Source organism: Fibrella rubiginis, from assembly GCF_017353185.1.
In the GTDB taxonomy this organism is placed as follows: Bacteria; Bacteroidota; Bacteroidia; order Cytophagales; family Spirosomataceae; genus Fibrella; species Fibrella rubiginis.
The window spans coordinates 230,686-288,356 of sequence record NZ_JAFMYV010000008.1 but is presented as its reverse complement, the minus strand read 5'-3'; the positions used below and the strand labels follow the sequence as shown (position 1 = coordinate 288,356).

General features: G+C 50.8%; 46 protein-coding genes and 1 tRNA gene (2 of these 47 only partly in view). 17 read left to right on the top strand and 30 right to left on the bottom strand.

Annotation, left to right across the window (positions count from 1 at the left end; translation table 11 throughout):
- Positions 1-2,173: the 5' end (the start) of an alpha-2-macroglobulin family protein gene (locus tag J2I47_RS16860; protein ID WP_207365757.1), read on the bottom strand. Its footprint begins 3,443 nt before the window's first position; 2,173 of the gene's 5,616 nt are visible here — the first part of the coding sequence; its start codon is at positions 2,171-2,173; its stop codon lies beyond the left edge, outside the window.
- A gap of 212 nt (positions 2,174-2,385) precedes the next feature.
- On the opposite strand from J2I47_RS16860, the gene J2I47_RS16855 reads away from it, so the two are divergent.
- The 3 genes from J2I47_RS16855 (at position 2,386) to J2I47_RS16845 (ending at position 6,273) form a co-directional block, all read left to right on the top strand.
- Positions 2,386-2,985, top strand: a complete 600-nt coding sequence (locus tag J2I47_RS16855; RefSeq protein ID WP_207365756.1) for a YceI family protein — start codon at positions 2,386-2,388, stop codon at positions 2,983-2,985.
- 223 nt (positions 2,986-3,208) lie between these two features.
- The gene (locus J2I47_RS16850; RefSeq protein ID WP_207365755.1) at positions 3,209-3,385 is read left to right on the top strand and encodes a hypothetical protein; all 177 of its coding nucleotides are present in this window, start codon (positions 3,209-3,211) and stop codon (positions 3,383-3,385) included.
- Between the two features lie 137 nt (positions 3,386-3,522).
- A complete protein-coding gene (locus tag J2I47_RS16845; RefSeq protein ID WP_207365754.1) occupies positions 3,523-6,273 on the top strand; it encodes a valine--tRNA ligase in 2,751 nt (916 codons plus the stop codon).
- A gap of 71 nt (positions 6,274-6,344) precedes the next feature.
- Here the strand turns inward: J2I47_RS16845 and J2I47_RS16840 are convergent, their stop codons facing one another.
- A complete protein-coding gene (locus J2I47_RS16840; protein ID WP_207365753.1) occupies positions 6,345-6,599 on the bottom strand; it encodes a type B 50S ribosomal protein L31 in 255 nt (84 codons plus the stop codon).
- Positions 6,600-7,167: 568 nt separating this feature from the next.
- Between J2I47_RS16840 and J2I47_RS16835 the strand changes: the two genes are divergently transcribed.
- Positions 7,168-9,645 (top strand): ribonucleoside-diphosphate reductase subunit alpha, encoded by a 2,478-nt coding sequence (locus J2I47_RS16835; RefSeq protein ID WP_207365752.1) that lies wholly within the window; start codon positions 7,168-7,170, stop codon positions 9,643-9,645.
- 128 nt (positions 9,646-9,773) lie between these two features.
- Here J2I47_RS16835 and J2I47_RS16830 read toward each other — a convergent pair whose 3' ends face one another.
- Entirely contained in the window at positions 9,774-10,526 is a 753-nt protein-coding gene (locus tag J2I47_RS16830) for a phytanoyl-CoA dioxygenase family protein (protein ID WP_207365751.1), read from the bottom strand.
- Between the two features lie 290 nt (positions 10,527-10,816).
- Between J2I47_RS16830 and J2I47_RS16825 the strand changes: the two genes are divergently transcribed.
- The gene (locus J2I47_RS16825) at positions 10,817-11,419 is read left to right on the top strand and encodes a DUF1684 domain-containing protein (protein WP_207365750.1); all 603 of its coding nucleotides are present in this window, start codon (positions 10,817-10,819) and stop codon (positions 11,417-11,419) included.
- A gap of 9 nt (positions 11,420-11,428) precedes the next feature.
- Here the strand turns inward: J2I47_RS16825 and J2I47_RS16820 are convergent, their stop codons facing one another.
- From J2I47_RS16820 to J2I47_RS16805, 4 genes are all read right to left on the bottom strand, one after another.
- Positions 11,429-12,238 carry an amidohydrolase gene (locus tag J2I47_RS16820; RefSeq protein WP_207365749.1) on the bottom strand — a complete coding sequence of 270 codons (810 nt, stop codon included), beginning with the start codon at positions 12,236-12,238 and terminating at the stop codon, positions 11,429-11,431.
- Between the two features lie 6 nt (positions 12,239-12,244).
- On the bottom strand, positions 12,245-12,817 hold the full coding sequence (def, locus tag J2I47_RS16815; RefSeq protein ID WP_207365748.1) for a peptide deformylase: 573 nt from the start codon (positions 12,815-12,817) through the stop codon (positions 12,245-12,247).
- A gap of 122 nt (positions 12,818-12,939) precedes the next feature.
- A complete protein-coding gene (ruvX, locus tag J2I47_RS16810; protein ID WP_207365747.1) occupies positions 12,940-13,362 on the bottom strand; it encodes a Holliday junction resolvase RuvX in 423 nt (140 codons plus the stop codon).
- A 30-nt stretch (positions 13,363-13,392) separates the two neighbouring features.
- Positions 13,393-15,693 (bottom strand): ATP-dependent helicase, encoded by a 2,301-nt coding sequence (locus J2I47_RS16805; protein ID WP_207365746.1) that lies wholly within the window; start codon positions 15,691-15,693, stop codon positions 13,393-13,395.
- Between the two features lie 219 nt (positions 15,694-15,912).
- Here J2I47_RS16805 and J2I47_RS16800 point away from each other — a divergent pair, with 219 nt between their 5' ends.
- The 4 genes from J2I47_RS16800 to J2I47_RS16785 all read left to right on the top strand — a co-directional run bounded on the left by J2I47_RS16800 (position 15,913) and on the right by J2I47_RS16785 (position 19,146).
- Positions 15,913-16,482, top strand: a complete 570-nt coding sequence (locus J2I47_RS16800) for a Uma2 family endonuclease (RefSeq protein WP_207365745.1) — start codon at positions 15,913-15,915, stop codon at positions 16,480-16,482.
- Between the two features lie 47 nt (positions 16,483-16,529).
- A tRNA-Gly gene (locus J2I47_RS16795) sits at positions 16,530-16,602 on the top strand.
- 958 nt (positions 16,603-17,560) lie between these two features.
- Entirely contained in the window at positions 17,561-18,874 is a 1,314-nt protein-coding gene (locus tag J2I47_RS16790) for a hypothetical protein (protein ID WP_207365744.1), read from the top strand.
- A 56-nt stretch (positions 18,875-18,930) separates the two neighbouring features.
- Positions 18,931-19,146 (top strand): hypothetical protein, encoded by a 216-nt coding sequence (locus J2I47_RS16785; protein WP_207365743.1) that lies wholly within the window; start codon positions 18,931-18,933, stop codon positions 19,144-19,146.
- Positions 19,147-19,494: 348 nt separating this feature from the next.
- Here the strand turns inward: J2I47_RS16785 and J2I47_RS16780 are convergent, their stop codons facing one another.
- The 9 genes from J2I47_RS16780 to J2I47_RS16740 form a co-directional block, all read right to left on the bottom strand.
- Positions 19,495-22,380: a type I restriction endonuclease subunit R gene (locus J2I47_RS16780; protein WP_207365742.1), complete on the bottom strand. Its 2,886-nt coding sequence runs from the start codon at positions 22,378-22,380 to the stop codon at positions 19,495-19,497.
- Positions 22,381-22,444: 64 nt separating this feature from the next.
- Positions 22,445-23,686 (bottom strand): restriction endonuclease subunit S, encoded by a 1,242-nt coding sequence (locus J2I47_RS16775; protein ID WP_207365741.1) that lies wholly within the window; start codon positions 23,684-23,686, stop codon positions 22,445-22,447.
- A 2-nt stretch (positions 23,687-23,688) separates the two neighbouring features.
- Positions 23,689-25,275 carry a type I restriction-modification system subunit M gene (locus J2I47_RS16770; RefSeq protein WP_207365740.1) on the bottom strand — a complete coding sequence of 529 codons (1,587 nt, stop codon included), beginning with the start codon at positions 25,273-25,275 and terminating at the stop codon, positions 23,689-23,691.
- Positions 25,276-25,432: 157 nt separating this feature from the next.
- A complete protein-coding gene (locus tag J2I47_RS16765; protein WP_207365739.1) occupies positions 25,433-26,047 on the bottom strand; it encodes a hypothetical protein in 615 nt (204 codons plus the stop codon).
- Positions 26,048-26,134: 87 nt separating this feature from the next.
- Entirely contained in the window at positions 26,135-27,226 is a 1,092-nt protein-coding gene (locus tag J2I47_RS16760; protein ID WP_207365738.1) for a BT4734/BF3469 family protein, read from the bottom strand.
- 23 nt (positions 27,227-27,249) lie between these two features.
- Complete coding sequence (locus J2I47_RS16755; protein WP_207365737.1) at positions 27,250-28,719, bottom strand: DUF3987 domain-containing protein; 1,470 nt, start codon at positions 28,717-28,719, stop codon at positions 27,250-27,252.
- 163 nt (positions 28,720-28,882) lie between these two features.
- Positions 28,883-29,290, bottom strand: a complete 408-nt coding sequence (locus tag J2I47_RS16750) for a helix-turn-helix domain-containing protein (RefSeq protein WP_207365736.1) — start codon at positions 29,288-29,290, stop codon at positions 28,883-28,885.
- Between the two features lie 85 nt (positions 29,291-29,375).
- A complete protein-coding gene (locus J2I47_RS16745) occupies positions 29,376-31,160 on the bottom strand; it encodes a hypothetical protein (protein WP_207365735.1) in 1,785 nt (594 codons plus the stop codon).
- Positions 31,161-31,173: 13 nt separating this feature from the next.
- A complete protein-coding gene (locus J2I47_RS16740) occupies positions 31,174-32,502 on the bottom strand; it encodes a site-specific integrase (protein ID WP_207365734.1) in 1,329 nt (442 codons plus the stop codon).
- Between the two features lie 373 nt (positions 32,503-32,875).
- On the opposite strand from J2I47_RS16740, the gene J2I47_RS16735 reads away from it, so the two are divergent.
- The 5 genes from J2I47_RS16735 to J2I47_RS16715 all read left to right on the top strand — a co-directional run bounded on the left by J2I47_RS16735 (position 32,876) and on the right by J2I47_RS16715 (position 37,768).
- Entirely contained in the window at positions 32,876-33,367 is a 492-nt protein-coding gene (locus tag J2I47_RS16735; RefSeq protein WP_207365733.1) for a hypothetical protein, read from the top strand.
- Between the two features lie 73 nt (positions 33,368-33,440).
- Positions 33,441-34,403 carry a 16S rRNA (cytosine(1402)-N(4))-methyltransferase RsmH gene (gene rsmH, locus J2I47_RS16730; RefSeq protein WP_207365732.1) on the top strand — a complete coding sequence of 321 codons (963 nt, stop codon included), beginning with the start codon at positions 33,441-33,443 and terminating at the stop codon, positions 34,401-34,403.
- 70 nt (positions 34,404-34,473) lie between these two features.
- Positions 34,474-34,863: an FtsL-like putative cell division protein gene (locus J2I47_RS16725; protein ID WP_207365731.1), complete on the top strand. Its 390-nt coding sequence runs from the start codon at positions 34,474-34,476 to the stop codon at positions 34,861-34,863.
- A gap of 130 nt (positions 34,864-34,993) precedes the next feature.
- The gene (locus tag J2I47_RS16720; protein ID WP_207365730.1) at positions 34,994-37,120 is read left to right on the top strand and encodes a PASTA domain-containing penicillin-binding protein; all 2,127 of its coding nucleotides are present in this window, start codon (positions 34,994-34,996) and stop codon (positions 37,118-37,120) included.
- 45 nt (positions 37,121-37,165) lie between these two features.
- Positions 37,166-37,768: a hypothetical protein gene (locus J2I47_RS16715; protein WP_207365729.1), complete on the top strand. Its 603-nt coding sequence runs from the start codon at positions 37,166-37,168 to the stop codon at positions 37,766-37,768.
- An 81-nt stretch (positions 37,769-37,849) separates the two neighbouring features.
- Here J2I47_RS16715 and J2I47_RS16710 read toward each other — a convergent pair whose 3' ends face one another.
- The 13 genes from J2I47_RS16710 to J2I47_RS16650 form a co-directional block, all read right to left on the bottom strand.
- Positions 37,850-38,479 (bottom strand): nucleotidyl transferase AbiEii/AbiGii toxin family protein, encoded by a 630-nt coding sequence (locus tag J2I47_RS16710; RefSeq protein WP_207365728.1) that lies wholly within the window; start codon positions 38,477-38,479, stop codon positions 37,850-37,852.
- Positions 38,434-38,745: a DUF6922 domain-containing protein gene (locus J2I47_RS16705; RefSeq protein ID WP_207365727.1), complete on the bottom strand. Its 312-nt coding sequence runs from the start codon at positions 38,743-38,745 to the stop codon at positions 38,434-38,436. Before J2I47_RS16705 ends, J2I47_RS16710 begins: the two co-directional genes overlap by 46 nt.
- Before the next feature lie 45 nt (positions 38,746-38,790).
- Positions 38,791-41,679 (bottom strand): excinuclease ABC subunit UvrA, encoded by a 2,889-nt coding sequence (uvrA, locus tag J2I47_RS16700; RefSeq protein ID WP_207365726.1) that lies wholly within the window; start codon positions 41,677-41,679, stop codon positions 38,791-38,793.
- Between the two features lie 331 nt (positions 41,680-42,010).
- Positions 42,011-42,244 (bottom strand): hypothetical protein, encoded by a 234-nt coding sequence (locus J2I47_RS16695; protein ID WP_207365725.1) that lies wholly within the window; start codon positions 42,242-42,244, stop codon positions 42,011-42,013.
- 81 nt (positions 42,245-42,325) lie between these two features.
- Positions 42,326-43,210, bottom strand: a complete 885-nt coding sequence (gene fabD / locus J2I47_RS16690; RefSeq protein ID WP_207365724.1) for an ACP S-malonyltransferase — start codon at positions 43,208-43,210, stop codon at positions 42,326-42,328.
- A gap of 118 nt (positions 43,211-43,328) precedes the next feature.
- A complete protein-coding gene (gene mraY / locus J2I47_RS16685) occupies positions 43,329-44,540 on the bottom strand; it encodes a phospho-N-acetylmuramoyl-pentapeptide-transferase (protein WP_207365723.1) in 1,212 nt (403 codons plus the stop codon).
- Between the two features lie 154 nt (positions 44,541-44,694).
- The gene (locus J2I47_RS16680) at positions 44,695-46,164 is read right to left on the bottom strand and encodes a UDP-N-acetylmuramoyl-L-alanyl-D-glutamate--2,6-diaminopimelate ligase (RefSeq protein ID WP_207365722.1); all 1,470 of its coding nucleotides are present in this window, start codon (positions 46,162-46,164) and stop codon (positions 44,695-44,697) included.
- 204 nt (positions 46,165-46,368) lie between these two features.
- Positions 46,369-48,051: a hypothetical protein gene (locus tag J2I47_RS16675; RefSeq protein WP_207365721.1), complete on the bottom strand. Its 1,683-nt coding sequence runs from the start codon at positions 48,049-48,051 to the stop codon at positions 46,369-46,371.
- The gene (locus tag J2I47_RS16670; protein ID WP_207365720.1) at positions 48,048-48,788 is read right to left on the bottom strand and encodes a glycosyltransferase; all 741 of its coding nucleotides are present in this window, start codon (positions 48,786-48,788) and stop codon (positions 48,048-48,050) included. The genes J2I47_RS16675 and J2I47_RS16670 overlap by 4 nt, the downstream gene beginning before the upstream one ends.
- Positions 48,785-50,239 (bottom strand): DUF6056 family protein, encoded by a 1,455-nt coding sequence (locus J2I47_RS16665; protein WP_207365719.1) that lies wholly within the window; start codon positions 50,237-50,239, stop codon positions 48,785-48,787. The genes J2I47_RS16670 and J2I47_RS16665 overlap by 4 nt, the downstream gene beginning before the upstream one ends.
- Positions 50,240-50,269: 30 nt before the next feature.
- A complete protein-coding gene (locus J2I47_RS16660; RefSeq protein WP_207365718.1) occupies positions 50,270-51,193 on the bottom strand; it encodes a DMT family transporter in 924 nt (307 codons plus the stop codon).
- Positions 51,194-51,310: 117 nt separating this feature from the next.
- Positions 51,311-52,390, bottom strand: a complete 1,080-nt coding sequence (locus tag J2I47_RS16655; RefSeq protein ID WP_207365717.1) for an LptF/LptG family permease — start codon at positions 52,388-52,390, stop codon at positions 51,311-51,313.
- A 33-nt stretch (positions 52,391-52,423) separates the two neighbouring features.
- Positions 52,424-53,095: a metal-dependent transcriptional regulator gene (locus J2I47_RS16650; RefSeq protein WP_207365716.1), complete on the bottom strand. Its 672-nt coding sequence runs from the start codon at positions 53,093-53,095 to the stop codon at positions 52,424-52,426.
- A 233-nt stretch (positions 53,096-53,328) separates the two neighbouring features.
- Here J2I47_RS16650 and J2I47_RS16645 point away from each other — a divergent pair, with 233 nt between their 5' ends.
- The 3 genes from J2I47_RS16645 to J2I47_RS16635 all read left to right on the top strand — a co-directional run bounded on the left by J2I47_RS16645 (position 53,329) and on the right by J2I47_RS16635 (position 57,188).
- Positions 53,329-54,642, top strand: a complete 1,314-nt coding sequence (locus J2I47_RS16645; protein WP_207365715.1) for an Nramp family divalent metal transporter — start codon at positions 53,329-53,331, stop codon at positions 54,640-54,642.
- 574 nt (positions 54,643-55,216) lie between these two features.
- Complete coding sequence (locus J2I47_RS16640) at positions 55,217-56,056, top strand: type IV pili methyl-accepting chemotaxis transducer N-terminal domain-containing protein (RefSeq protein ID WP_207365714.1); 840 nt, start codon at positions 55,217-55,219, stop codon at positions 56,054-56,056.
- Entirely contained in the window at positions 56,037-57,188 is a 1,152-nt protein-coding gene (locus J2I47_RS16635; protein WP_207365713.1) for a hypothetical protein, read from the top strand. Before J2I47_RS16640 ends, J2I47_RS16635 begins: the two co-directional genes overlap by 20 nt.
- A 34-nt stretch (positions 57,189-57,222) precedes the next feature.
- Here the strand turns inward: J2I47_RS16635 and J2I47_RS16630 are convergent, their stop codons facing one another.
- A protein-coding gene (locus J2I47_RS16630) for a hypothetical protein (RefSeq protein ID WP_207365712.1) crosses the window boundary here: on the bottom strand, positions 57,223-57,671 show its end. 535 nt of this gene lie beyond the right edge of the window; the window shows 449 of its 984 coding nt (coding positions 536-984); the start codon falls outside the window, past its right edge; it ends in the stop codon at positions 57,223-57,225.

Sequence of the window (57,671 nt, the reverse complement as noted above, 5' to 3'; positions counted from 1 at the left end):
CAGCGGCGGGTGGACCAAACAGGTTTTGCGCCGTGGCCGAGAGCATAATCGTCTGCCCCGATTTGTACCCGTCGCGGTCGGTTTTCACGTCGACTTTGATGCGGTCGGGAATGAACTCTTCAATGCTTAGTGCCTTCGAGGCCAGGAGCGAATTATTGCCGTCGTAGACCTCCACGGTATAGCTGCCCGTTACGGCGGCGGGGTCAACGGGGATATCGGCGGTTACGGCTCCCTGCTCGTTGGTGGTTTGGCGAAGCTGCTGATACTCATTGCCGTTGGGTAGTAAAATCTTGATGACCAATGGAATAGCACCAACATTTTGTGCGGCAGCTTTGCGTAGAATCGTGTTCAGGTGAATCGTTTCGCCGGGGCGGTAGATGTTGCGGTCGCCGTAGATGAACGCGTCGATGCCCGCCGCGCTGTTGCGTTTGCCGTCGACATCAAACCGTGACGTTTCAACCTCGGTATCAGCCAAATACAAAAAATTGAAGTCGCCCAGTTCGGCCTCGCCACCCTGCCGGGCAGTGAGCATGGCAATGGTGAAGCCGGGTGCTTTTTCGGCTACTTTCTCGAACCGTGCAAATCCGTCGCTATCTGTTTTCAGCGTATACACTGTCTGATTGTTGCTGCTCACCAGCGATACCTCCACGCCACTAAGCGCATCGGTGGTCTGAATGGAGTTGGCCCATACCAATATGTCGTCGGCTGACTTCCGCACAATCAGCCCAATGTCCGACACGGATACTAGTTGTGTGGCCGACACGTAGACCTGCTCTTCTGATTGAACCGACACCAGATACGCTCCACGCAAAGGTTTGCCTGTCTGCGTTGGCCCCGCATCCGGAATAGACAGGTTCAAAGCCGATGTACCCCGCACTTTAGGCAAATCACCTGTTTCGACCAGTTTATCGACCAGAATCTGGCTCAGATCCTGACTTTGGTCGTTGCTGTATGCATAGGCGCCATTGGCCTCGCCGCCATCTGTGTACTCTTCGTATCGGAAGTTTTTCAGGTATTGCAGTATGTTGTTTTCATATAAACGGGCAATTCTTACCTGTACTTTGGGCACGTTGGTAATGGTTAGCCCCACGTTGCGCGACCCCTTTGAGGACAGGTACAGGGCCTTTTTCTGAGCGAACTCCAGTCCGGCGGGCATCTGCCCAAAAAATACATCGCGCGAAACGGCTTCGGCCAGTTTCGGACCCAGCACCCCACGCATGGCCGTGGTGAGTGTAAGCACGTAGGTATCGGTTTCGTTGAAATCGCCGCGAATCAGCAGGCCATTTTCGGTCAGCTCGGCAGTGGTCTGCACCGCGGGCTGGATGGTATAATATTGGCTCAGGTTTTCGCTCTGTAACGCCTGCGTGGTAGCTACGCGGATGAACCCCTTCTTTGCCGAATACCCCGTTTGTACATCGCTGATTTCAAGCCGTTTGGGTGTGGGTAGTGTAGTCGTTTGCTCAATAGCGTCCTTGCTTTCGTAGGCCGTGCCCGGCACTTTTAGGCCTTTGTCGAGGTGTACCGAAAGGGGGCTTTCATTGGCCTCAGATGGGGCGTCGGGCAGGGTCACAACCAAGCCCCCGTTAGTACCCGACATAAGTGCAGACCCGGCCTGGCCCGCCTGAATACTACCCGTGATTAGCTTCTGCTTGTCTGACTGTATTTGTAGACGCGTGCTGACCTCGGCGGCGGGTAAGTCGTAGTTAAACACCAGCCGCGATTTAGCCACGGGTTTTCCCCCGTCGCGGTCGCGTGTCCACCAGGTCTCGGTGCTTGCCAGTTGTAAGTAAGGCGTGTGAAAGGCAATCTCCTCGCCCGACACCGACAGCCCTTTGTCGGGTGCTGCCTTAATAATGTTGTTCGTTAGTTCGGCGCGATAGTTCGTAGCCGGGTCGAAGGTGGTTTCGGGCGAAAAGACCAGCTCGCTTGGCGACGTCCACCGGAATTTGCCGGCAATAGCGGGTTTAAAGGTAATGTAGGGTGTTGATTCCCAGTTGCTTGTTGTTGGGCCAACGTTTTTGTTGAACGAGAAAGTGAGGTTCTGAGCCTGTTGAATTTCCTCGCCAAAGTTGCGGCCCGTTACCTGCACGGTATTCGAAAGGTGGGCGCATTGGGTCAGGAGCAGGCACAGCAACACCAGGGAAAGCAAACGGGCGGAGGCAGGAAGGAGCATGGAAGACGATGGGTTAAGACCGACCAATTAACACATAATTCAGAGGCATTTATACACAGGTACTACGTGAGTGACTGAGCGGTGGCCTGTCATGGGCAATAGTCTAGAAATCAAGGAGATTACGTCGGCACAAATCGGCTCTATCTCGGCACTTGATTTGACTTTTCGTGTATGAACACGTAGTTTACTTTGGTAAAAACCTCAAAAACCATATGAAAACTACCTTGCTTTCCATTGCCGCTCTACTCACGGTATCAGCTACTTACGCACAAACTACCTGGAATGCCGACAAAGCCCATTCACGCGTTGGTTTCACCGTAACGCACTTATTACTGTCGGAAGTTGATGGCAACTTCAAAACGTTCGACGCCAAGATGACAGCTAATAAGCCTGATCTCTCCGACGCTGTAATTGACCTCACTGCCGACGTGAGTTCAATTAACACCGAAAATGACCGCCGCGACGGAGATCTGAAGAGCGACAAGTATTTTGATGTGGCCAAATTCCCGACGCTGACCTTCAAGAGTACGTCGTTCCAAAAGGTGGAAGGCAAGAAATACAAGGTGATGGGTAACCTGACTATGCATGGCATTACCAAACCCATTACACTGGATGCCGTACTGACAGGACCCGTCGTGATGGAAAACCCCCGTGGCAAACAGGAAAAGGCCGGATTGAAGATCAACGGCACTATCAAGCGGTCAGATTTCGCAATAGGCACGATCCCCGTGGCTGTTGTGAGCGATGAAGTAGAACTGAAAGCCAACGGCGAATTTGTGAAGCAGGAAGCAACGACTGCTGAGAAGAAGTAGCGATAGTTCGAGACTCGAATTTTCTGCGCAAGGTTGCCATGGGTGGCCTTGCGTTGCCTTTTCTGGCGTGGTAAAGGCGAGTGTAGCGCCGCAGGAACCAGCCATGCCTGCTTGCGAGGAAACTTCGTATGGCGAAGAGGGCCCGTTTCCTACAAAGAAACGGGCCCTCTTTGCAGTTCAGAATATTGTTTCAGACCGGGCAGGTAAGCCCCTGGCTATCCTAATGGAGATTCTGAATGTAAATGACCAATATCGCCCGCTACCGGGTGCGTTTGTCGATATCTGGCACTGCGATGCGGCTGGCAGCTACTCAGAATATGGTGACCCCGGTGGTTTTGGTCTGCCGATGGGTGGCTCAAATGGTCGTCCTCCACCCATGATGAACAGGCTATTTATGTGAAGGCGTAAGAAAGAAGTAGCAGTAAGCAGGGTTGACACCCGAAGCTACTTACACGTCAGCATTGCTTACCGCCACTGCCTACTGCCACTCCTTTCGTATTTTTGCAGCCTTAAATCGGCCTCTGCCGCGCTGACTGCATGATTGCGAAGACGTATTCCCCTCAAGAAATTGAAGCCAAATGGTATCAGTATTGGCTTGATAATAAGCTGTTTACCTCCACCCCCGACGAGCGAGAACCTTACACCATCGTGATTCCGCCGCCCAACGTAACGGGCGTGCTGCACATGGGTCATATGCTCAACAATACCATCCAGGACGTGCTGATTCGCAAGGCGCGGATGGAGGGGAAAAACGCCTGTTGGGTGCCTGGCACCGACCATGCCAGCATTGCTACCGAGGCCAAAGTAGTAGCCATGTTGAAGGAGCGGGGCATTTCGAAAAAAGACCTCAGCCGCGACGAATTTCTGGCCTACGCCTGGGAATGGAAAGAGAAGTACGGCGGTATTATTCTCCAGCAGCTTCGCAAAATCGGCGCCTCCTGCGATTGGGACCGCACCCGCTTCACTATGGACCCTGCTCTCTATGAGTCGGTGATAGACGTTTTTGTAGACCTCTACAACAAAGGTCAGATTTACCGGGGTGTACGCATGGTAAACTGGGACCCTCAGGGCAAAACCGCCGTTTCCGACGAAGAGGTTATCACCAAAGAAGTCCAGCAAAAGCTGTATTACATTAAGTATGAGGTGGTAGAGGGTCAGACTGATTCTATCACCATCGCCACCGTTCGGCCAGAAACCATCATGGCTGATGCTGCCGTGGCCGTGAACCCCAACGACGAGCGGTATAAGCACCTGCACGGCAAGCGGGTACGTATTCCGTTGATTAACAGAGACATACCGGTTATCTTGGACGAATACGTGACGATGGATTTCGGTACGGGTGGCCTGAAAGTTACCCCCGCCCATGACCCTAACGACTATGAGCTTGGCATTAAACACAACCTGCCCGTTATTGACCTCCTGGCCGACGACGGTACGCTAAACGAAAAAGCGCAGATCCTCGTCGGGATGGACCGGTTTGCGGCTCGGAAGGCTATTGTAAAAATGCTGGAGGAAAGCGGCAATCTGGAAAAAACCGAAGAGTACACCTCCAACGTGGGTTTCTCGGAACGCACCAACGCCGTGATTGAGCCAAAGCTGTCGTTGCAGTGGTTTTTGAAAATGGAAGACCTGGCCAAACCAGCCCTGAAGGCGGTTATGGAGGATGTGGTGCAACTGGTGCCGCCCAAATTCAAGAATATGTACCGCTCCTGGATGGAGGCCCCCCGCGACTGGTGCATCAGCCGCCAACTGTGGTGGGGACAGCAAATTCCAGCGTTTTACATGCAGGACGGCACCATCATCGTGGCTAAAAACAAGCGCGAGGCGCTGCGCAAGGTGCAACACGAAAAGCTGCTCTTTGCTATGACCGAAGCCGATCTGACGCAGGATGAAGACGTGCTCGATACCTGGTTTTCGTCGTGGTTGTGGCCCATTTCGGTGTTCGACGGTATCCGCAACCCGGACAACGAAGAGATCAACTACTACTACCCCACCAATGATCTGGTAACGGCCCCCGAAATTCTGTTTTTCTGGGTGGCGCGGATGATCGTTGCCGGCTATGAGTACCGGGGGCAGGAACCGTTCAAAAATGTGTACCTCACCGGTATCGTGCGCGACAAGCAGGGCCGCAAAATGTCGAAGTCGCTGGGTAACTCGCCCGACCCGCTTGACCTCATCGACCAATACGGTGCCGACGGCGTTCGCACGGGCATGCTCTTTAGCTCACCCGCCGGTAATGACCTGCCCTTCGATGAAAAACTCTGCGAACAGGGCCGCAATTTCTGCAACAAGATCTGGAACGCCTACCGGCTGGTAAGCGGCTGGACGGTGAGTGATGAAAAAACTGCGCAACGAACGTTAAATACCCTAAATACTGGATCTGACAACAACTTGTTAGCAACCAATTGGTTTAAGGCCAAGCTGAACGTTACCCTGCTGGAAATCGAAGACCATTTGGGCAAATTCCGTATCTCGGATGCCCTCCAGAGCATCTATAAGCTCATTTGGGATGATTTCTGTTCGCAATACCTTGAGTTGATTAAGCCTGCCTATAACGCCGAGGCTGGTACATCGGAACCGATTGACCGCGAAACGTATGACACCACGATTAATCTCTTCGAGCGGTTAATGGCCCTAGCACACCCATTCATGCCGTTTATCACCGAAGAGATTTGGCAGGAAATCCGGGAGCGCCAACCCGGCGAAAGCCTCTGCGTGGCACCATTCCCAATGGCTCAGTCCTTTGACGCGCAAATACTCTCCGATTTCGAATTGTTGTTCGCAATCATTAGTAACATCCGCAATATTCGGAACACCAAACAGATTGCCCCGAAGGCTAAACTACCGCTCTCTATTCGTACTGAAACGCCCCAACGTTTCGCCGCACTCGAAGGACTGATTACGAAAACGGCGCATACGGCTTCGATCAAATACATACAGCAGGAACCCGACAACGCGACCTCGACCCTTTTTATGAGGGACATAGCCTCGATCAACTACGTACAGGAGAAGCCCGACAACGCCACCTCGTTTCTGATCAAAACAGACGAATTCTACATCGACCTCGCCGACGAGTTGGATGTAGCCGTAGAAATTGCCAACGCTCAAAAAGACCTCGATTATCAAACCGGTTTCCGCGATTCGGTGATGAAAAAGCTGAGTAACGAAAAGTTCGTCGCCAACGCCAAACCCGAAGTAGTTGAACGCGAACGCCAAAAAATCGCCGATGCCGACGCCAAAATCGCCGCCCTGCAAGAGACGTTACGGAAGTTAAGGTCAGACCAATAGACCCTAAGTTTAACGGCACAAAAAAGGCTCAACCTGTGCAGGTTGAGCCTTTTTTGTGAAGACAGACGCTGCTAAGCACCCGCTTCTTTGTTGCCGTACTTCTTACGGAACTTGTCGATACGACCGGCCGTGTCGAGCAGTACGTTCTTACCCGTGTAAAACGGGTGCGACTGCGAACTAACTTCCACCTTTACCAGGGGGTAAGTCTGGCCTTCGTACTCGATAGTGTCTTTGGTTTGAACCGTTGACCGGGTCAAAAATTTGTAGTCGGCCGACAGGTCGTGGAATACCACGTCACGGTACTCCGGGTGAATGCCCTTTTTCATTGTATCTATCTGATTATCTGCCTGATTTCGGTTTCCGACCGAAAAGGACTGCAAAAGTACGACCCTTTTTTGGGTCTGCCAAGCCTCCGTTGCTCATTGTCAGCGATTTAACCATTACCTAACAAAACACCCGAAAATCGGGCGTCCAAGCTGGCATTTTCGACTATTAAATTGCTATTTTGGTATCGTTCCACCAACCTCATCACCAACCTGTCGCACGTGTCCTTTCGTCAATGGGCGTTGCTGTTTTTATGAAATAGTATATTTCTCAGGCCCCGGTTCACGTAGGCTTTTTTGTAAGTGCTTTGGCATCAGCCAACAACCATCATAGTAGGCGTATACGGTACTTTCACTTTTCAACGAAATCGAATTAAGGGCGAACCTTTCGAGCTTAATTACGTCTACTTTAAGAACATACCAGCACCGGGCCTGCAAACAGCTCATGCTATAAGCCAGTGACTATCAATTGGTTATATATAGTTAAGTGTTGCCCATAAACAGTTACAGTAATCCCCATACACCGTCACTTAACAAGTACTAACGCATACGCTAACCCAATCAACACATCATGTATGTAATTAAGCGAGATGGCCGCCGGGAGTCGGTCAAATTTGACAAAATCACGGCCCGTATCGAGAAACTATGCTATGGCCTCGATCCCGCCTACGTGCAACCCGTTGAAGTAGCGATGAAAGTGGTTAACGGCCTCTACGACGGCGTTAACACCACCGAGCTCGACAACCTCGCCGCCGAGACGGCCGCGTCAATGACTACCCGTCACCCCGACTACGCTATTCTGGCAGCGCGGGTGGCTATTTCCAACCTGCACAAGGAAACCAACAAGTCGTTTTCGGGCACGATCAAACGGCTCTACAATTACATTGACCCCAAAACGGGCGAAAATGCGTCGTTGATCTCGAAAGAAGTGTACGAGATTATCCGGGAGAATGCCGCCATCCTCGACTCGACGGTGATTTATGACCGCGATTATGGCTATGACTACTTCGGCTATAAAACACTGGAGAAATCGTACCTCCTGAAAATGGAAGGGCGTATTGCCGAGCGTCCGCAGCACATGCTGATGCGCGTAGCCGTGGGCATTCATATGGACGATATCGACGCGGCCATTGAAACCTATAATCTGTTGAGCGAGAAGTGGTTCACGCACGCTACGCCTACGCTGTTCAACGCCGGTACGCCTAAGCCACAGATGAGTTCGTGCTTCTTGCTGACCATGAAAGATGACAGTATCGAAGGCATTTACGACACGCTGAAACAGACCGCCAAAATCTCGCAGTCGGCGGGGGGCATCGGCCTGAGCATCCACAACATCCGGGCTACGGGCACCTACATCAAAGGCACCAACGGTACCTCAAACGGCATCATTCCAATGTTGCGCGTATTCAACGACACAGCCCGCTACGTAGATCAGGGCGGTGGCAAGCGCAAAGGCTCGTTTGCGGTGTATCTGGAACCCTGGCACGCCGATATTTTCGACTTCCTGCAAATGAAGAAGAACCACGGCAAGGAAGAAAACCGTGCCCGTGACCTCTTCTACGCCCTCTGGACGCCCGATCTGTTTATGAAGCGGGTGGAGGAAAACGATGTATGGAGCCTGTTCTGCCCCCACGAGTGCCCTGGCCTGAGCGACTGCTATGGCGACGAGTTCGAAGCTTTATACACCCGCTATGAGCGCGAGGGCCGCGCCCGCCGCACGGTGAAAGCGCAGGAACTGTGGCTGGAGATTCTGGAGAGTCAAACCGAAACCGGTACGCCCTACATGCTCTATAAAGACGCCGCCAACCGGAAATCGAATCAGAAAAACCTCGGCACGATCAAGTCGAGCAACCTCTGCACCGAGATCATGGAATACACCTCGCCCGACGAAGTGGCGGTGTGTAACCTGGCGAGCCTGGCCCTGCCGAAATTCATTACCAAAGGCAACGACGGCGTACTGCGGTTCGACCATCAGAAGTTGTATGAGGTAACGCAGACGGCCACGCGCAACCTGAACAAGATTATCGACCTCAACTATTACCCCGTTGAAGAAGCCCGCCGCAGCAACATGCGTCACCGGCCCATCGGCTTGGGAGTACAGGGCCTGGCCGACGCGTTTATCATGCTCCGGATGCCGTTTGAAAGCGAGGAAGCCCGCCGCCTGAACGAAGACATCTTCGAGACCATCTACTTCGGGGCTATGACCGCTTCGCTGGAACTGGCTAAAAAACACGGTCCCTACGAAACCTGGAAAGGCTCACCCATCTCGCAGGGGCAATTCCAGTTCGATATGTGGGGCGTTACACCCAAGTCGAATCGTTGGGACTGGGACGGTCTGCGTAAGCAGGTGATGGAGCATGGGGTACGTAACTCACTGCTGCTGGCCCCCATGCCGACCGCTTCAACAAGCCAGATTCTGGGCAATAACGAGTGCTTTGAGCCATACACGAGCAACATCTACACCCGTCGCGTGCTGTCGGGTGAGTTTGTAGTGGTGAACAAGCACCTGCTGCGTGACCTGGTGAAGCTGGGCCTCTGGAACGATGCCATGAAAAACAACCTCATCATTGCCAACGGCTCAATTCAGCAAATTCCGAACATTCCGCAGCACCTAAAAGACCTATACAAAACGGTCTGGGAGATCAAGCAGAAGCACATCATCGACATGGCCGCCGACCGGGGCGCGTACATCTGCCAGTCGCAGTCGCTGAACATCCACTTGCAGGATTCCAACTTCGGCAAGCTGACGTCGATGCACTTCTACGCCTGGAAAGCAGGCCTGAAAACGGGTATGTACTACCTCCGCACCAAAGCCGCCACCGACGCCGTGAAGTTTACCGTGGTGCAGCCGCAAGCCGAAGCGCAACTCCAGCCCGCCCTCGCCGAAACTGCCCCCGTTGAAGTTCCCCTCGACTACGTAGGTTACGCCAAGGAACACGCCGCCCAGGCCGCAGCTTCGGCCCCGCAGGTGTCTGAAGCCGAACTAGCCTACGCTGCCATGCAATGCTCGCTCGACAACCCCGAAGGTTGCGAAATGTGCGGCTCGTAATAAATTGATATAGAATAGATTAAACTCCCGATTCTGGCAACAGGGTCGGGAGTTTAACATAGTAATCAGATCGTATTGACTCAAGGCCTGGGAGGGCGTCCCAAGTGTTTTTTCGACTCTACTGTTGTCTAACTTAGATGGTTGTTGGTAGCATCCATTTTTGTCCACCGGTGGGAAAATTCTCGCCATTGGAGACCTTTAGGTAAGTGGCTTTGTGTCAGTTCAAGGTGGATAACGCGGCGGTTAGCAGAACTGGTGCTTTTCGCAGAGGCATGAACCAGTAAAGGACGCATAACTAATAGCCCCCCTTTGGGTACGTTGCAGATAACGGCTTTCGTTTTGTCTAATGCCTGTATGTCAGGATCAGCCAAGATCCCTTGTTTATGGCTACCGACGAGTACTTTCAATGCGCCGTTAGTTTCATCGCAATCGTCGAGATGAATGCGGACGGTATAGATCTGGTTCAGATAATAAGCTGAAGGCTGCACACTCCACTGCCCATGGCGATTTGTCCAATTCGTCCAGCCGTAGACATTTTCTTGCCGGTCAACGGAAATTTGTAGATCCTGATGCCATGGCACGATCCAGTTAGATCCGGCAGGCTTATTAAAATAGATGCCTTTAACAGCATGATAGTAGTAACCAATCAATTTATCAAGCAGGATGTTAAATGACCCTTGCCAAAGCAATTGAGGCAACGAAGGCACTTCCTGAAGCAAATTTCTAATAGCAAAGACATCCATAGATTGCCGGATGTTTGGGCTGTGCATACTTAACGCATCAATAGTTTTAGCTAGTTCGTTAAGTTGAGAGGTAGAAAAAACGTTTGGAACAATAGTGAAACCCTTTTGTGCCAATTCAGCTTTTGCATGGTCGTTCATACTGCAAGTTTACCACGTAGTTGATAGAATTTACCTCTGTTGTGTAACCTACTCCCATAAACGATACATCTCAAGATATGGTAAAACTGCACGAACGGCTGATCATAAGCCTATCGGGTGAGGAGCGGTTCAAAATGGGTTTGCAGATGGCGGGGTATAGCTGGATACGGCCAAAGGCTGTCCAACAGCTAGCCCATCTGTAGGCTATTCCTATTTTTATGGGTTATCCGGCAATGTACTGGCCCGTTAGTTGCACGACGTCTTAAGGATCGACTATTTTTCCAGTTATCATGCGCTTATTAACTATCCTGTTCACCTTACAATCTTCGCTGACGTTAGCGCAAACGACTTATGATCAGCACATTGAAAAACATCGACAGGCATATCGGGCTGAATTTCTGGCTTCGGGCGGGAGTCCGTTGAAGACACAGGAAGCGGTGTCGCTGTTGCGGTTCTACGCGCCCGATTCAGCCTACCGGGTGGTGGCTACGGTGCTACGAACGCCCAAAGCCAAGCCCATTGCCATGCCCACGCATACGGGCCAAACCAGCGAGCAAGTGTCGTATGCGCAACTCTCATTTGTGCTGAATGGGCAGCCACAAACGTTGGTGGTGTACCGTAGCCTGGCCCTGGCCAACAACCCCCTGTACCGTGACTATTTGTTTCTGCCCTTCAAAGATGGCACCACCGGAGGGGAAACCTACGGCGGTGGCCGCTATCTCGACCTGCGGATGGGGGAGATCAAAAACGATAAACTGGTGCTCGATTTCAATAAGGCTTATAACCCTTACTGTGCTTACGGCGAGGGGTATTCATGTCCCATTCCCCCAGCCAGTAATAAGCTGGCGGTCAGAGTATTGGCTGGTGAGCTAAATTACGGCAGGGTGCATTAACCCCCAGCCTCACAGAAGCGTAAACCCATCTGCATCCAAATAGGCGGGGAACTTGGTGCGGAAGGCATGCAGGCTCTCCAGCGAAAGAGTTTGCTGATGAACTACCTCGGTATCGTATTGCCGGAACAGGATTTCTCCCTTAAAATCGATCAGGGCAGTGCCGCCGCTGTAGGAGTGCCCCGGTCCGGCGTCTCGGTTGCCATCGGTGCCAATGCGGTTAATGCCCGCTACGTAGCTTAGGTTTTCGATGGCGCGGGCCTGTAAGAGTGTGTCCCAGGCAGTTTGGCGGGGGGCAGGCCAGTTGGCTACGTAGAGCAGCAGGTCATAATCCAGCGCGCCGTTGGGGTGGACGTGGTTGCGGCTCCAGACGGGGAAACGAAGATCATAGCACACCAACGGACAGATGCACCAGCCCCGCCATTCGCGCACAAGTCGCTGACTGCCAGCCGTATAAATTTTGTCTTCACCCGCCATGCGGAACAGGTGTCGCTTGTCGTAAGACGCCCATTGCCCGTCGGGTTCCATCCAGATCAGGCGGTTGTAAAACTGCTTTCCTGCCGCATTCCCCTCCTGCACCACGTAGCTACCCGTAATGGCCGCATTGGTCTGCTCGGCCATTTGCCGCAGCCACCGGAACGTGGTCAGGTTCATGGGTTCGGCTACGGCGGCAGCGTCCATAGTGAAGCCCGTAGTGAACATTTCGGGCAACACAATGAGGTCGGTAGGGTGAGGGAGGGTAAAGATGCTCTCCTCCAGCATAGCGCGGTTCGCCACGGGGTCGTGCCAATGCAAGGCGGTCTGAAGGAGGGTAATGTTCATAGGGGACTATTTTGGAAACCGCATCTTGTACTCTACATCCACGTTGCCCTTAGTGATCTCGGCGAGGCGCTTTTTGAGGAGTTGGCGTTTCAGCGGCGACATGTAATCGGTGAAAAGTTTGCCTTCGATATGGTCATATTCGTGCTGAATAATCCGGGCGGCGGTGCCTTCGTAGGTTTCTTCGTGCTCGTTCCAGTCTTCGTCGACGTATTTGATGGTGACTTTTTCGGGACGGTACACATCGTTGCGGATGCCGGGGATACTCAGGCAGCCTTCCTCAAACGCCCACTCATCACCGTCCTCGTCAATGATTTCGGCGTTGACAAATACCTTTTTGAAACCTACCAACGTGGGATCAATGTCTTCTTCTTTTTCTCCTTCCGTGAAGGGTTGGCCGTCAACGACAAATAGCCTGACGCTCTGCCCGATCTGGGGAGCGGCAAGGCCCACACCTGAGGCGGCGTACATGGTTTCGAACATATCGTCGCTCAACTTTTTCACGTCGAGCGACCCTTTTTCAATCGCTTTGGCCTTTTTCCGCAACACTGGGTCGCCGTAGGCTACTATTGGGAGAATCATACTTTAATGAATGTACAATGAACAATGAATAATGTACAATGCGGTCCGACGGGTCGGCTTCGCGTTGTAGATGTCCGAGCGCGAAGCCGACCCGTCGGACCGCATTGTACATTATTCATTGTTCATTGTACATTGGTTTTGCTTTCCATGAATGACTGGAGAATGATGGTGGCACTCACCATGTCGATATTGCCTTTCTCGCGTCGGTCTTTCTTTGAGGTTCCCCCCGCAATCATAGACTGCAACGCCATACGCGAGGTAAACCGTTCGTCGTGCTGATGAACGGTCTGTTCGGGGAACATCGTTTTCAACTTTTTGATCAGCCCCCGCACGGGTGCCGTGGTGTGGGTGTCGGTGCCGTCGGTGTTGGTGGGCCAGCCTACTACGAAACCTTCTACGGGTTCGGCAGCTACGTAAGCCTTGAGCCGGTCGAGGAGGGTGTGAGTGGGCACCGTTTCCAGGGCCGTAGCAATGAGTTGCAGGGGGTCAGTCACAGCCAGGCCGGTCCGTTTGTTTCCGTAATCAATTGCTACTAATCGCGCCATATCGGGTGCAAAGGTACGGGTGAACCCGGTTCAGATAATCCGCAACTTGGCGAAGCTGAGTAGCAATGTCTTCTCGCCCACCACGTCGAACTGAATGATGGCTTTGCGTTCGGTGCCGTTTTCGTCGAGGGATTTCACCGTGCCGAAACCGAATTTGGCATGCTCCACCTTCATCCCCGCTGCCAGTGCGGATGTGTTGCTTGGCGCAAAATCAGCCGAGGGCGTATGCGTGACCGTGACGGGGGGAATCTGCCGCTGGGCTGTCTTTTGCGCCAATGACCGCACGAAGTTCATAGACCCCGCCGAAGGCATTTCGTCTTTGTTGCGGCTAGCGTAGGTGTCATCGCCTTTGAAACGCGGCTTGGGAGGCGTCACCGTCTTGCTCATCGTCAGAAACGACTGGTCGACCTCCATCAAAAACCGGCTGGGTTCGCAGATTTTCAGCCTGCCGTAGTGGTAGCGGCTCTCGGCGAAGGAGAACGTCAGGCGTTTTTCGGCGCGGGTGATAGCCACGTAAAACAGCCGCCGCTCTTCTTCCAGGTCAGCACGGCTTTCCAGCATCATCTGGCTAGGGAAGAGATCTTCCTCCAACCCCACAATGTGTACGTTCTTGAATTCCAGGCCTTTAGCGGCGTGGATGGTCATCATTGTTACCTTGTCGTTGTCGCCATCGTCTTCTTTTTCGTCGGCGGTGGTGAGCAGCGATACCGTTTGCAGGAATGAACTGAGGCTCTTGTCTTCGTTATCGGGGTTATCGACAAACTCCTTGATGGCGTTCAGCAATTCCTGCACGTTTTCGTAGCGCGCCAGGCCCTCTACGGTTTTGTCTTCATACAACTCCTTCAAAATGCCCGACGTCTTGGCCACGTGCGAGGCCACCTCGTAGGCATCTTTCTTGTCAAGCAGCAGCATGTAGCTCTTGATCAGGTCGGAAAACTGGTCGATAGCCACGCTGGCCCGCCCGGCAATGTGCGCTGTGATGTTGCTCACCACCTCCCAGATCGGAATATTCTTTTCCGACGCCAGCACCGCGATCTTAGCAACGGTGGTGTCGCCGATGCCGCGTTTGGGCAGGTTAATAATCCGCTTGAAGGCTTCCTCGTCGCTTTGGTTAACCGCAAAACGCAGGTAGGCAATAAGGTCTTTGATCTCCTTGCGCTGGTAGAACGACAGGCCCCCAATGATGCGGTATTTGATGCTCAGCTTCCGCAGGGCCTCTTCAAACGCACGCGACTGGGCGTTGGTCCGGTACAAAATGGCGAAGTCGTTGTTGCGCAGGTTCTGCTGCATTTTGGCCTCGAAAATGCTCGTAGCCACCATGCGGCCCTCTTCATTGTCCGACGACGCTTTGATGACTTCAATCAGCGGGCCGTTTTCATTGTCGGTAAAGACACGCTTCTCCAGTTGATTCCGGTTGCGGGCAATGACCGAGTTGGCCGCCTGCACAATGGTGTTGGTAGAGCGGTAGTTCTGTTCCAGCTTCACGATTTTCACCGTGTCTTTGCCGTAGTCCTTCTGAAAATTCAGGATGTTTTCGATGTTGGCCCCCCGGAACGCGTAGATACTCTGCGCATCGTCGCCCACCACGGCAATGTTCTGATGCACCGCCGCCAGCTTACGCGTGATGAGGTACTGCGACACGTTCGTATCCTGAAACTCGTCGACCAGTACATGCTGAAACTTGTGCTGGTACTTGTGCAGAATGTCGGGATGGTCGCGAAAGAGAACGTTGGTATTGAATAGCAGATCGTCGAAGTCCATAGCGTTGGCCTGGAAGCAACGGCGGGCGTATTCTTTATAAATTCGGCCCACCTCCGGCATCCTTGCCGACTCATCGTCGGCCCGCAAAATGGGGTTCATCAGGTACTCGTCTGGCCCAACAAGGCGGTTTTTGGCGCTCGAAATCCGGTTAAAAACCGCGTTGGCCCGGTACACTTTATCGTCCAGATCCATCTCGCGCAGGATAGCCCGCAGCAACGATTTCGAGTCATCGGTGTCGTAGATGGAGAAGTTGCTGGTGTAGCCCAGGGCTTTGGCTTCGATACGCAGAATTTTGGCGAAGACGGAGTGGAACGTACCCATCCAGATATTGCGGGCCTCATTACCAATCACCTTTTCGATCCGATGGCGCATCTCGCCGGCGGCCTTGTTGGTAAACGTCAGCGACAGAATCCGAAAGGGATCAACCCCCTGCGCAATCAGGTGGGCAATGCGGTAGGTAAGCACGCGTGTTTTTCCCGAACCGGCTCCTGCGATAATCATCATCGGCCCGTTGCCGTGGGTGACTGCTTCGCGTTGTGGCTCGTTCAAACCAGCTATATAATCGATCATATTGGGCTATCTATAGACGTTCGACGCTGGATATCAGATGTTGGACAGCCGGCAGTTCAGCGTCCGGAATCCAACGTCCAGCGTCTCTTTTATAACACCCAAAAATACGAAATAATTGCCCGGTTTGGCGGCAGCGCACACGGCCACAGAAAGCACCTCAGCAGGCCCTTACTGGCATTAAAACACGTATATTTGACTAGAAATCAAGCATACAACGTCATGGTAGCAGTTGGAAAACCCGTAGCGGAGGCATTGCCTACTACGCTTAAAACGGTTGACGAATTTGAGCAGTGGGAGCGGCAGTATGGTGGAGAGGGAAGCTATGAATTCGTTCGTGGACGAATCATTGAAAAAAACGAAATGAAACAAGCTGAATTTTTGATTCTCAAGTTCTTGACGCGGCTTTTTACGCAGACATCTGCCTATGCTCAAGGAGATGAACTTGCTGCTGAAATGGATTCATACATCGACGACACCCGTAAGCGTCGTCCTGATTTGGCCTATTACACCCTGGCGCAAATCGAAGCTACCCGTACTGGTGAACGGCAGAAGACGCGCTTTGCTATCGAAATTCTCTCTGACTCTGAATCGTATCAGGACGTACTCGACAAGGTGCAGGATTACTTCGACGCGGGTGTGCAGCTTGTCTGGTACGTAATTCCTGAGAACCAGAAAATTTACGTCTACAACTCGCCTGATGCCTCGCAGGGGTACAAAGGAACGGACGTTATTTCAGCAGCTCCGGTCGTACCTGATATGCAATTTGTAGTCGCCGATTTATTCGCGTAAATGGCACTTGACAAAGGCATGGCAACGTGTATATTTGTCTTACTCAAGCGGGAGTAGCTCAGTCGGTAGAGCGGCAGCTTCCCAAGCTGCAGGCCGTGGGTTCGAGACCCATTTCCCGCTCATTGATTATCAGCCAGTTAGATAAATTCTAACTGGCTTTTTTTATTTTTACTAACACGTTTACTAACACACCTTGATGCCTTGCGTTAGTTGTAGACATGAGCATTGCCCTTTGTGAAAGGTTTATAGGTCAGGCGAATACAACAACTACGAAATGAAAGCTCCCTCCTTACCAGTCCAACAGTAAGTCCATATTGGCTGTAAGCGTACCTGATATGCGCTCTAGCCGCTTTTCAAGCCGGATGCGTGCGGCGGGCGGTGGGCTTTCCCCGGTACGTCTGCCTTGCGTTGGGTTTATATAGCTCTTCTTCGATTTGATCTTGCTTGAAGTAAGAGCAATAGAGCTGGCTGGTTTTCGACTGGACTTGCATTTCGTAACAGCCCCCGGTACGCCTTTCCTATGAACAAAATAGCCATCATGTAAATAGAGCTTTCGGCAAAGCAAGCCCGTATGTAAGCAGCGGAAATACCGCACAACGCCTTTACCTAAGTTGCTAGGTACTGTTTCGACAGGTATGCGGTACGTCCGGTACTGTTGTTCGTAGTTGTATTCTAGTTGCAAATAGGTTTCGTCGGGTGAGTTGTAGAGGAGGAATCCAACTTGAGCCGTGATCTCGCCTCGGCATCGCCATATCATTTTACTACGGCATTGGCGGTACTGCGACAGACAGCCCCAACCAACCAGAGTCTTTAGTTCCAGAATGGCCGCTTGCTCAAAGATGGGTGGGTATGTTGCGTTCTTAGGCATAATAGCAATTTCTCTTACTCATTTTGGTATTCAGCATATGGTCATACAGGGGCCAAAGTTGCTTTCAGGCGGACTTATGTAGACTGGCAAAGTCTATTAATAAAGGCGCATTAGTGGAAGATAGCAAATTATTTGCCGGGGTAAGTATAACTTGTCCACTTGTTGGCTTATAGTACTGTAAACAAATTCAACATATAGCTTTCCAATTATATGACAGCAGTTGTAGGGATTCTAAATATGAGTGCAGTGGCGATTGCTGCCGACAGTGCAGTAACGGCGACAAGTCAGTCTAATGAGAAGATATTTAATAATGCCAATAAGATTTTTCAGCTTTCAAAATACCACCCTGTCGGTTTAGCTATATATGGTTCTGGCAGCTTGATGTTCACTCCTTGGGAAGTTGTTATTAAAGAATATCGCAATCAATTAGGAAAGGATGGATTTGATACAATAACTGAATACCGAGAAGACTTCCTGAGTTATCTTCAAACAAACTCATACTTTTCAACTCCAATTGGCTTTGATAACAAGGTTGCAATAACCGTGAAGTCAATTTTGGATAGTTTCGCGAACCTAATCCAGAATCTGGTTATTGAGCCAAACCCACAAGCCTTTTTTGCCCTTCCTGCACAGACACAGACGGATTCGTTAAAGAACCGTTTTAAAGAGCAACTTAGGGCTACTACAGCAAATTTGGCCACTTTCCCACCTCACGATGGAGACTACAGTCAGTTGACTCAAGCCGACTTTTTATCAGAAGTGAAATCTTCTGGAGTTTTCCATCATGTAGTAAATACTCATAACATTGCATTGATGGGTTGGATAGATCAAGAAGCAACTGATCTAATCGAGTCTTACTTATTTCACTACTTAATATCCTCTAGCTTTGAACATTCCGTACCGGCTGGCTTGGTTTTTGTAGGCTACGGAAATGCTCAGTTATACCCACAGTGCCATTGCGTAGAGATTGGAGAAGTAATAAAAGGTAGGTTACGCTGGAAACTCCACTCCGATAACAGTATCAGCGATTCAAATCACGCTGCAATCATACCGTTTGCACAGGCAGACGTTATTGACACTATAATATCAGGGTTATCACCCGATTTTAACATAGAACTAGCTAGACAAGTCAGACAAATACTTAACCAACATAACCAGCAAGTGGCTAATTTGATCGACTCGGCTAACCCTACGCTGGCTCAACACCTCCGAAACGGCTTCAATATAGAGCAGCTTACGCAAACGTTAGGTCAGAACATTGGAGCGTATCAAGCCAATTTTTCAACCCGTAGAACATTAGATTCTGTGCGACTTTTCTCAAAAGAGGATTTAGCGGAATTAGCCGAAAGCCTTATTTATTTGACTTATTTGAAGAGAAGGATGACTTTTGCCCAAGAGACGGTAAGTAAACCGGTAGACGTAGCCGTTATATCAAAAGGGGATGGCTTCATATGGATAAAGCGAAAATTTTACTTTGATCCCAATCTAAATCCCCACTTCTTGCGTAACCATTTTAGGGAATAATCTGTTAGCGAAACCTTTTGTATCCAAACCTTGTTGTCACATAAACTTATCTGATCATGAACACGTTCTTCTATAATCCCAACCACGCGGGCACCGATTGCGCACCCTTGATTGACAACTTGAAGGAATGCACTTTTTTTATGCCCACACGCAGAGTGGACGATAAGGAGATATATAGCACTAGAACACCTGAACAAGCATCGGTCATCATTGAGAAGCGAATGGCTAAAGCAGTTGAGGACGAGTTCAGTCGATTGAAACTTGAAGTTTAGCCTCTGCAATGATCATAAACATTGAGCCCCGCCCCTCCCGGTCGGGGCTTTTTCTTGCCCTTTAAGTGGAAATTCTATCTTGCTCAAGTAGTCACAACCTAGTCGAACGTGCAATCGTGAACAGACTTCTTTGATCTTATTGAGGACGGAAGGTTTTTTGTTCATATATGTAGCGCTAACAGAATGTTGTATTTGATATACTACCGACGAGACCCACATAACATGGTAGATACATAATAAGCACTGAGAACTTAAGGCTCACTACTGCCTGTCGGTAACTTTATACAGGTGCATGAAGCCTAAATTATTAGAGAACACGGCATATAAACGATACCTAAAGATACTCACTTACTCGCCAACGGGTATGTCGTGAATATACGTCTCAACGAACTCAACAATCTTCTCTTTGATCCGCTCGGCAATGGATTTGCGGGCAAGTAGCTTGGGTCGTTCGCGTAGGATGCCTACAATGTCATCGTTCATTGGGGTACGCTCCGTGAACAGGTAATCGCCTATTAACCTTTCTAGGCCTGGCTTATCTAGCTTCTCTTCTTCCGAGAGTTGATCTAGTGCCTTGCTCTTTTCGGCGGCTATAAACTCATCAAACGAACGGGGCACGGCCTCAGCCGTATCAATGTGCGGTAGGTTTTCAGCTATGAACTTCTCGATCAATTCGCGCTTGCTGCGTAGTTGTACCTCACTGGCCAACACCTTTTGAACTTCCTGCTTTTTCTTCTCGCGTTCTTCAGGTCGTGCCGATACTATAGAGGCCAGTAAGCGAAGAATGTAGGCTACGTTTATTTCATCGCGTTGAATTAACTCAAGCTCAAAATCGACATCGGCTAAGATGGATTCTTTCTCTTTGCCCGCCCCCGGTTTAACCTTGTCGTATAAGTCTAAGTATTTGCTTTTGTAGTCCTCAAAGGTCTGTTCATCCATCGACAGACTATCAAAGCTAAAGCCGTTGAAGCACGACAGAATGTTTTTGAGCCGGATAAGGTCGCGGAACGCCTTCACGAACTCTAACTCTTCGTCTTCGCTGGGTAGTTCGTCTACACTGTCGAGGGTCGGGGCAATGGCTATCAACCGTTCATAGGCTTTGTCGAATTTATCAACGTAGTCTTCAAACGGCTGCATGATAATTTCTTCGATGGCCTCTTTATTGGAGAACAGCGTAATGGCCTCATCAGTGGCCGTTTTGAGGTTCCTGAAACAAACAATGTTGCCTTGTGACTTCTGTTCGTTCAGTATCCGGTTCGTGCGGGAAAAGGCTTGCAACAGGCCATGATACCGTAAGTTCTTATCAACGTAAAGCGTGTTTAGCTTCTTCGCGTCGAAGCCTGTCAGGAACATATTTACGACCAACAGAATATCAACCCGGTCTTTGTCGTCAAAGCCTTCTTTCTCGCGCTCTTTCAGCCGTTTGGCAATGTCCTTGTAATAGTTGTAGAACGATTGGCTGTCTTTAGTGCTGTACTTGGTGCCATACATCGCGTTATAATCGCCTATGTATTCTTCTAAGTTATCGCGGCTGTGCTGGTTGATCGCGGCTCCCTCGGCGGGGGTTATGTCGGGGTCTGCAATTAGCCCGTTAGCGTCTTTATCGTCTTCGTTGGTTCCGTAAGAGAAGATAGTAGCAATACGCAAGCTGTGCTGTCCTGCTTCTTTCTTGCGCTTGAACGCCTCATAGTAGCGCGTCAGCATATCGACGCTGCTAACGCAGAGCATAGCCGAAAACTCTTTGCTGTGGGTTTTGCGGCTATGGTTGGCTATGATGTAATCGACGATCTTATCTAACCGGTCTTCTGACTCCATCAACTCTTTGGTGTCGATGGCTTCAACGTTTATATCAAGTTCGGTACGGTTGTCGTCTTTGTGCCGGTATCGGCCCACGTACTCAACGGAAAACCGTAAAACGTTCTCATCCCGAATGGCATCGGTGATCACATACTTATGCAAACATTCCTCGAATAGCTCTTTGGTAGTTCGTTTGCCCAACTCATTCTTTACGGCGTTGTCGGCAAAGATGGGCGTACCCGTAAACCCGAATAGCTGACTATTGCTGAAATAGCCCTTAATACGCTTATGCGTTTCGCCAAACTGGCTACGGTGGCACTCATCGAAAATGAAGACAATCCGTTTGTCTTTCAGGGCATCCATCTTGGTTAGGTGCCTACCCTTACTAATCGCCGTATTTAGCTTCTGAATGGTAGTAACTATAATCTTCGTATCGTCGGTAAATTGAGCGACCAACGTAGCGGTATTATCGGTGGTATCGACTGAGCCTTTGGCGAACTGGTCAAACTCCCGTTGGGTCTGATAGTCGAGGTCTTTGCGATCTACTACGAACACGACCTTATGCACCTGCGGCAAGGCGGTAAGTAGCTGACTGGCTTTGAACGAGGTAAGCGTTTTGCCGCTGCCGGTGGTATGCCAGATATAGCCGTTTTTATTGGTCATCTTCACCTGCTCCGTAATGGCCTCAACGGCGTAATACTGGTATGGCCGCAATACCATCAGGATCTCAGTAGTGGGCAATACGATGTACTTCGTAATCATCTTGGAGAGGTGGCACGGCTCCAGGAATACCCCGGCAAAGGCTTCTAACTGTTTGATGGGCCTGTTATCGCGGTCTGACCAATAGAACGTCTGCTTGAACGACTGTTTGCGGTTGTTGGCGTAATACTTCGTGTTCACGCCGTTGGTAATCACAAACAGTTGCACGTACTGAAACAGCCCGTACCCAGCCGAATATGAATGACGCTGATAGCGGTTGGTCTGGTTGAAGGCTTCTTTGAGTTCTAGGCCCCGGCGTTTCAATTCGATTTGCACCAGGGGCAAGCCATTAATCAATATCGTTACGTCGTAGCGATTCTTATAGCTGCCTTCGTTGGTGATCTGGTTTGTTACCTGATACTGATTTTGGCACCACGCTTCCTGATTGATAAATTCTATGTACACGCTACTCCCATCGGTGCGGGTAAGCTGGAACCTGTCGCGTAGGAGTTTGGCCCGCTCAAAGACACCGCCTTTGTTGAGATAATTGAGCACCTGAGCAAATTCAGCAGCGGTAAGCGGAATACCGCCTAGCTGCGCGGTGTTGTGGGCTTCAAGCTGCGCTTTTAGATTGGCTACAAGGTCTTTTTCGTCGCGGATCGTAACAGACTTATACCCAAGCCCAACCAATTGGTTAATCAGGTTTTCTTCTAACGCGGCTTCTGATTGTGTGGCCATGTGGATAGTACCCGATCTGCCGGGCGGCTTTGTGGTATAGGTACGTTGAGGCTCGTTACGTTGGCTATACAAACAACCGTTGCAACAGCCCTTTCTTATACGTTTTTACGCCTTCAATTTGCTGATTTACGGCGTTGATTTTGTCATCAATGTTGGTGAGGAACTTAGCTATCTTTTGCTGTTCTTGCTCTGACGGAACAATCATTGATACATCTCTGAAAAACTCAGTAACACTAACGTTAAGTAAGCCGTGACTTCTCGCACCCTCTTGGGCTATTTTTTGTATTTCTTGATTGAGAAAACCAGCATCAAAATATTGGTCAAAATAATCTGCTAAATAATCCTCCTTAATGCTAAAGCAGATATACAACGTTGAGACAACACCTTTTTTATAAGCTGTTAGACGTTTTATAGCCCCAACGGGATACCCATTGGACGTGCTTTTATTATAAGCAAAATCACCTTTATGTAGAAGATAGTACCCCGTCAAATCTTCTGACGCTACCGACTTATTAAAAAAGTCAGTTTGGCTGATAAGTCCATATTGAGCAGAAATAGTCAATACATTTAAATTGTTCTCGCTGTTTTTACGTACTAATCGCTGGAATACGTCCCCCAACTGCTTTTCCTCCCAATCTGGGTACGTCTCGCCGTTGGCATCTTTAAAGCGTAATTTCTGGCTAAATAGCTGTTGCATAACGCCTTGCTTGTATTGCTCCAACAAGCGTTTCTTCTTCGTCAGTAGTTCAATCTTATCATCAATAGCAGTAAGGAACGAAGCAATTTTTTGCTGTTCGGTGAATGTAGGTAAGGTAATTTGCAAATTTTTTAAATCATCTAGCTCTAATTTGCCCGCTCCAATTCCAGTACCAACAACAAGCGATAATATTTTGTGCTCAGAAGCTAAGAACCAATATAAAGCATATTTCTTTGAAATACTCTCATCAATTTCTACCGCTTTCACATCTTGATTAAACGCAACGTCACGAGTAGCGATACCAATGGGAATAGTTTTGAATAACATACTTCCTCTTACTAAAATTAAGAAGGAGCCTTTCTTAGCTAATCTTGAACCATTCTCTAATCCCTCTTTTGTTAGTTTTATTTCAGAATTATGATATTTTGTACCTCTCATACTTGAAGCACTAATCCAGGGAATATCACCATTCCAGTATGTTGCATTTTCTTTTGACGGTGTGCCGCCTGATTTCCAGGAAGATACGTTGCCTAATTTCTCGCAAACCCATTCTCCTGAAAATTCAGGAAAGCGCAATACAGGTATGTTGGTTTCTACGGCGGTGGTCATCTTCAGAACGGCGTTGAGATATTCAGTTGGCGGCAAAAATCGGCTATGGTAGCATCGGTAGTAGCTATGTCGCTGTCAAGGGCCTGCAACTGATTGGCTAGGCTGTCAAGGTCAATAGCTGCTTCCTCAGCGAACGTATCGACGTAGCGCTGAATATTGAGGTTGTATTCGTTGGCCTTTACGGCATCCACTGTGGCGCGGTAACTGTATTTATCTTCCACCAATCGGCCCCGATATGTGTCGATAATCTTATCAATGTCAGTATCACGTAAGTAGTTCTGATTCTTGCCTTTCTGAAAGTGAGCACTGGCATCAACAAACAAAATGTCGTTCGGCTGTTCGCGGCATTTCTTAAATACCAGTATGGCCGTGGGTATGCTTGTACCGTAGAAGATGTTAGCGGGTAAGCCAATTACCGCGTCTAGATAGTTTTTATCCGCTATCAGGTGTTCGCGTATGTGGCCCTCAGCACCGCCCCGGAACAGTACGCCATGAGCTACCACAACGGCCATTTGTCCATTCTCGGCTAAGTGATGTATCATGTGTTGCACAAAAGCAAAATCAGCCTTTGAGGCGGGTGCTAAACGGCCATACTGGCTAAACCTGTCGTCAGATAAGTGTAGTGGACTTGCACTCCATTGTGTCGAAAACGGCGGGTTCGCCACAATGGCTTCAAATCGCTTGTCGATGTGTTGCGGGTGCTCCAACGTGTCGTCCTGCCGTATGTCGAACTTTCGATAATGCACGTCGTGCAAGATCATATTCATACGGGCAAGGTTGTAGGTCGTGCGATTCAACTCTTGCCCGTAGAAGTTCGATACCTCCTTCACTTCTTTGGCTACCCGCAGTAGCAATGAACCCGAACCGCACGTAGGGTCATATACAGAACGTAGCTTCGTTTTGCCGGTCGTAACAAGCTTAGCTAGGATTTTAGATACCTGTTGCGGCGTATAGAACTCACCGGCCTTTTTACCGGCCCCGCTGGCAAACTGACCAATCAGGTATTCGTAAGCATCGCCTAATATGTCTGATTCGGCGTTGCTTAGGTCAAAGTCTATCGCGTTAAGGTGTTCCAGTACTTTCACAATCAGCGCGTTCTTTGCCGATTCGGTACGCCCTAGCTTGCTTGAGGTTAGATCAAGGTCTTCAAAGAGCCGGTTAAAATCCTCTTCGCTCTCGCTGCCCATCGTGCTTTGTTCGATGTTGTTGAGGATGGTAGCCAGGTCGCCTAAGATGAAGTTAGATTTGTTATCGTCTGATTGCCCTTCGGCTTTCGACTGTCCCTTTTTAACGATCTCTTTGAATAGCTCATTGGGCTTTAGAAAGAACCCCAATTGGTCAACGGCCTCTTCTTTCACCGCTGCCAACAGTTCGGCGTGGTCGGCATCGGCTTCGTTAAGGGCAGTATAGGTAATTTCATCGGTGGCCAATAACTCATTGGCGTATAGCTCCATCTTCTCAGACAGATACTTGTAGAAGATGAAACCCAAGATATAGTCTCGGAAATCGTCGGCATCCATCTTGCCCCGTAGGGCGTTGGCAATGTTCCAGAGCGATTGTTCTAAGAGACGTTTTTGATCAATTGACATGGGTACGTAATGGGGGTACTTAAGGCTATGTGAACTACAAAAATGTACATTCTTTCTGGTTCTTTCACAACTCTTACTAGCGATAATGAGCGGTCAAGCGCTAAAAAATAACCTAAATCCTTAGGGCGAATGACACATAAGCAATTTAGTGCACTCATTAACAAGGCTTTACGTTCCCGTTTTCGTCAAAAATGGCCCGCCTTATACGTAAAGTCATACCTGCTGGCGACCAACGCATATGATCAGCGCACTTTTTCTTAAATTCTAACTCCTGCAAACGGGCAAAACGCCTGGTAATTCGCCCCCGGTACGTTTCGACTACCCGTTCCTTATGTATCTTTTTTATTACATCGTCTAACTCCCAATAGCGGGTATTGAAGAGGTCAAGTTTAGAACACTTTTGACCGGTGTAGTACAGTCGGTTCTTGTAGGCCTCGCGGCTCTTCCAGATACGACTGTCATAAGCCCTATACAATATCCGGCAACGTTGGCCGCTTTCAGGGCACAAGAAGTATAAGACCTCTCCCTTTCCTAAATTGCTCGGTACGCTCTCCAGGTAAATCGTGTCATTTCGTTGTTCCACCTCACCCGTTTCGCGGTCAGTAGTTTTGTACATCAAGTTGAGCGTCGGGGTATCCTTTTTTGACCAATGACTGACGACGTAGATATCACCGCTTGGTTTGCCATTGCGGTTCCAGCTCAACGAACGGGCTACATCCTTCCCCCGTACAAAAAATTGGTGCTTGAGTAAATAGCTAAGTTCAATTCGCATAGATTCCCCTGTTGTCCATGCACCTGTGCTACGTCGTCCCATTGTGTAGGTAAGTTGGAGAGTTGATAATTGACTATTGTCGTTAAGTTACAATCGCTCAAGCTGATCTTCATCAGGACGCAATATCGAACCAGGGTTCGCGGCCCAATCGGCCAACGTTTTTACAATCAGCGGGCCTTTAGGTGTTGTCGTTTCGGGTTGGCTGGGTACGTAGGAACCGGGTAAAACCGGATAACTTGACTGTGTAGAACCATCTGTAGTGGGTTCGATAGGAGCTTGCAGACCATACCGGATACCGTCGCGGATGGTACGTTGTGACTTGGTAAAATTGTCCCATTCACTCGCTACCGTTTCGAGGGCATCGATGGCATCTTGTTCGTGTAGATTCCCCGTAGCCACGTACCCACCGGCCAGCTTTGCCGCCTTTAATAGTTTATCGTGTCGTTCGCCCTCAGCGGCTTGCTCAGCTAAACTTGCTACACGTTTCAACAAATTTGGGCGGCTCAATGCCTGGGTATTGGGTCTGGTATATCGAGGCGTTTGATTAGAGGATGATTTGAGAAAGGTCACTTTTTCCGTGTACGTTCCGGTCAGTTCAGTAGCGGCTTCGTTAAGGTACGGGGCAGGGTCATATGATACATAACGTAAGTGAGTGGGGTTGCCTCCTTTGCTCCGATCTAAGACGATTCCGAATAGGTCAGCAAACAACTTTTTCACGTACCCGAAATGAGCTTGCAGCGTAGCGGGGGTTTGGTGGTCAGGTAGTCGAACCACAAACCATAACCCACCGCGTACTGACTGAGCACAAAGTAACACATAGGGCAAGCGGGCAAGATCCCGCTTTACTAGGGCCATGTCTAGTTCTGGGTTGTCCTTCGCGTCTATATCACCCATCAGCATGGGCCATTGTTGGTTTACCTGTGCCGAAATCGAAGCCCTCTCTCGGCGGTGGTATAATAGTGCCAGCGTAAAGGCGGGTAACTGCTTCTTGCGCTTCGATTGTTCGGCGGGGTCTGCCTGGTTGCGTATGGCTTCAATCTGCTGTTTATAATACCTCGTGCCCACCATCCGGCGTAACGTGGTGGTCTGGCTGGGTACATTGGCATAGGCACTATGGAAATAGCTGATAGGTACGTCTAACAGCGTCGGGTGGTGGTGTCCTAAAATGTCCCGTCCCATTTCTAGGACAGGGACAAGGGGCGCTAGCAATGTATCCATCGGTAAACGGTCGATTTCTTAGATTCTGAACCCAACACCTGCTTAGCGATTTCCCGAACGGATAAACCCAAGCTGTGCAACTCCCGGCACCGTCGTTTCTGCTCAAGCTTGGTAGCGTCCGCCTCTTCTGCTTCGTTTACGTCGGCTTTGCGGGGTAAGCGTGACCACACACTGAGCGCATGAATCCGTAACGTATCGACAGTAAGTAGTGCGTTGTCAAAATCCACGTCTTCGCATTCTATGACCGTTTCGGGTAGGGTTCCGCGATGCCAAACCCGCAGTACAGTGTACAGCATGGCCACGCGAAAGCAGATAACAGCCAGCCGGTTTACTGTCCCTTCGAGTTCAGCCCCGGCGTCGTCTCGAATCTGTGTCTTCCAGGTTTGAAACTGAGCAAGGAATCGTTCTTGCTGATCGCTGGTCAGATCAAAATACAGCGGCTCCGTTCGCTTGCTCAGATGGTCATACAGGCGGCTCAGTTCGCGGCCCGCTTCTTCAAAATAGGTCGCGTAGTCCCGCTTTCGTTTGTCAAATACGTTCTTGAACGTTGACGTACCTGAAAGTTCATAAAACAGAAAGCGACTGAATAAACCATTTTCAGGATTTGGTATGAGCGTCTTTAATTGATCGAACGTTGACGAAAGCACCAACGACAGGTACGGGCTTTGTACCTCTACATACTCCCCACCATTACCACGCCTGAAATAACTAATTGATTCGTGGTGAAACGCTTTGCGTAACCCGTCAGAAAAGTTGGCATAATCCTGTTTGAGCGTGTCGGCAAGCGTGTCTCCTTCGGTCTCAAAAATGATTAACCGCCCCTCGTTTTCGTGCAACACCTGATATAGCCCTGTCTTCGATGAATTAGCAGGAACATAAAGCATCAGGTTGGGGGGCGGGGTTGGTTGGCGCGGGGCCTCTGCCAACGTCGATTTGGCGCGGGCAAAGTCTTTTTTGTCTCGCTCGTATTGTTGCTTCTGTTGCTCGTATTCCTCAACAGCCCGTTCATAGTCGCTCCGCTTACCAGCATGGATAGGAGCACCCAAGTACCGGGCGTGTTCTAACCCACCCTTGCCAACGCCGTACCCGGCCAGTATGTATATATAAAGATTTGGCCCGATATAACGCCCGTCGTAGTGGCCAATCACATTAGGCAGAATGCCGCTGACCACGCCCAACGCCCCAACTAAAAGCACCTCCTTTTCAGTCTGAGTAGTCAGCACGTTGCAGGCAGCACGTAGCAGCGGGGGGAGATTACCAAACAGGGTTTCAGGAAAGCAGGTTGTTTTAGTGTGTCCCATGTCCCGCGTTTGGGACACTCCGTTTTGTTGATCGGTGGTGAAGTCGAGGTTAGCCGTTGCGGCTAAGTCCTCATCTGTCATATCGCCAATACGCGAACCGCGTTGTTGAGTTTCAGGCAGCAGGGGTGTATTTTTGTCTTGTCCTTCAGGCATGGCAAAAAGAAGGGTTAGCGGGTCGGTGTTGGTAGCACCGGCCCGTTTTTATGTTCGAGAAATAAGGGGGATTAACGGCGGCTGTTGCGTCGGCAAAGCCAGGTGTTTGCAGCCATGAACAGGGCGAAGATTGCCAGCGCAAACAGAGAGTCGATTAGCGTGTTCATGGGCGGGCCGTAGTTGGTCGGGTGGTGCGTTTCGCCTGAGTGGCATCCCGGCGTTTTTCCAGTCGGACGTTTACCTGTTGCTCGGCCACTTGCTCAAGTTCGGCGGCATCCGGTTTTGCTGGTTTGCTCTGGCTGCGTAGCCAGTTCACCACCTCGGCTTTGTCATACAATACCCGCTTGCCGAATTTCTTCACGCCCGGTATTTCACCTGCCGCTGATTTGATGCGTAGCGTACTGGCAGGAATGCCAGCGCAAACACCCTGCAACCAACCGAAAGTTCCGAACGGCTCGGCATCGGAGTTCGTTGGGTTGGTAGAATAATTGAATTTGATTGCTCTATCGACACAATCAAAAATAAGTGTTTCAAGGTCTTGGCCTGAAAGTTGAATAAGAACAGACTTCATATTCCTACGATTTTTTGTGGTTCGTAGGAGTAACCAGCAACGCTGAGCGCAACAGGGAACACGTTCTCTGTTGTTCCCTATTGTACTATTTCTTACTGTTAACTGGCTGATTTAGATAGGATAATGCTTTTTTCTTTATAACATCTTGTATTGTAGAATGACCATCTTTTACTCTAGTACTACCCAGACCTATATAATCTCCTAAACTCTTTCCAAATTCTGTTCTGGTCGTTTTAATTAAATGATTTTTGGCATCTAAAGCGTCAATGATCCCCCATATAGCAGATTTGTATTTTTGAGGCCATATATTCTTACCAGTAAGTTGATCTTTCATACGAACGTGGATCAATAAATTGTCCAGTTCTTTTTTTGTGAAACTGCCCGCTAACAGATCAGAAAATAGCCGAATATTATTTTGTTTGTCTTTCGTGGCTTCCCGGTCCTTGTCGGTGGCTGTAGACTCAGGTACGTTATTTGTAGAATCATTTATAGGTTGACTCAGACTCAACAAGAATAGCTTGAAGGCGACCATATCCCATAGAATGCCAAATAGTTGCAGGTACTTTGAGTGATGAAAAGCCAGCCAGTTTATGGCATTAACGCCCACCAATTCACGTTCAATGAGTGCTGAGGCTTTAAGGCGTTGCCGCTTGATCTTATCAGGCTCCCAAGCCTCTTCTCCCGTTTTCCCTTTTTGAAAAATATCGTACTCTTCCTGTAGCTCCTTTATATCATCTTCGATTTGAGCTAAATGAAAGTGAACCTTTTCAGCCGGGTTTACAATCGATGTGGCGGCCATAAATTCGGCTTTACGCTGTTCTAGCGGTATATTTTCCCATCGTTCAAAAGCAGGATATAGCTCATGTCGAATGGCTAAAAACCACTGCTTCTTTGAAATAATATGTTCCGTATCGTTCCTATAAGGCAGGCTCCAAATCTTGTAGGGCACAGTATTGCCAGCCTCATCTAAAAAAGCATTGCCGTTATACTCGCTCTTGCGCTCAGCTAGTTTACGCCCCCCCCTGTTGAACATACTCAACTCTAATCCCATGTCCTGCGATACCCGCATGAAGTATAGTACCCGCTCCGTGTAAGGCTCAATCGTGGCCATATAGGCTACTAACTCATCAACCTTATCATATCTATACTTGTAGTCAGTTTGCAGCCGCTGGTCATCGTATACCGGATAGCTAGCAGGCTTTTCAGGTGTCATAGATTCTTGGGCAAGCTGGTTGATGAACGCGGTTTCAAAGCCGTGCGTATTCGAGTCTACTTTTTCAGAAACTTCGTTCGTTGATGGCTGAGAAATTGGACGTACCTGTTTCGTTGCTGGGGCAGGTCTAATAGCTTGATCAGGCTCATTGCGGCCCGGTGGTGCTGTGCTTGGTTGGCTCAGGTACTCTAAAAAAGAAACGGCTAAAGCTAAGACTTCAATATTAATCCGTTGGTATGTTGCTCTGCTTTTATGGAGTTCTATAAGCCTGTTTATTTCTTTTGTGAGTTCAATTTTAAAAAGGCCATGGGTAAATACTTTATCTATTAGTCCTCGGCTTTGTAACTCCCGCTGAAAGATCTCAAAGAAATCTGTTGGATCGTCCTTAATGGCCAATCGTTTTTGATTCGACAATGTGTAGGGAATGCCTTTTAGCGGCATCCCGTCTTGATCCGTAATTGTTCCATCCTCGCAAAAGTTGACAGAAACAGGTTCGACGGGGTTACCTTCAGCGTCACGAAAAAAGGCGTTTTCATGTACAATGTCCGGTGCATTAACCGACAAGAAGTCAGCTAAGGCATGTTCTTCGATTACGGGCTGACATATTGCCTCCCAGTCTTTGGTACTCAAAAATGTATTAGTGATAAACATCTCCATTGACTAGTTGAGGTTACAGGTTTTCGTAAGCGGCGTCAATCAGTTCAGTACCTAACTCTTGCAGGTAAATACGGGTAGTAGCTTCGTCAGCGTGGCCCATAGCCTGGCTAATTACGGCCACGTCTTGCCCTGCCATACGTAGCGAGGTAGCGAAGCTGTGCCGGGCTACATAGGTAGTTAGCAGCGTGTCAATCTCAACAGCCTTACCGATGGTCTTTAAATCGGCGTTGACCTGGCTCATGATCTTGCTGCAGCGGTTGTGCTTTTGCATCGCTGTTTTATGCAGTGTGCTGTTCAGGATTGGGAATATATAAGCCGATGGAAGAGGTTTACCGTCCTGCCTGTAACGTTCCAGAATAGCTAGGGCGGCGGGCATCAGCCGAACGGCGAACTTCCCCCCCGTTTTCTGGCGGGTGTAGGTCAGCCGCTGGTGGCCGTGAAGGTCCGTAACGACATTACCCCACGTCAGCGCGGCCATATCCACGAAGTTAATGCCTCCACAGTAGTACGAAAACAGAAACAGGTCTTTGGCTAACAGTTGCCGGTCGCTAGTGTCTCTCAGGCTGGCGTATGGCCCTTCATACGGTTCCGGCTGGAACGTTTCAATCTTCCGAATGTCAGCTTTACTGATAGCCCGCTTGGTAGTCTTTACATTAAACTTGCCCACTGAGAACTTACCCGTTTCGGCGGTGTTTCGGGCAAATGGGTAACTATCGGCTTTAGCGTATTTGTTGGCAATAGCTTTATTCAGTACGGCCCGTAACGTGCGGAACTTCACTGATAGCGTTATTTCGGTCAGTCCCTCACTTCTCATCTTGCGCTCCCAATCGTTGCAAAACTTCACCGTCACGGCTTCAAATGGTACGTCTTGACCTTCCCCCACAAACCGCTGCAGATTGTTCCGTACATCGCGGTAAACCTTGCGGTTGCCTACATTGCCGGTCTGGTCGAATTGGCTTATCAACTCATCGAAGAAGGACAGTAGCTTAAACTTGCGGAGGTTTCCCCGTTGCTCACTGACTTTGGCCACTACGGTCTTTACGTCGTGCTGCTCATCGGCATCAGCTAGGGCCTCAGCGGCTCCGCTATATTTCTCAATCCATTTGCCGAAAGCGGTTTCTAACGCCTTACGTTGCGCTGGTGGCACGTTCTTACGGAACGTTTGGGTTTTCTCGTTCCAGTAGTGCGGATGCAGGGTAAGGCCGGTAGCTACGTACTTGCGCTGACGGTTCTTGGTAATGCAGACAAAGAAAGGGTGTGACCCATCTTTAAGGGTGTCGTAGGTGCGGTAGACAATGCGGACGGTTGCCGTACTTTCCTTGTGTTCAGTAGTCTGTGCCATGCGTTTTGCGGTGTGTTTAACTAACACGTTTACTAACACAAAGCTAACACACTAACCAAAACTAACACAAACCAACAGAAATTATTTTACTATAAACTACTGATTTACAGACATATTACTGGGCTATTACAAACCATTCAAAACGTCAGAATTAAGCTTCCCAAGCTGCAGGCCGTGGGTTCGAGACCCATTTCCCGCTCATTGATTATCAGCCAGTTAGGTGATCCCTAGCTGGCTTTTTTGTTACCGGTTTACTCAAATTCAATAGCGGAATCGCGTTTTAATTCATTGTTCACCGAACCTTAACCTCTGCCTAATTTGGCTTACGTGTGCAGAGGTGAAGTTTGACTCAGTATAAAGCGGTTTTGCAGCAATGAGAAAAATTACTCCTCTGTTCATATTGGGCCTTTGTGCCGGCTGTGTGCATATTCAGACTAGTACAGATGGTACGCCCCCAGCCTTTAAGCGTATCCTGATTGTGTCGAAACTCGTACGCACCTCGCCTAACTACCTTGATACCTACACCCGGCTGTTCCCGGTTGGGTACTCGGTCTGTACCGTCGACGCGGGGCCGCTGACGTTTGGTAATCCTGATTCATTAGTTCAGCAAAAAGGACGCGATTGTAATAGTGAGGTGGTGCTAACACTCAGTGCCGGACAAAATTATCAAGGACGCACTGGCAAGTATGCGTATAACGTCAACGATGTATTGCTCGAACTGGCCACGTTTCCCGACCGAAAGCCATTCTGGAAAGGGCTGACATCTATTTCGGCTTTGTCAGTAGATGCCCTTCATCCTGGTGAGGTATTGCGGCAATTACGGCGGGACCACATCATTTCGGGAAACATTCCAACCCCGCAATAATGGCTTTGGGCTGGTTTTGCTAAGTTTGTAGAAGGCTCGTTCACGGGCCTAGTCAATCATACAGCCCACACCCATGACCACCGAATACCACAACCCCGTTATGCTGGCCGAATGCCTCGACGGGCTGGCCCTAAAACCCGGTGGCGTATACGTCGACGTTACGTTCGGGGGTGGGGGACACAGCCGGGCTATTCTGGCGGCTCTGGAGCCGGGGCCACGCTCGGAGGGCAAATTGCTGGCGTTCGATCAGGACCCCGATGCCCGCGTTAACGCTGCCGCTATTGATGACAAACGCCTGACGTTTATCGCGTCTAATTTCAGAAACCTGAAACGCTACCTGCGCCTCTATGGCGTGAAGCAGGTAGATGGTATCCTGGCCGATCTGGGCATTTCGTCGCATCAGATCGACACACCGGAGCGGGGTTTCTCGACCCGGTTCGATGCGGATCTGGATATGCGCATGAACCAACAGGGCGACCGCACGGCCCGGCAGGTACTCAACACATATTCCGAAGCCGACCTGCACCGCATCCTGGGTATGTATGGCGAACTGACCAACGCCCGCACTGCCGCCGCCGCCATTGTAACGGCCCGCGCTAATGACGAATTGAAGACAATCAATGCATTGAAAGATGCCTTAAAGCGTTGTGCACCAAGAGGTAAGGAGAATAAATACTTTGCTCAGGTGTTTCAGGCCTTGCGTATTGAAGTGAATGAAGAACTAACGGCACTGGAAGAATTTCTGACGCAGGTGCCGGAGGTATTGGCTCCCGGCGGCCGACTGGTGGTGATGAGTTACCACTCGCTGGAAGACCGGCTGGTGAAGAATTTCATTGGCAAAGGCAAGTTTTCGGGCGAGGTGGAAAAAGACTTTTTCGGCAACGAGATCAAGCCCCTTCACGCTATCACCCGCAAGCCCATCGAAGCCACACCCGACGAAATAGCCCGTAACCCACGGGCAAGAAGCGCAAAACTGAGAATTGCTGAAAAAGAGGAGGAACGGAGGAAGGCAGGAAAGGGGGAAAGAGATCGCTGACAAACGCACCACATTCATACATCATCAATCCTCTTCCCCCTTTTCTCCGTTCCTCCGTTCTTCTTTTCCCATGGCCCATAACACGTTCAAATCAAGGCCGCCGGAGCGGCCACTACGTCGTAAGCGCAAGCCTTTGCGGATTGGCTTGTGGCTCAACGAAATCATGGGTATTGACCGGCTATTCGGATCTGACAATGCCTGGCCTATTCGGAATATCAACCGCATTCTGTGGGTTACGCTGTTGCTGGTGGTCTACATTGGCCTGAACCACAACGCCGAACGTCTGGTCCGGCGTATTGCCCGCGCCCGTACTGACGTTGATGAATTGCGTGCCCAGGAAACGACCATCAAGGCCGATTTAGCCCGTAGTAGCAAGCAGTCCGAAATCAGCAGGCAAGTCTTCGCCGACAGCTTGTTCGATAGCCAAAGTCCACCACAGAAACTAATTGTGAATGAGTGAATGAGTGATTGAGTGAATAGTTTAACATGGCTTTGCCATGTGTTCATACAGAGAAGCTCGTGCATCAGACTACGCGTCCCGGTCCGAACTATTCACTCAATCACTCATTCGCTCATTCGCTCATTGAGCGATGAACATCAAAGAAGAATTCCTGATCCGGTCGCGGCATGCGTTTTATTTCCTGATGCTGCTGGGCGTCGCTATCATTGGGCGGCTGATCTACATGCAATACTTCGCCACGTTCAAGGGCAAGCACTGGAACGAGCGGATTGAAGGCTTCCAGATTCGGCAGGACACGATCCGGGCCAAGCGCGGTGACATCTACGCCCGCGATGGTAATCTGCTGGCCACATCACTGCCCACCTATGAAGTGGGTATAGATCCCCGCGTAGCCAAAGACGACTATTTCAACAGTAAAGTCGATTCGTTGGGCATGAAACTGTCGGGCCTGTTTCGCGATAAATCGGCGCGGGAATATGCGGGATTGCTGCGTGCGGCGCGGCAGAGTAACCGGAAATACCTGCTGCTGAATCGCCGTCGCGTTAGTTTTCAGGAGCGCCAGAAAATGCTGACGTGGCCCTTTTTTCGGGCTACCAAAAAGCTGTCGGCACGAGGCGGCGGGTTGCGGGCCTATTACGAACGCTACCATCCCTATGGGCAGATGGCCCTGCGCACGGTAGGTGATCTGAACCCGTTTACCCGAATGGGCCAGATGGGCCTCGAAGCCAGTTTTCAGTCTGAATTGGCGGGAAAAAACGCCGTAGGCTTGATTGAGGTGCTGGCTGGAGGCGTTAAAAAACCCGTTGAAGACGGCCCCGATATGAAACCCGAACCGGGCTTGGATTTGTACACGACGCTCGACGTGAATTTCCAAGATATGGCCGAAACATCGTTGAAAAAAGCCCTCGATAAGTACAATGCCGACAAGGGCTGCGTGATTGTGATGGAGGTACAAACCGGCGAAATCCGGGCCATCGCCAATCTCACGCGTAACACTGGATCAGGGCAGGTGTATATCGAAAACTTCAACCATGCCCTGGCGGGCCGTACCGATCCGGGCAGTACGTTCAAGCTGGCTACGATGATGGCCCTCCTGGAGGAAAAAGCCATTTGGCCCGAAAAACTGATCAATACAGGTGGTGGTTCGGTACGGTATCATGGGGTCGAAATAGTGGATGCCAAGCGGGGTGGGGCGGGTACGATCACGGCCCAGCAGGTGTTTGAAAAATCATCGAACGTGGGCATTCACCTCATGATGCAGAGCTACTTCTATTCGCGGCCTGATCTGTATTGCCGCTACCTGCGTCAGTTTCACCTGAATCAGCCCACGGGTATCCATATGAAGGGCGAAGCTCCGCCCGTGATGCGCAATCCGGATATGAAAGGCTGGAGCAAAACATCGCTCACGTTTATGTCATACGGCTATGAGATGCAGCTTACGCCCCTTCAGATGCTGACATTTTACAATGCTGTGGCCAATAACGGGTATTGGGTACGTCCGCAGTTGGTAAAACAGGTGAAGCTAGCTGGCGAGGTAGTTCAGGAAATGGCCCCCTATGTAGCCCCAACGCCCATTGCCAAGCCAGAGACAATCAAAAAAGTGCGCAACATGCTGGAAGGTGTGGTGGATCATGGTACGGCCAAAAACATCAAAAATCCTAATTACACCATTGCGGGTAAGACCGGCACAGCCCAAAAAATCTATAACGGTCAGTATCAGCAGGGGCGTTACTACACCTCGTTTATCGGGTATTTTCCGGCTAATAAGCCCAAATACAGCATGATCACGATGATCGACAATCCTCATGGTGACAATGTTGATTTGCTCTACGCGGGTAGTGTGGCCGCCCCGGTCTTCAAAGAAATTGCCGACCGTATCTACGCCTACGACACCGATATCCATACGCCGTTTCGGGTGCAAAAAGGCAACTCACGCCTCAGCCCCGCACCTATGCTGGCTTCGGCGGGCTACGCCAACGACCTGCACACCATTGGCACCGAGCTTAACATCGACAGCGAACCCGCCGTGGAAGGATGGGTGCGGCGTAAGCAGGACGGCAACTGGCAGAGCATCGCGGTCCGCAAAGACCGCATCCCCGACGTGCGCGGTCTCTCTCTCCGCGACGCCCTGCCTCTGCTCGAAAACCGGGGCCTCCGCGTACAGGTAGAAGGCCGCGGCAAAGTCATGACCCAATCCATCGAACCAGGTACTACGGTAGCCACCAACAAACAGATAGCGCTGACGCTGGGGTTATGAAATCAGTGTGTGGTTCTACACTTATCTGTTAATAATGAGGCTCTTATGTCCAGAAAAAAGGCTGTTTCGTTCATCGGTTTTCTTGTTTGTGTTGTCACGTCTTTGGTGGAAACTAGTCTGTGCAATGCCCAGGCCACTGCAGATACTACCAGGCTATCGCTCTCCTTTTCGGCGATCCACCCTCGCGCCAACGTACCTGAGCCGTTCACTGCATTCATACAGCGTGGCGTTTTGAATGCCTGTCGGGAAGCAGGTCAGCAAATACCCAACTGCTTTTATGGTATTGACTGGATTCATTTCCGGATTACGCCATCCAACAAGATTGACAGTATCCGAATCACGGGTGATTACCTACCTGAATGGCTGACCGAGTTTTACGAATCAAAAATCCTAACCAGTCAACCGTTTTGGCAGTATGTTGATAAATCCCATATCGGACCAATTCTTGTAGCCATACCGATTGATTTTGCATTCGAGAGTGGATGTGAGCCAAAGCCATCCACGATACCCACGAAATATCAGGCTGAACTAGCAACTGTTGACAGTTTGTTTACTAAACCTAAACCCTTCTTACCCAAGTTACAAGCTGTCCAGCAAAGTCCGAATCGAATTTTGCTTGGACCGCTGATTATACATTCGATGAAGTAACTCGACCAGTGTGCGAGCCTGGTTACTGCCTCATCTAAGCAGAAGGAGTAGTTGACTTTTGTCTATTGTGCGCTGACCAGTTTATCTCGTTAACGCTTGTATATATTGTTGTACAGCTGTTGTAATTCCCTGCTTCACAATAGGCCACGTAGTCTGCTGTAAATCGTTAGGGTTCTCCTGTTCTTCAGCATCATCAAAGTACACCAGCGAACGCACAACCTGACCCGGATCACTTTGGGGATATTTCTGGGTATAAAATCCCATCATATCTGCCAACCTATACTGCTGTAATAGCCGGTCTATAACACAGAAATCTTTTTTTGCACCCCGCCCGGCCACGGCGCCTAACTTCATTGCTATCACATCTGGCAATGACACTAGCCGAATATTTTCCACAACGTCAATAGGTTGTAAATAAGGATATTCGTGCAGGAGAATATCCACTTTAACGTCGTCAATTACAAACAGCAACGTTTGCTTACGAGCTGTCAACTCTAGTGCTGATGGAAATTGGCGACGAATGGCGTTTTGGACATCTGTCAAATTGAACGGCTGAGGTGTAAATAAGTCCAGGTCAACTGAAATACGATGCCCCAATCGCAGCGATAAATTTGTGCCGCCAACCAGACTAAAATTTGCCAATTCGGGAGTGGCAAGCAGGCAATTTAGTAAGTCCAGGGTAGGTTCTGCGACTGTCTCCGTGTGTAGCATATGAAGTCCTGGGGCGAGAGGTTGTAGATGACGCACAAAAAGTTGATTACGTCTTTCTTTAGGTAAGCCGCCTTCACAATTTCGCGCCGAAAGCGTTCGGTTCCGTAAAACCGAACCAGTTGGATAAAGTCATCCCACGTACCGTAATTCGCCACTTTTTCCATAACGAACAATGACCGTTTGTCGAAATCAATCATGTTGACATCAACGTCCCAAAAGGCAGTTGCCGAAATAGGAGGGCGGGACAAGGGCAAAGCGGTTTCCATATTTGTAAAGACAAGAACCTGACGGTTAGCAAACGTACTCAAACCTTATTCCGCTGCCAGTTCCATGGCCAAAAACTTGCCGGTATGGCTGCCTTTGGCTTTGGCTACTTTTTCGGGGGTGCCTTCGGCGATGATGAAGCCGCCTTTGTTGCCACCTTCCGGACCGAGGTCAATGACATAATCCGATACCTTGATTACGTCGAGGTTGTGCTCGATCACCAGCACGGTGTTGCCTTTGTCGACGAGCTTGTTTAATACGCCCAACAGCAGCGCAATGTCTTGGAAATGAAGACCCGTGGTGGGCTCGTCGAGGATATAAAGTGTCTTGCCGGTGTCCTTTTTTGATAGCTCTTCTGCCAGCTTTACGCGCTGGGCTTCGCCGCCCGATAAGGTCGTGGCGTGTTGACCGAGGGTGATATAGCCAAGACCTACGTCACTGAGGGTCTGTACTTTGCGCAGAATTCGGGGTTGGCTGGCAAAGAAATCCAGGGCCTGTTCCACGGTCATGTCGAGCACGTCGGCGATGGATTTGCCTTTGAAGCGGACTTCCAGCGTTTCGCGGTTGAAGCGTTTGCCTTTGCATGTTTCGCAGGGCACGTGCACGTCGGGTAGAAACTCCATCTCGATCTTTTTCATGCCCGCCCCTTCGCAATCTTCGCAGCGGCCACCCTTCACGTTGAATGAGAACCGGCCCGGCTTATAACCCCGGATTTTGGCTTCGGCCAGTTCGGCGAAAAGCGTACGGATCTCCGAGAACATGCCTGTGTACGTAGCCGGGTTTGAACGCGGGGTACGTCCGATGGGTGACTGATCTACCTCAATTACCTTGTCAATATGTTCCAGCCCTTCCACTGTTTTGTAGGGCATAGGCTCGCGTTTCGACTTGTAAAAGTGCTGATTCAGGATCGGAAACAGCGTATCGTGCACGAGCGACGATTTTCCGCTACCCGACACGCCCGTGATGCTCACCATGCGGCCTAATGGCAGCTTCATGGTCACGTTTTTGAGCGTATTGCCCGTAGCTCCTTTGATAATTAGGAACTTACCACTGCCTTTGCGGCGCTCATTGGGCACACGAATGCCCTGCCGCCCGCTGAGGTAATCGGCGGTGGTGCCGCCCCGGCTGATGAACTCAATTGGTGTGCCGTAGCCCACTACCTGCCCGCCATGCCGCCCCGCGCCGGGACCAATGTCGAGCAGGTAGTCTGATTCGAGCATCATGTCTTTATCGTGTTCCACCACCAGCACAGTGTTGCCCAAGTCACGCAGGTTTTTCAGCGACTCGATCAATTTGACGTTGTCGCGCTGGTGTAACCCAATGCTAGGCTCGTCCATAATATACAGAACGCCAACGAGTTGCGTGCCAATCTGCGTAGCCAGCCGGATACGTTGCGCCTCACCCCCCGACAAGGTTTTTAATGACCGGTCGAGCGTGAGGTAGTCCAGGCCGATGTTGACCATGAAGCCAATGCGCTTGCGAATTTCTTTCAGAATCTCCTTACCGATGGTGTTCTGCCGGTCGGTCATGCGGCTTTCGATGCCCACAAACCAGGCAGCCAGTTCCGAAATATCCATTCGGGCCAGTTCGGCAATGTTCTTCTCAGCAATCTTGAAAAAGAGCGACTCTTTCTTCAGGCGCATCCCATGGCATTCGGGACAGGGGTTGATCACCAGAAAGTCGCGCAGCCAGTCCTGAATCTTGTCAGAACCGTTCTCCTGCTGCTGTTTCAGGAAGTTAATAATGCCCTGAAACTTAAAGTTATAATAGTCTGTACCGGGAATCTTCTTTGATGGCACCGCCGCCTCTTCTTCCGTGCCGTGCATGAGCACGTGCAGCAGTTCAGGTGGGTATTTGTTCACTGGCGTGGTTAGATTCATCTTGTACTTTTTCAGGATGACCTCCACTTCTTTAAAAAACCACAGCTCACGGTATTCACCCAATGGAGCAATAGCTCCGCGGCTCACACTCAATGACTTATCAGGAATAACAGAATCTTCGGTGATCTCTTCTACCACGCCCAGACCCTGACAGGTGGGGCACCAGCCGTAAGGTGAGTTGAACGAAAACGAGTTAGGTGATGGCTCATCGTAGCTAATGCCTGACTCCGGGTCCATCAGGTTTTGCGAGAAATAGTGCAGCTTATCCTTGGCGTCGAGCACCTGAATTGCCCCCTTACCCTGCTTCAACGCCGTCTGAACCGACTGACTCAGTCGGAACCGATCTTCGGCGCTGGGCACGAGCCGGTCAATCACGATTTCGATGTCGTGGACTTTATACCGGTCCAGTTGCATCTTGGGCACAATATCCTGCACCTCGCCATCAACGCGCACTTTGGTGTAGCCCATTTTGGCAATCTGTACAAACTGCTCGCGATAGTGGCCCTTCCGGCCGCGCACCACCGGGGCCAGAATAGTGGTTTTCTTACCCAGATTCTGCTCCAGCAGCGTATCCACGATTTGGTCCTGCGACTGCCGCACCATCTTTCGACCCGTCACGTAGGAATATGCCTCACCCGCACGGGCGTAGAGTAGTCGCAGAAAGTCGAAGATTTCGGTCGTAGTTCCGACGGTGGAACGCGGGTTTTTCGAGGTCGTTTTCTGCTCAATCGAGATCACCGGGCTGAGGCCGTTAATCTTATCGACGTCGGGTCGTTCCATATCGCCCAAAAACGAACGGGCGTAGGCCGAGAAGCTTTCCATGTAGCGCCGTTGGCCTTCGGCGTAGATCGTATCGAAAGCCAGCGACGATTTTCCCGACCCGCTGATGCCGGTTACAACCACCAGTTTGTTGCGGGGAATGGAAACGTCGATGTTTTTGAGGTTATGTTCACGGGCACCGAGCACGTCAATTTGCTCATAACCCGTCAATTGCACGTCGGTAAGCGGTGAGCGATTGGGGTGCGTTTGGGGCTGCACTATATCCTCACTTGTCATAGTTTGTTGTTCCTGCGTCACGTGTTGCTGGTTGGCCCAAAAACGGTAGGGCTATTCCTAAGATCAACACCATCGCGGCGGGGGGAGTTTCCGGAAAATTGGATTTGGCTGGGTCCGTATCCATCGGTAAGGAACAGAAGAACGGCGTATATTTGGTGAACCACCGTTCTTACATGAAACATAGTAAAGACCTTATGATTAAGGCAGCCATTGCCAAGATCAGAGATCAGCAGCCAGTTCAGCACCTAGCCGAGCCAAATCAGTCTTGATAGAAGGATATTTTTTTGCCAGTCGTTTGATCTGCTTATTAAAAACAGACAGCGTGAGTACTCTAAAGCTCATCGAGCAATACAGATAGAGGCCGGGGTTTTTTTGTGCCCTGTTCAACAGCCTTAAGCTCGACAATAGCCTCTTTCAATTCAGTCGTGAGTTGCTGAATGGAAGGTTCTGCGTGCTCATACTGGGCTAGATCTGAGTATTGCTTCTTCAGTTTGTCCCAATCTGGCATCGGGATGAATACTCCTGTTGGCTTGCCCTTACTATCGTGGATGACCTGCAGATTCATGGTGTTGTCAGTTTATCGAATATCGCTTTTTACCGGCAGAATGGCAACTGCAATTGAGCATAAGTACCACATCAGTGGCAACTACACACTTCCTACCTCAACACCCGGCGCGATTTTCTTGACCAGACCCTGAAGCACTTTGCCGGGTCCGCATTCGGTGAAGGTGGTGGCCCCATCGGTGGTCATGGCCAGGACGGATTGGGTCCAGCGGACGGGAGCGGTGAGTTGGGCAATCAGGTTGGCCTTGATCGTGGCTACGTCAGTAGCGGGCTGAGCGTTGACGTTTTGGTAAATAGGGCAGCGCGGAGCCTGGAAGGGGGTATTCTCGATAGCCTGAGCCAGATCGGTGCGGGCTGGTTCCATCAGCGGCGAGTGGAACGCACCACCCACCGGCAGGGGCAGCGCGCGTTTGGCACCGGCTTCTTTTAGCCGTTCGCAGGCTACGCGGATGCCTTCGTTACTGCCCGAAATCACGACCTGGCCGGGACAATTGTAGTTGGCAGGTACTACCACTTCACCCGTTTCTGCGGCTACTTCGGCACAAATGCGTTCAATCACGTCGTCGGCGAGGCCGAGGATAGCGGCCATGGTAGATGGGTTTTGTTCGCAGGCGCGCTGCATGGCGTCGGCGCGTTGAGCCACCAGCCGCAGGCCATCGGCAAAGGACAGGGCACCAGCGGCCACCAGCGCCGAAAATTCACCCAGCGAATGCCCCGCCACCATGTCGGGCGTAAAATTGTCGGTAGTCATGGCCAGTGCTACCGAGTGCAGGAAGATGGCGGGCTGGGTGACGTTGGTTTGTTTTAGCTCGTCGTCAGTGCCATTAAACATGGTGTTTGTAAGGCTGAAGCCCAGAATCTGGTCAGCCTCATCCATGAGGGCCTTCGCCACCGGCGACGATTCGTACAAGTCGTGGCCCATACCGGTAAATTGGGAACCCTGGCCGGGAAAGATGAATGCGGTCATTTGAAAGAATGTACAATGTACAATGAACAATGTATAATGTACAATGACCTCTATTAATGCATAACTAGCTGACTCGCAGCAACATTGTACATTATACATTGTTCATTGTACATTGAGACTATCTGAGTTTCAATGTCGCCAATGTAAGCACGGCGAGGATGATGCCGATGATCCAGAAGCGGGTCACGATTTTGGCCTCGTGGTAGCCTTTCTTTTGAAAATGGTGGTGCAACGGCGACATCAGCAGAATGCGTCTGCCCTCGCCGTACTTCTGTTTTGTGTACTTGAAATAGCTCACCTGCATAATTACGGAGACGAGTTCGGCCAGGAAAAGGCCGCACATGACCGGAATAAGCAATTCTTTCCGGATAGATAGGGCCAGTACGGCAATGACGCCGCCGAGCATCAGGCTACCCGTGTCGCCCATGAAAACCTGTGCGGGAAACGAATTGTACCACAGAAAACCGACGCAGGCCCCCACAAACGCGGCGCAGAAAATTACGATCTCTGCCGAGTTGGGAATAAACATGATGTTGAGGTAATCGGCAAAGCGGGCATTCGACGACAGGTACGCCAGCACGCCCAGCGTGAGGCCGATAATAACCGAGGTTCCCGCCGCCAGCCCATCGATGCCATCGGTAATGTTGGCTCCATTAGATACCGCCGTGATAATAAAAATACACACCAGCGTATACACAATCCAGGTGTAGTCGGGGGGGAGCAGGCCGAACAGGAGCCAGCTATAGTCGAAGTTATTGTCTTTGACGAACGGGATAGTCGATGTGGTAGAGTGAAGGTCCTGATAGCGAGTCAGTTGGCGTACCACAGACCCCGCTACGGGCTTGTCATAAATACGAATTTTCACATAATTGTTGAACGACAGCGTAAGCCCCACAATGAGACCCAGGCCAATTTGACCTACTACTTTAAACTTGCCCTGCAGACCTTCTTTATTCTTTTTGAACACCTTGATATAATCGTCCAGAAAGCCAATAAGGCATGTCCAGACAGCCGATACAAGCAGTAGAATAATGTAGACGTTGGAGAGCTTGGCAAAGAGCAGCACCGGAATCAGCAACGATGCGATGATGATAAACCCGCCCATAGTAGGGGTGCCACGCTTTTGCATCTGCCCTTCCAGCCCCAAATCCCGGATCGACTCGCCAATTTGCAAACTCCTGAGTTTGTCGATGATACGCCGACCAAAGATGGCCGCAATCATCAATGATAACACCACGGCACCCAACGCCCGGAACGAAATATACTGGAACACCCCCGCGCCGGGAAAATCAAAATTTCGGTCGAGGTACTGAAAGAGGTAATAGAGCATTTCTAATGAGTGAATTAGTGAATGAGCGATTGAGTGAATGGTAGGACTGAGACGTATAGTCTGATGCGTGGTGCGACTTTGTGAAATACACCACGTAACGGTTCTAAACATTCACTCAATCGCTCATTCACTAATTCACTCATTAGTTTCAAAGTTAGCGGTTTTGGAAGGCTTCCCGAAGTACCTGCCGGTCGTCGAAGTCGTGTTTCGTACCCTGAATGTCCTGGTAGGTTTCGTGGCCTTTGCCTGCTACCAAAATGATGTCGTGGGGTTTAGCCAGGGCTACGGCGGCCCGAATGGCTTCGCGGCGTTCTTCGATGGTGCGCGTTTTCCTGGCATTGACTGGCGAGACACCCGCCTGCATTTGCTCCAGAATGGTCATTGGGTCTTCAAAACGCGGATTATCGGAGGTCAGAATCACGCGGTCGCTGAGCTTGGTGGCTATCTGCGCCATGATGGGTCGTTTGGCCGCGTCACGGTTGCCGCCGCAGCCAACGACGGTGATAATTTGCGGAAAATAGCCCTCTTCGTTGTTCTGACGCAGATTCTGAATCGTTTCCAGCACATTCTGAAGCGCGTCGGGCGTATGCGCGTAGTCGACGATACCCACAACCTTATCGGCAGAAATAACCTGCTCAAACCGACCCGATGGAGGCGTCACGGCCGAGAGCTGGGTTAGGATTTCTTCCTCGTCTTCGCCCAACAGCACCGCCGCGCCGTAGACCGCCAGCAGGTTGTAGGCGTTGAACCGGCCAATGAGTTTGAACCACACCTGCCGGTCGTCGATGGTCATTTCCAGTCCAAATAGCCCGTCGGACAGGATTTTGCCTTTAAACGTGCCCAGCGTCTGCAACGAGTAGCTTTCCTTGCGGGCCAGCGTGTTTTGCAGCATGACGGCCCCACGCTTGTCGTCGGCGTTGGTGAGCGCGAAAGCTGAACGGGGGAGTTGGTCGAAAAAGCCTTTTTTGGCCTTGATGTAATTGTCGAACGTGCCGTGGAAATCGAGGTGGTCGTGGGTGATGTTGGTGAAAATGCCCCCTGCAAAGTGCAGTCCGGCAATGCGTTCCTGCACCACGGCGTGCGAACTTACCTCCATAAACACGTGTGTACAGCCCGCCTGACGCATTTTTACCAGCAGTTCGTTGGCCGAAATAGCGTCGGGCGTGGTGTGTGTGGCGGGCAAAACGGTGTCGTCGATCTGGTTTTGCACCGTAGAGAGCAGACCACAGCGGTAGCCCAGCCCACGAAACAACCGGAACAGCAGGGTGGCTACGGAGGTCTTGCCATTGGTCCCCGTCACGCCCACGAGCTTGATTTTTTTAGAGGGGTTTCCGTAGAAATTGGCCGCTACAAACCCCATAGCTCTTGGCGCGTTGGCTACCTGCACAAACGTTACGTCGGCGGGCGCTTCGGCGGGCATTTCTTCGCACAAAATGACTGTGGCGCCCTGCGCAATGGCTTTTGGAATAAACGAGTGCCCATCAACAACGGTACCGCGTACCGCAACAAACAGGGTCCCCGGTGCTACGTTGCGCGAGTCCATCGTAAGGTGCGTTACTTCGGCATTCATACTGCCTGCTGTGGCCAGCAGAGGCACTTTATAGAGCAAATCGGATAGGAGCATACCAGTGCAACGAGCAAACGCCCGTTTGTGGCTGCAAAAAAACGCGACCGGCACCGCTTTCGCTAATCGCTTGGTAGGATGAAGGGCTTTTTGACAGGATTATCAGGATTTCAGGATTAACAAGATTTTTTATGTCTACATATTTCTGAGAATATGAAACTCTTGTCAATCCTGAAATCCTGATAATCCTGTCAAAAGCCACTCCTAATATTTCGCAGTGATCACGACTGTTTTCGTAGAAAAGCTAAGCATGGGGTCCCCGCCAGCATCGATGGCCCAGCCTACACGATAGGTACCGGGGCGGAGAAAGAAATTGTCAACGTCAGCTAGAACACCCAATACAGGGCGGCGAAGCCAGAAGGCAGGACGGTAAAAAGGCGTTTTTGAGGGAATCAGGTACGTTTCGGTGTCTGATTGCAGTACGGCGTAGGCTTGCCGAAGTGGCGTGGGTGGGCCAGGTGCTTCGAGGTGGTAGGTGTCGCCGTTTTTGGTAATGCGCGTGGCGATGGTATCCAGACTGGTAGCATAGTTGGCGATTGGGTTGTCGGGGTATTTGTAGTAACCCCCGGCCACCGCCCCCGTCATGGCTTTGTGGATGGGTGCTTCCAGAATGCCTCCCCGTTCACCGCCAAGACCAATACCGGTATACTGCTGATTGTACCCCCATGCCCGCAAAAACTCGCTGCGGTTGGCTACTTCGGGCAGGTGCCAGAAATACGATTTTGCCCAAAGCAACAGGGCCAGCGTCAGGCCAATCCGCATCCACCGGGGACGAAGCCGAAGGTTAAGTGTCTGTAAACCATTTAGATAAACTACACACAGCAACAAGGCTGGATAGAGCATGTAGTTGCTGATCAGGATTACGTTGTAGCCGTACCGAATGCGGAACATACCTACCACGGCCGCGTTGGTGAGGATAAGGATGTAGATACCGATGAAAAAATTGTCGCGAATAGTGTTTGGTAGTTGCGGCACCAGCGCCATTATTTTCTTCTGAAACGGCCATCGCATCTGCCACACAAACCAGCCGATGAGTGCAAACAGGATAATGCCGGCTATAGTTGGACCAATACCACGAAGTAGAAACGGCGCAAACGGAAGCACATCAAACGCGCCGCCTGCAAAGGAAAACACGCTCACGATCACCAGCCAGGGTTGGCTCAGCAACAGCTTTTGGCTCGTGGTCCCCTGCGAATAGGTATAGCCGTAGCGGTAAATAAATACGGCCACGGCACAGAGCACTGCCCAGGCTGCCAGCCGTTTGTAATGCCCCTGCCGCCAGAGAATAACCGCCCCCGACAGCCAGCCAAAGAGTGTATTGCTCATGGAGAGCGACGCCAGCACTTGTAACAACGCTGCACCTACAAACCGGGGTCGGCCATTTTTGGCTAAGCTGTACATCACCAAAAACGACAAAAATGTGCCTCCCTGATGTTGCAGGCCCGTTAGTGCCCAGGTTGACGTAAGAAAAAACTGCGGCTGCAACAGAAAAAACGGTACTGGCACAAACGCCCAGATCGGTAACTGCATGGACCGGAACACGCGGTAGAGAATGACCAGCGTACCGTACATACATACGTTGGCGATGATGATCATCAGCCGGAAATTCATGTGGCCCGTGACGTAATAAGTGAACAAGGCCACGCTTTTCGCCAGCAGAATACGGTGTTCGTTGCTTGGTTTCAGCAGCCAGTATACCTTCTCGCCCAGGGTATTGGCCTTGAAATATTCCTGAATAAAAGCCACAAACATTTCCACATCATCGTACCAGGGCACATTTTCGGCGTAGGTCAGGATCATCCAGGTGTGCAGAGCAACAGGGAGCAGCAACAGCAGGTAAGGAAGAAACGGGTAGCGAAGCGTTAGGGGGGCGGCGGGGGTACTCATCGTAGGTGACTGTAGGTTCGGTAAATACGGTATAGCTCATACCACATGCGGAACACGTAGGTCGAGCTGATGCGCGAGTCATCCTGTTCGATCCACTCCTGAAGAGGTTCTTCCAGCAAACGACCTTTAAGGTTGGCACGGCCATACTGACCAACTAACCGGGCCAGCAATTCCACGTCGAAAAGCCACGGACTAATAAACGGTTCGGCAAAAACGCTCCCAGTGGCCTCACGACGCATAAGTTTGGCGCCGCATTGGGTGTCGTAGACGGGCAACTTCAGGATCAGGCTAATGGTGGTAGCAATGACGCGACCCACATAATGCCGGAAGGCGCTCCGTTGGATGTTTACGCCGAGATGCTTGATCCGCGATCCCATTACAAATACACAATCGGTGTGGTTGTCGAGCACGGCTTGCAAATCGTTGATAGCGGCCAATGGGGTAGCCAGATCAGCATCGAAATAGCCGGTATAATCAAATGTACCCATACCGCAGTGGTTCATGCCCGCCCGGACAGCGCCTGCTTTACCCTGATTCTGAGGCAAATCCAGTACGTCAATCTGGGTCGGATTGCGCTGTTGCAATGCCTGCAGAACAGACAGGGTCTGGTCGCGGCTACCATCGTTAACAAAGCAAAATGTAACGTGTGGATGGTTGCTGAGGTAGGTGATGAAGGCCTCGCCAGGCAGGCGTTCGGCTTCATTATAACAGGGAACAATAATGCAAACGGTGGTCATGGACGGGTGGATGCGGGACGAATTGACGGGTCAATAATAATCACTTTATGACCATAATAGCCCGCCTGGCACTTGTTCCACCAGTGAGTAGGATCGGTGCGAATGTCTTCCATGAATAAACTGGTGGGGTAAACGCTGAGTGGAGCCACCCGGAGTGTATCGGCTTGCGACTGACTGAATAGCTGTTGGCGGGCAGTGAGTTCACGGTCATATTGGGCAGCGTCGCCCCGAAGCAGATCGGCGTAAAGATGGCGCATGGGCAGACTGCGAACCATGCTGACACCGAGCCAGAGCACGGTGAGCGCCAGTAACCAAAGTGGCGGCGTGGTAGTGCCAAACCGGGCAAAACGAGATAGCTGAGATGTCAGGATAAACAACCAGCCCCATAAAAAAACGGCATAGGTGACGTTGATGGCCCGGTTTGTCAGGTTTTGGGTAGCGTAGTAGGAAGGGAACACCGTGGCCAGCAGTAGTACAAACAGCACCAGCAATCCGTACCAGAGCGGCACCCGAAACAGGCGGCTAACCCGTTCATTAACAGTTGTTTGCTTGTGAAATAGCCCTGCGCCGATCATCACCCAAAGTGCCGACAAAGGCAAAATGGGTGTTTGAATAAACCAGCGCGGCAGGGTCATCGCCAGCCACCGTAACGACTGCACCATACCCCCCACAAGGTCGCCGTTGGTAGCCCCGCCCTGCATTCGGATGGCATTGCCGGGTGCCCGAAACACCAGCCACCCCGACACCAGCGCTACTCCTAATTGTACTAAAAGTTGCTTGTCTACCTTGCGGTTCTGGACAAAACGAAACACTAAAATGGCCAGTAGCAAACTGATAATGAGCAGCATATGTGTTTCGCCACAACCCACAATCAGGAAAACCAGTACGCTTGCCCAAATGCCCGTCAGGGTGCGTAGTGTTCCGGGCTGCTGCCCTTGCCAGCGCAACAACACCGCGCCCCAATACATCATCAGCGCCGAGGGGACGGTATACACCACTGCCGAAGCTGTCCAGATAAAGGCTTCGGCCAGATTGGGCAATATCAGGATGTACAGGAAAAAAAGCAGCCCGGTCAGGTACAACTGGGTACGGCGGCGGGTAGCAGTAGGTGCCTCCAGTCGAGCCAGCCACTCGCCCAAAAGTGTGTAGGCGGCTAGCAGCCAGCCAATAGCCAGTAAGGCTGGAATAAACTTGAAACCCGCATACCAGCCCCAAACCAGCGGCGTGCCGTGAGCCAGGAAATTAGAAAAATAGCGCCCCGTCCAGCCGTCATAGTAGTATTGCTGCGCCTGCCAGAATCCGTAGCGCACGGCCGTATCGGCGAAGCAATAATCGTCGGCAGCAGAAGGATGATTGTAGTACGACAGGAATAGAATAGGCACGAAAGCGACCAAAAACAGCCCTGTCGTGGCAATGGGCAGCAGGTAGCGGTGAAGTAGTGATTGTTGCATGAATGGACTAGCCTGACCTGACAGCACGGTTCAATTGGTGATTCCCGGCTCTTCCTGCATGGTCTGTTTGGTCAAAAAAGGGTACGCCAGCACGGCCAGCAAGATCACAAGGGTACCCAGATAGAAACCACCGGTCATGCGTTCGCGGTCGTTGAAGATGAGCACGGCCAGCAAAATTCCGTAAACCGGTTCTAAGTTCACGGTTAAAATGGCCATATAGGGTGAAAATTTGCGCAAAAGGCCCACGCCCGCCGTATAAGCATAGACTGTGCAGACAAACGCCAGCACTACCATCCAAAGCCATTGAGCAGGCCGTTGCGGTACCAGTGTCGCCAGCGGTGGATGCACTATAGCCACATATATCGCGCCAAACACCACCGAGGCCAGAAAGGCCCCCAGCATCTCCTGCCGGGCAATAACCAACGAAGCGTGCCGTTGGGCAAAGCGGCTGTTGATGATGGTAAACAGGGCAGCCAGCATGGCCGAAAACACCGCCACCGCCAGCCCGGCCACTTTATCGAACTCGAACCGGAAAATAAGGTACAGGCCAAACATGACTACCGCGCCCATGATGATCTCGATGCCCCGCACGCGCCGTTTTAGTAATACCGGCTCCAGCACCGATGCCCACAGCGAGCTGGTAGCCATGCCGGCCAAACAAACCGATGCATTGGCCAGCCGCGCCGCCCAGAAAAATGCCAGCCAGTGAACCGCAATGAGCCCGCCCGTGGCCAGCATCGCCCAACGGTCAGCCGGTGTTAGGGGCGTTGTCAGAGGCGTAGGATGCCGAAAATAGAGTACCGCCCATAACCCAAAAGCGGCCAGCCCAGTGCGGATGACCACCAGCGCGGGCGCACTCAGCGGCTCCAGCAACAGCCCCAAAATAGCTGTGAAGCCCCAGATAACTACGATGAAGTGCAGGTGCAGATAGTCGCGGAGAGAGGGGTTGGGCATACAGATTGTTCGTCTGTTAGTTTGTTTGTGTGTTTGTTCAATAAGCCAATGATGAAGCTACTAGCCTAAAGGCCGAATAGAACAAACAAACCGACGAACAAACCAACAGTACCTTTGCTATCGTGGTATCGTGTTGTACAAAAACACGCCGATGCCTGCGAAAATAAGGTTTGGGAGCCAGACTGCCAGTACGGGATTCATAGCACCAGAGTCAGCTACCCCCTTAGCCAGCATATAGAACAGGATGTAGACAAAGGCCAGAATAAAGCCCAGGGCCACCTGCCAGCCTACGCCCCGGCGGCTTTTCCGGGCCGACATGATCACGCCAATGACCGTAAGGATGATGATGGCAAAGGGCCGGGTTTGGCGGGTGTATTTTTCGAGCAAATACGTCTCTACCCCGTCGGCACCACGGCTCTGAATCAGGCTGATGTACGCGTCGAGTTCGGGCTTGGTCAGGGTCTCGAATAGGCTAAAATCAGAGTCGAAATCAGATGGTTTCAGGTTCAGGGTCGAATCGATACGGGAGCCGGGTGTGAGCGTTTCGCGCTGTTGGGCGTCGAACTTGCGAACTTGATAATCGTAAATAGCCCACTTGCCCTTTTTTGTGTCCCACTCAATCCGGTCGGCAGAGAGCTTCTGTTTCAGCTCGTTACCCTTCACTTCTTCCAGCGTAAACTTATAGCCGGTGTTGTTCAGGTTGTTATAGCTCTCCAGATAGGCGTAGGTATTGGGCGCGATTTTAAGGTGCGTATTCCGGCCCGTGAACGTATAGGCGTCTTTCGTGTATTTTAGCTCGAACCCAATGCGCGTTTTGTTGGCCACCGGGATGAGGTAATTCACCATGTAGTAGCTCAGTGCTGCCAGAATCGCCGCGCCCATTATATAGGGCACCAGCAATCGGATGAAACTAACCCCACTGCTCAGAATGGCAATGATTTCGGTCCGTGAGGCCAATTGCGAGGTCATAAACACCGTGGCAATAAACACCATCAGCGGACTGATCATGTTGGCCCAATGCGGAATAAAATTGAGGTAATAATCAATGAAAATGGCGCGGGCAGGGGCACTGTGCTTCCGGAAATCATCCACCTTTTCGGTGTAGTCTACCACGCAGACAATGAGCACAATCAGCAACACTACAAAGAAGTAGGTCTGCAAAAAGCGTTTAAGAATATACCAGTCTAAGATTTTCATAGGGAACCGCCCGCTCGTGTCAGGCCTACGGTACTATGGCTTTGGAGGGCCAACCAGCAGATTTCTGGCTACGTCGTAACTAACAAATAACGTTTGTCCGGGCGGTATTGTCACCCGCATAGACCGGTCGAAGGCACTGATTTCAGAAACATTAACAGTACAGCCCAGTGTCAGGCCGCTCCGGTCAAGGTGTTGCAGAAACGCTGCCGAATGATCAAGCACCCCCAACAGGCACGCAGTTTCGCTGGGTAGCAGGTCAGCCAGTTTCTGCGACGGCGCATCGGGCATGTGTCCCGCCGGGGTGGGTATGGGGTCGCCGTGAGGGTCAAACTGAGGGTTATCTAAAAAAGTGTCGAGGCGCTCAACAAGTTCATCCGAGCGGATATGTTCCAGCTCTTCGGCCATTTCGTGTACCTGATCCCAGCCAAAACCGAGCTTATCGACCAGGAACACCTCCCAGAGCCGGTGCCTCCGAATAATTTTCAACGCCAGCCGTTCGCCCTCGTCCGTCAGGCGCACACCCTGGTATTTGCGATAGTGGATCAACTCCTTATCGGCCAGCCGCTTCAACATATCTGTCACCGATGCCGCCCGCGTGGCCGTCACCTCAGCCAGCGCGTTGGTACTTACCTCGTTGGTTCCCCGGTTAGCCAGCGCGTAGATGAGTTTAAGGTAATTCTCTTCGGTGAATGAATGTGTCGACATAATGGCAAGTTCCGTTTTTTAGCCATTTATGAACAGACCGTGAACAGAACACACACAAATGTAGTTATTTGATTAGCAAAAATAAATTTTTAGATTAGCCTAAAAAAAAGAGTTCAAGGTTTAAGGTTCAACGTTTAAGGTTGCTTCGCGCTTTGCAGTTCTGTCTTTGAGTTGCGTTAAAGCGCGAAGCAACCTTAAACGTTGAACCTTAAACCTTGAACCTCACCCTTGTAATGACTTGGCGAGACGACAGCTCTACTAATTCACTTTCTGAAGTACACGCCAGTATTCACGTGCCGGCGGCAGGTAGTTTTTTTAGAACGCTGAAAGCCTACCTTGGCCCCGGCCTGATGGTGGCCGTGGGCTACATGGACCCCGGCAACTGGGCTACCGACATTGCCGGTGGTGCACAGTTTGGCTATAAACTGTTGTCGGTAGTACTGATTTCCAACCTGTTTGCCATGCTGTTACAGCACCTTTCGCTGAAACTGGGCATTGCTACGGGTCGCGACCTGGCCCAGGCTTGTCGGGAACACTACAGCCGTCCTGTGGCTATTGGCCTCTGGATTCTGGCCGAAATTGCCATTGCAGCTACCGATCTGGCTGAGGTCATTGGCGCGGCCATTGCGCTCAACCTGCTGTTTGGCCTGCCTATCACAGTAGGTATTCTGATCACCGCCGCCGACGTGCTGTTGCTACTGTGGCTTCAGAACAAAGGATTTCGGGTGATCGAGATCATTGTGGCAGGCCTTATTTTCCTGATTCTGGCCTGTTTCGCCTATGAACTTATCGTCTCGCGACCCGACGTACAGGCAATCATGGGAGGGCTGCTTCCTCGTTCGGAGGTGGTAACAAATCCTAAAATGCTGTACATAGCTATTGGTATTTTAGGGGCCACAGTCATGCCCCACAATCTCTATCTGCATTCCAGCATCGTACAAACCCGCGATTTTCCTCGTACAGACACAGGCCGTACCGAGGCCATCAAGTTCGCCACGATTGATTCTACGGGGTCACTGTTTCTGGCGTTTTTTATCAATGGAGCCATTCTGATACTTTCGGCGGCCGCATTCCACTTCTCAGGTAATCAGCAAGTGGCTGATATTACCGATGCCCATCGTCTGCTCGACCCACTGCTGGGTGTAAAACTAGCCAGCGTCTTGTTTGCCGTCGCCTTACTGGCTTCGGGCCAGAATAGTACGCTGACGGGCACACTGGCTGGCCAAATCGTGATGGAAGGGTTTCTGAATATCCGGTTTAAGCCCTGGTTACGGCGGCTTGTAACACGGCTTATTGCTATTGTACCTGCCTTGGTCGTGGCCTTCCTGTATGGCGAACGCGGCACATCGGAATTACTGGTTCTCAGTCAGGTAGTTCTATCATTGCAATTGAGCTTTGCCGTGGTGCCGCTGGTTTTATTTACCAATAGTGAAAAAATAATGGGCCGGTTTGCTAACCCGTTATGGGTCAAAGTATTATCGTGGGCAATAGCGGGTCTGATCATTGGCCTGAACGGCTACTTGCTGGCCGAAACGCTGTTAAGCTAATCAGCCTACCGTTGGGCGTTTATCCAACGGCAAAGTAGAGCAGGTATTTGGTACGTTAGTTGCGGTTTGATGGCATCAGTTTATCCGTTAAATTGCTGTAAAAACGACTTGAAATACTTGAGTAAATCACCATTACCATCGCCGCAACTGGTTGCTGTTGGCAATGCCCTGTCAAGTACAGGGTTGTGGCTTTGTGCGTATGTTGATAGATCAGTTTGTGTTCAAGCAATTGAAATACAATTAGATATTGTTGTAGATGGGTCCGAAGCTGCATCACTTAGTAGCTCGCCGAAGCCTGACCTTATAGTCACCACGTTGCCCCTGCCTGAGAGTAGGCCTCTTTATATAGTTTATTTAAGTAAATTTTCGCATACGCTGCAGTTTGCGGCGGGTACAGTAGCCATGCCTACCTCCGAAACGGTCACTGCTGCGATTTGTACGACACCAGATCATCTGGCTGGTCATTTTAAGCCAGACCGGATAAGGGTACAGTGGGCAGGTTTGCCACCAACTTATCAGCGGCCTTTAGACGATCGACATCCTCAATTAATAATAAACTCACCTACAACAGTTTATGCTCAAGATCGTACTTAGACTTGCCGCGCTTTTTTTGGCAGCGGGCTCTATGCATGTCGCCTTGGCCCAGACCACACTTTCACCCGGTTCGGCCATCAACATAGCTGGTAAACAGCGTTTTTTGACGCAAAGGATGGGCAAGGATTATGTCTTTAAACTGATTGGCAAGCAAGCCGAGGTTGCCAGCAGGGAGATGCAGACGTCTGTTATTCTGTTCGAGGAAAACTTAAAGGCACTGAAGCTGGCGTCGCCCAAAAGCACCTCGGCCCTACTGGCAAGAGAAGAAGCGTTATGGACCGAATACCGCAAACTACTGGTGGCAGAGCCCAGCAAAGAGAATGCGCAGGTGTTACTCAACACCAACTCGCAGCTGCTGGCCGCGACTAACGATGTGGTCGTTGACCTGATAAAGTGGGCGGCCACGCAACCCCGTCGTGAAAACGAAACGGGAGCCTCGGCCGAGCAGGTTGCCGAAAACACCAACCAGTCGGGACGGATGCGGATGCTCTCACAACGTCTGACTTTCTACTACGGGGCCTATGTGGCCGGGCTAAACACACCAAACAACGACATTGTGAAGCAATTGCAACAAATGGCTACGGGCATTCAGGGCGGTATGAGTTCGCTGGTCACGTCAGAGGCCAACACGGCTGAAATCGACGACGTCATCTCGGGCGCCATTATCGACTGGCGCTATATTGAAGAGCGCTGCACGAAAAACAACTGTATTTCATTCGAAGAAAAGTCAATTGATGCTGGCGAAGTCTTCCAGATCACGAACCGGATGCTGGTTAAGATGGACAAGATTACCGGAATGTATGCCAAACTACTCGAATAAGCCTGTTTCGGCCTTGCGTTTGGCCCTATCAATGGGGTTATGCCTGCTAATCAGTCTAGTTGCCAGCGCACAGAGCAGCCTTAAACCGAGCAAAACCCTGCGGGTACAGGTGGTGCAGGAAGGCTTCGCGGCGGGCTTTGCCGACACGCTGAAAGCAGGTGGTAAACCCTTCTGGTTCGAGGCGTCGGCCATTCTTTATGACGGAAAATCGCTACTAATGGCGCACGATAAGCCCATGCCCAATGGGCAATCGTCGGTGGCAAGCTGGCCCGGTGTGACTGCGTTCTATAACCAGCAGTCTCCGGTTTATATCAATAGTCCGGTCATGAAACGGGGTATTAAATATGAGGAGCTAGCCCAAACGCCCGACCGAAAATGGGTATTCGCAACCACTGCCTTTGACCGGGTGAAGGAGGGAAGCACCGATTGGGACGGCTACAATATGCTGCTTTGCTGGCCTGCGGGAAAACCATCGCGTGCGCAGGTTTTAGGGGGTAGGTCGCCTAATACCAACGAGGGCACATCCGTATCGTTGCGCGAGAAAATATCGTCGGCACTGGCTTTGAGCGATCTGAACTACCTGGGCGTGGTTCGGTATTTCAAAATTGAAGGACTGACAGCAACGACCAATCGACTCTTTATAGGCGTTCGGGAAGAGGGAAACAGCTACCAGGATTTCAAACCCGTGGTGCGAGTGCTGTCAATTCCGTATTCGGTGGTGGGTCAGGGCGACGAGCAGCACGTTGAGCTAACAGGTAGCGTTACGTTGTTATCATCAATTGAGGTTGCCGATCAGAGCGACGAGAAAATGCCTGGCAAAATGGGTTTGTCGAGCCTGGAGTATGACCCGGTCAGGAGCATCTTCTGGATCATAACCTCCTACGAGTCGGCTGAAGCTGTGAGTTCATTCCTCTGGACTGCGTCTGAAGCAGAATTAATCGAAGGGAAGATGAACCTGGTCAGGCTTCCTAACAATGAACCCCTACGGATGGCTCACAAAGCCGAAGACATGACGTTTCTGAGTTCCCGATCGTTGCTTATCATCAGCGACGATGACCGTATACCCACGCGAATATTCGACAGCGTACGCAAACCCAATCAGGCGGCATATCTCCTTTTGTCGATTCGGTAAGTCTAAATAGCCACGAGGCTCAAACCCGGAGCTGTTAAAGCCCCAACTCGTAGCGCAACGTACTGTCGGCGGGGGTGTTGTGGTTCCAGTAGTCTGACTGGATGGTTTTCTGAAGCACAGCGCGGCTGGTGAGTACCTTATCTTTTGTCTTGTAGGTGTCTTCCCAGCCTACAATTCGGTGGGGAAAATCGGATTCAAAAAAGATGGTTAGTTTCCGGCCATCGTCTTTATAGTCAACTACATAGGCTTTACATGGGCCCGTCGTAACACCCGGCTTACGGGTCTGTGTCCAGGTTACGCCCTGCGCTGAGTCAAGCGTAGTAGTGGCTAGTAGGGGTTCCAGTTTTTTGTGGCGAAGCCGGGCCGCCTGCGTACCCGGAATGACATGCACGTCGCCGATGGGTAGCTTCTTAGGGTTAAGGCGGATGCGGTTCCAGAGTTCGTCTTCCAGCAAGGCTTTTTCCACGTTATAGTCTTCGGTAG

Bases quoted from the DNA above. Each gene is read 5' to 3' on its own strand.
- rsmH (WP_207365732.1), top strand. From the start codon at position 33,441: ATGACCACCGAATACCACAACCCCGTTATGCTGGCCGAATGCCTCGAC.
- J2I47_RS16835 (WP_207365752.1), top strand. From the start codon at position 7,168: ATGTATGTAATTAAGCGAGATGGCCGCCGGGAGTCGGTCAAATTTGAC.
- J2I47_RS16725 (WP_207365731.1), top strand. From the start codon at position 34,474: ATGGCCCATAACACGTTCAAATCAAGGCCGCCGGAGCGGCCACTACGT.
- fabD (WP_207365724.1), bottom strand. From the start codon at position 43,210: ATGACCGCATTCATCTTTCCCGGCCAGGGTTCCCAATTTACCGGTATG.
- J2I47_RS16840 (WP_207365753.1), bottom strand. From the start codon at position 6,599: ATGAAAAAGGGCATTCACCCGGAGTACCGTGACGTGGTATTCCACGAC.
- J2I47_RS16850 (WP_207365755.1), top strand. From the start codon at position 3,209: ATGGAGATTCTGAATGTAAATGACCAATATCGCCCGCTACCGGGTGCG.
- mraY (WP_207365723.1), bottom strand. From the start codon at position 44,540: ATGCTCTATTACCTCTTTCAGTACCTCGACCGAAATTTTGATTTTCCC.
- J2I47_RS16735 (WP_207365733.1), top strand. From the start codon at position 32,876: ATGAGAAAAATTACTCCTCTGTTCATATTGGGCCTTTGTGCCGGCTGT.
- J2I47_RS16760 (WP_207365738.1), bottom strand. From the start codon at position 27,226: ATGGGACGGGACATTTTAGGACACCACCACCCGACGCTGTTAGACGTA.
- J2I47_RS16775 (WP_207365741.1), bottom strand. From the start codon at position 23,686: ATGACCACCGCCGTAGAAACCAACATACCTGTATTGCGCTTTCCTGAA.
- J2I47_RS16665 (WP_207365719.1), bottom strand. From the start codon at position 50,239: ATGCAACAATCACTACTTCACCGCTACCTGCTGCCCATTGCCACGACA.
- J2I47_RS16670 (WP_207365720.1), bottom strand. From the start codon at position 48,788: ATGACCACCGTTTGCATTATTGTTCCCTGTTATAATGAAGCCGAACGC.
- J2I47_RS16765 (WP_207365739.1), bottom strand. From the start codon at position 26,047: ATGCGAATTGAACTTAGCTATTTACTCAAGCACCAATTTTTTGTACGG.
- J2I47_RS16750 (WP_207365736.1), bottom strand. From the start codon at position 29,290: ATGAAGTCTGTTCTTATTCAACTTTCAGGCCAAGACCTTGAAACACTT.
- J2I47_RS16655 (WP_207365717.1), bottom strand. From the start codon at position 52,390: ATGAAAATCTTAGACTGGTATATTCTTAAACGCTTTTTGCAGACCTAC.
- J2I47_RS16825 (WP_207365750.1), top strand. From the start codon at position 10,817: ATGCGCTTATTAACTATCCTGTTCACCTTACAATCTTCGCTGACGTTA.
- J2I47_RS16675 (WP_207365721.1), bottom strand. From the start codon at position 48,051: ATGAGTACCCCCGCCGCCCCCCTAACGCTTCGCTACCCGTTTCTTCCT.
- J2I47_RS16805 (WP_207365746.1), bottom strand. From the start codon at position 15,693: ATGATCGATTATATAGCTGGTTTGAACGAGCCACAACGCGAAGCAGTC.
- J2I47_RS16705 (WP_207365727.1), bottom strand. From the start codon at position 38,745: ATGGAAACCGCTTTGCCCTTGTCCCGCCCTCCTATTTCGGCAACTGCC.
- J2I47_RS16680 (WP_207365722.1), bottom strand. From the start codon at position 46,164: ATGCTCCTATCCGATTTGCTCTATAAAGTGCCTCTGCTGGCCACAGCA.
- ruvX (WP_207365747.1), bottom strand. From the start codon at position 13,362: ATGGCGCGATTAGTAGCAATTGATTACGGAAACAAACGGACCGGCCTG.
- J2I47_RS16645 (WP_207365715.1), top strand. From the start codon at position 53,329: ATGACTTGGCGAGACGACAGCTCTACTAATTCACTTTCTGAAGTACAC.
- J2I47_RS16695 (WP_207365725.1), bottom strand. From the start codon at position 42,244: ATGAATCTGCAGGTCATCCACGATAGTAAGGGCAAGCCAACAGGAGTA.
- J2I47_RS16845 (WP_207365754.1), top strand. From the start codon at position 3,523: ATGATTGCGAAGACGTATTCCCCTCAAGAAATTGAAGCCAAATGGTAT.
- uvrA (WP_207365726.1), bottom strand. From the start codon at position 41,679: ATGACAAGTGAGGATATAGTGCAGCCCCAAACGCACCCCAATCGCTCA.
- J2I47_RS16830 (WP_207365751.1), bottom strand. From the start codon at position 10,526: ATGAACGACCATGCAAAAGCTGAATTGGCACAAAAGGGTTTCACTATT.
- J2I47_RS16855 (WP_207365756.1), top strand. From the start codon at position 2,386: ATGAAAACTACCTTGCTTTCCATTGCCGCTCTACTCACGGTATCAGCT.
- J2I47_RS16740 (WP_207365734.1), bottom strand. From the start codon at position 32,502: ATGGCACAGACTACTGAACACAAGGAAAGTACGGCAACCGTCCGCATT.
- J2I47_RS16635 (WP_207365713.1), top strand. From the start codon at position 56,037: ATGCCAAACTACTCGAATAAGCCTGTTTCGGCCTTGCGTTTGGCCCTA.
- J2I47_RS16640 (WP_207365714.1), top strand. From the start codon at position 55,217: ATGCTCAAGATCGTACTTAGACTTGCCGCGCTTTTTTTGGCAGCGGGC.
- J2I47_RS16800 (WP_207365745.1), top strand. From the start codon at position 15,913: ATGGTAGCAGTTGGAAAACCCGTAGCGGAGGCATTGCCTACTACGCTT.
- def (WP_207365748.1), bottom strand. From the start codon at position 12,817: ATGATTCTCCCAATAGTAGCCTACGGCGACCCAGTGTTGCGGAAAAAG.
- J2I47_RS16755 (WP_207365737.1), bottom strand. From the start codon at position 28,719: ATGCCTGAAGGACAAGACAAAAATACACCCCTGCTGCCTGAAACTCAA.
- J2I47_RS16780 (WP_207365742.1), bottom strand. From the start codon at position 22,380: ATGGCCACACAATCAGAAGCCGCGTTAGAAGAAAACCTGATTAACCAA.
- J2I47_RS16715 (WP_207365729.1), top strand. From the start codon at position 37,166: ATGTCCAGAAAAAAGGCTGTTTCGTTCATCGGTTTTCTTGTTTGTGTT.
- J2I47_RS16650 (WP_207365716.1), bottom strand. From the start codon at position 53,095: ATGTCGACACATTCATTCACCGAAGAGAATTACCTTAAACTCATCTAC.
- J2I47_RS16820 (WP_207365749.1), bottom strand. From the start codon at position 12,238: ATGAACATTACCCTCCTTCAGACCGCCTTGCATTGGCACGACCCCGTG.
- J2I47_RS16790 (WP_207365744.1), top strand. From the start codon at position 17,561: ATGACAGCAGTTGTAGGGATTCTAAATATGAGTGCAGTGGCGATTGCT.
- J2I47_RS16660 (WP_207365718.1), bottom strand. From the start codon at position 51,193: ATGCCCAACCCCTCTCTCCGCGACTATCTGCACCTGCACTTCATCGTA.
- J2I47_RS16745 (WP_207365735.1), bottom strand. From the start codon at position 31,160: ATGGAGATGTTTATCACTAATACATTTTTGAGTACCAAAGACTGGGAG.
- J2I47_RS16770 (WP_207365740.1), bottom strand. From the start codon at position 25,275: ATGTCAATTGATCAAAAACGTCTCTTAGAACAATCGCTCTGGAACATT.
- J2I47_RS16720 (WP_207365730.1), top strand. From the start codon at position 34,994: ATGAACATCAAAGAAGAATTCCTGATCCGGTCGCGGCATGCGTTTTAT.
- J2I47_RS16785 (WP_207365743.1), top strand. From the start codon at position 18,931: ATGAACACGTTCTTCTATAATCCCAACCACGCGGGCACCGATTGCGCA.
- J2I47_RS16710 (WP_207365728.1), bottom strand. From the start codon at position 38,479: ATGCTACACACGGAGACAGTCGCAGAACCTACCCTGGACTTACTAAAT.